Origin of the sequence: Aliivibrio sp. S3MY1, from assembly GCF_028765575.1 — a bacterium.
In the GTDB taxonomy this organism is placed as follows: domain Bacteria; phylum Pseudomonadota; class Gammaproteobacteria; order Enterobacterales; family Vibrionaceae; genus Aliivibrio.
The window spans coordinates 1-57,671 of the sequence record NZ_JARACO010000001.1 but is presented as its reverse complement, the minus strand read 5'-3'; the positions used below and the strand labels follow the sequence as shown (position 1 = coordinate 57,671).

37 protein-coding genes (1 of these 37 running past the window's edge) are annotated in these 57,671 nt (G+C 39.5%); 18 read left to right on the top strand and 19 right to left on the bottom strand.

Annotated features, from left to right (window positions below; genetic code table 11):
• The 6 genes from PVK62_RS00185 to PVK62_RS00160 form a co-directional block, all read left to right on the top strand.
• Positions 1-2, top strand: a 2-nt sliver of a protein-coding gene (locus PVK62_RS00185) for a DEAD/DEAH box helicase family protein (RefSeq protein WP_274442590.1). 3,358 nt of this gene lie to the left of the window's left edge; just 2 of its 3,360 coding nucleotides fall inside the window; the start codon falls outside the window, past its left edge; only part of the stop codon is in view: it crosses the left edge, with 2 bases visible at positions 1-2.
• A gap of 181 nt (positions 3-183) precedes the next feature.
• Positions 184-1,722 carry a type I restriction-modification system subunit M gene (locus PVK62_RS00180; protein WP_274442589.1) on the top strand — a complete coding sequence of 513 codons (1,539 nt, stop codon included), beginning with the start codon at positions 184-186 and terminating at the stop codon, positions 1,720-1,722.
• A complete protein-coding gene (locus tag PVK62_RS00175) occupies positions 1,719-2,918 on the top strand; it encodes a restriction endonuclease subunit S (protein ID WP_274442588.1) in 1,200 nt (399 codons plus the stop codon). Before PVK62_RS00180 ends, PVK62_RS00175 begins: the two co-directional genes overlap by 4 nt.
• Before the next feature lie 97 nt (positions 2,919-3,015).
• Positions 3,016-7,719 carry a DUF3320 domain-containing protein gene (locus tag PVK62_RS00170; protein WP_274442587.1) on the top strand — a complete coding sequence of 1,568 codons (4,704 nt, stop codon included), beginning with the start codon at positions 3,016-3,018 and terminating at the stop codon, positions 7,717-7,719.
• Positions 7,720-7,866: 147 nt separating this feature from the next.
• Positions 7,867-9,603, top strand: a complete 1,737-nt coding sequence (locus tag PVK62_RS00165) for an McrB family protein (RefSeq protein ID WP_274442586.1) — start codon at positions 7,867-7,869, stop codon at positions 9,601-9,603.
• 6 nt (positions 9,604-9,609) lie between these two features.
• The gene (locus PVK62_RS00160; protein WP_274442585.1) at positions 9,610-10,926 is read left to right on the top strand and encodes an McrC family protein; all 1,317 of its coding nucleotides are present in this window, start codon (positions 9,610-9,612) and stop codon (positions 10,924-10,926) included.
• Between the two features lie 83 nt (positions 10,927-11,009).
• Here PVK62_RS00160 and PVK62_RS00155 read toward each other — a convergent pair whose 3' ends face one another.
• From PVK62_RS00155 to PVK62_RS00140, 4 genes are read right to left on the bottom strand one after another with little or no spacing between them, the layout of a single operon-like run.
• The gene (locus tag PVK62_RS00155) at positions 11,010-11,291 is read right to left on the bottom strand and encodes a YadA C-terminal domain-containing protein (RefSeq protein ID WP_274442584.1); all 282 of its coding nucleotides are present in this window, start codon (positions 11,289-11,291) and stop codon (positions 11,010-11,012) included.
• Positions 11,292-11,297: 6 nt separating this feature from the next.
• Positions 11,298-11,690, bottom strand: coding sequence for a hypothetical protein (locus tag PVK62_RS00150; RefSeq protein WP_274442583.1), 393 nt, complete (start codon positions 11,688-11,690; stop codon positions 11,298-11,300).
• Between the two features lie 17 nt (positions 11,691-11,707).
• Positions 11,708-12,334 carry a ParB N-terminal domain-containing protein gene (locus PVK62_RS00145; protein WP_274442582.1) on the bottom strand — a complete coding sequence of 209 codons (627 nt, stop codon included), beginning with the start codon at positions 12,332-12,334 and terminating at the stop codon, positions 11,708-11,710.
• On the bottom strand, positions 12,331-13,551 hold the full coding sequence (locus PVK62_RS00140; RefSeq protein WP_274442581.1) for a DUF3440 domain-containing protein: 1,221 nt from the start codon (positions 13,549-13,551) through the stop codon (positions 12,331-12,333). The genes PVK62_RS00145 and PVK62_RS00140 overlap by 4 nt, the downstream gene beginning before the upstream one ends.
• Positions 13,552-14,349: 798 nt before the next feature.
• On the opposite strand from PVK62_RS00140, the gene PVK62_RS00135 reads away from it, so the two are divergent.
• Genes PVK62_RS00135 through csm6 form a run of 3 tightly spaced genes read left to right on the top strand, consistent with a single transcriptional unit; the run spans position 14,350 to position 19,417 of the window.
• On the top strand, positions 14,350-16,527 hold the full coding sequence (locus PVK62_RS00135; protein WP_274442580.1) for a hypothetical protein: 2,178 nt from the start codon (positions 14,350-14,352) through the stop codon (positions 16,525-16,527).
• 2 nt (positions 16,528-16,529) lie between these two features.
• Positions 16,530-18,236: a LeoA/HP0731 family dynamin-like GTPase gene (locus PVK62_RS00130; RefSeq protein WP_274442579.1), complete on the top strand. Its 1,707-nt coding sequence runs from the start codon at positions 16,530-16,532 to the stop codon at positions 18,234-18,236.
• A 53-nt stretch (positions 18,237-18,289) separates the two neighbouring features.
• Entirely contained in the window at positions 18,290-19,417 is a 1,128-nt protein-coding gene (gene csm6, locus PVK62_RS00125) for a CRISPR-associated ring nuclease Csm6 (RefSeq protein WP_274442578.1), read from the top strand.
• A gap of 39 nt (positions 19,418-19,456) precedes the next feature.
• Here the strand turns inward: csm6 and pbpC are convergent, their stop codons facing one another.
• From pbpC to PVK62_RS00085, 8 genes are all read right to left on the bottom strand, one after another.
• Positions 19,457-21,679, bottom strand: coding sequence for a penicillin-binding protein 1C (gene pbpC, locus PVK62_RS00120; protein WP_274442577.1), 2,223 nt, complete (start codon positions 21,677-21,679; stop codon positions 19,457-19,459).
• Positions 21,680-21,689: 10 nt separating this feature from the next.
• Complete coding sequence (locus PVK62_RS00115) at positions 21,690-26,474, bottom strand: alpha-2-macroglobulin family protein (protein ID WP_274442576.1); 4,785 nt, start codon at positions 26,472-26,474, stop codon at positions 21,690-21,692.
• 74 nt (positions 26,475-26,548) lie between these two features.
• Positions 26,549-26,833, bottom strand: a complete 285-nt coding sequence (locus PVK62_RS00110; protein ID WP_274442575.1) for a hypothetical protein — start codon at positions 26,831-26,833, stop codon at positions 26,549-26,551.
• The gene (locus PVK62_RS00105) at positions 26,834-28,495 is read right to left on the bottom strand and encodes a hypothetical protein (protein ID WP_274449322.1); all 1,662 of its coding nucleotides are present in this window, start codon (positions 28,493-28,495) and stop codon (positions 26,834-26,836) included.
• Positions 28,495-29,595: a VWA domain-containing protein gene (locus tag PVK62_RS00100; protein ID WP_274442573.1), complete on the bottom strand. Its 1,101-nt coding sequence runs from the start codon at positions 29,593-29,595 to the stop codon at positions 28,495-28,497. Before PVK62_RS00100 ends, PVK62_RS00105 begins: the two co-directional genes overlap by 1 nt.
• Positions 29,588-31,975, bottom strand: coding sequence for a DUF5682 family protein (locus tag PVK62_RS00095; protein ID WP_274442572.1), 2,388 nt, complete (start codon positions 31,973-31,975; stop codon positions 29,588-29,590). The genes PVK62_RS00100 and PVK62_RS00095 overlap by 8 nt, the downstream gene beginning before the upstream one ends.
• Positions 31,962-33,056 carry an ATP-binding protein gene (locus PVK62_RS00090; protein WP_274442571.1) on the bottom strand — a complete coding sequence of 365 codons (1,095 nt, stop codon included), beginning with the start codon at positions 33,054-33,056 and terminating at the stop codon, positions 31,962-31,964. The genes PVK62_RS00095 and PVK62_RS00090 overlap by 14 nt, the downstream gene beginning before the upstream one ends.
• A 72-nt stretch (positions 33,057-33,128) precedes the next feature.
• Positions 33,129-36,962, bottom strand: a complete 3,834-nt coding sequence (locus PVK62_RS00085; protein WP_274442570.1) for a DUF4132 domain-containing protein — start codon at positions 36,960-36,962, stop codon at positions 33,129-33,131.
• A 568-nt stretch (positions 36,963-37,530) separates the two neighbouring features.
• Between PVK62_RS00085 and PVK62_RS00080 the strand changes: the two genes are divergently transcribed.
• The 3 genes from PVK62_RS00080 (at position 37,531) to PVK62_RS00070 (ending at position 40,216) form a co-directional block, all read left to right on the top strand.
• Positions 37,531-37,833: a hypothetical protein gene (locus tag PVK62_RS00080; RefSeq protein WP_274442569.1), complete on the top strand. Its 303-nt coding sequence runs from the start codon at positions 37,531-37,533 to the stop codon at positions 37,831-37,833.
• Positions 37,834-37,868: 35 nt separating this feature from the next.
• Positions 37,869-39,119, top strand: coding sequence for a tetratricopeptide repeat protein (locus PVK62_RS00075; protein WP_274442568.1), 1,251 nt, complete (start codon positions 37,869-37,871; stop codon positions 39,117-39,119).
• Between the two features lie 119 nt (positions 39,120-39,238).
• On the top strand, positions 39,239-40,216 hold the full coding sequence (locus tag PVK62_RS00070; protein WP_274442567.1) for a tetratricopeptide repeat protein: 978 nt from the start codon (positions 39,239-39,241) through the stop codon (positions 40,214-40,216).
• A gap of 177 nt (positions 40,217-40,393) precedes the next feature.
• Here the strand turns inward: PVK62_RS00070 and PVK62_RS00065 are convergent, their stop codons facing one another.
• The 3 genes from PVK62_RS00065 to gcvH all read right to left on the bottom strand — a co-directional run bounded on the left by PVK62_RS00065 (position 40,394) and on the right by gcvH (position 46,110).
• A complete protein-coding gene (locus PVK62_RS00065; protein WP_274442721.1) occupies positions 40,394-42,415 on the bottom strand; it encodes an EAL domain-containing protein in 2,022 nt (673 codons plus the stop codon).
• Between the two features lie 423 nt (positions 42,416-42,838).
• Positions 42,839-45,706: an aminomethyl-transferring glycine dehydrogenase gene (gcvP, locus tag PVK62_RS00060; protein ID WP_274442566.1), complete on the bottom strand. Its 2,868-nt coding sequence runs from the start codon at positions 45,704-45,706 to the stop codon at positions 42,839-42,841.
• A gap of 23 nt (positions 45,707-45,729) precedes the next feature.
• Complete coding sequence (gene gcvH / locus PVK62_RS00055; RefSeq protein ID WP_130043741.1) at positions 45,730-46,110, bottom strand: glycine cleavage system protein GcvH; 381 nt, start codon at positions 46,108-46,110, stop codon at positions 45,730-45,732.
• 343 nt (positions 46,111-46,453) lie between these two features.
• On the opposite strand from gcvH, the gene PVK62_RS00050 reads away from it, so the two are divergent.
• From PVK62_RS00050 to PVK62_RS00040, 3 genes are all read left to right on the top strand, one after another.
• Positions 46,454-47,062 (top strand): helix-turn-helix domain-containing protein, encoded by a 609-nt coding sequence (locus PVK62_RS00050; RefSeq protein WP_274442720.1) that lies wholly within the window; start codon positions 46,454-46,456, stop codon positions 47,060-47,062.
• Between the two features lie 98 nt (positions 47,063-47,160).
• The gene (gene gcvT, locus PVK62_RS00045) at positions 47,161-48,279 is read left to right on the top strand and encodes a glycine cleavage system aminomethyltransferase GcvT (RefSeq protein WP_274442565.1); all 1,119 of its coding nucleotides are present in this window, start codon (positions 47,161-47,163) and stop codon (positions 48,277-48,279) included.
• A 324-nt stretch (positions 48,280-48,603) separates the two neighbouring features.
• Complete coding sequence (locus PVK62_RS00040) at positions 48,604-49,287, top strand: MaoC family dehydratase (RefSeq protein ID WP_274442564.1); 684 nt, start codon at positions 48,604-48,606, stop codon at positions 49,285-49,287.
• A 148-nt stretch (positions 49,288-49,435) separates the two neighbouring features.
• Here the strand turns inward: PVK62_RS00040 and PVK62_RS00035 are convergent, their stop codons facing one another.
• A complete protein-coding gene (locus tag PVK62_RS00035) occupies positions 49,436-50,335 on the bottom strand; it encodes a chemotaxis protein (RefSeq protein ID WP_274442563.1) in 900 nt (299 codons plus the stop codon).
• Between the two features lie 144 nt (positions 50,336-50,479).
• On the opposite strand from PVK62_RS00035, the gene PVK62_RS00030 reads away from it, so the two are divergent.
• Positions 50,480-50,758, top strand: coding sequence for a peptidylprolyl isomerase (locus PVK62_RS00030; RefSeq protein WP_045103769.1), 279 nt, complete (start codon positions 50,480-50,482; stop codon positions 50,756-50,758).
• An 83-nt stretch (positions 50,759-50,841) separates the two neighbouring features.
• On the opposite strand, the gene PVK62_RS00025 is transcribed toward PVK62_RS00030, so the two are convergent.
• Positions 50,842-52,146 carry an inosine/guanosine kinase gene (locus tag PVK62_RS00025; RefSeq protein ID WP_274442562.1) on the bottom strand — a complete coding sequence of 435 codons (1,305 nt, stop codon included), beginning with the start codon at positions 52,144-52,146 and terminating at the stop codon, positions 50,842-50,844.
• Positions 52,147-52,607: 461 nt separating this feature from the next.
• Here PVK62_RS00025 and PVK62_RS00020 point away from each other — a divergent pair, with 461 nt between their 5' ends.
• Complete coding sequence (locus PVK62_RS00020) at positions 52,608-53,651, top strand: GMP reductase (protein ID WP_274442561.1); 1,044 nt, start codon at positions 52,608-52,610, stop codon at positions 53,649-53,651.
• Positions 53,652-53,769: 118 nt separating this feature from the next.
• On the opposite strand, the gene PVK62_RS00015 is transcribed toward PVK62_RS00020, so the two are convergent.
• Positions 53,770-54,165, bottom strand: coding sequence for a phage integrase (locus PVK62_RS00015; RefSeq protein WP_274442560.1), 396 nt, complete (start codon positions 54,163-54,165; stop codon positions 53,770-53,772).
• Positions 54,166-54,484: 319 nt separating this feature from the next.
• Here PVK62_RS00015 and PVK62_RS00010 point away from each other — a divergent pair, with 319 nt between their 5' ends.
• On the top strand, positions 54,485-55,639 hold the full coding sequence (locus tag PVK62_RS00010; RefSeq protein ID WP_274442559.1) for a DNA cytosine methyltransferase: 1,155 nt from the start codon (positions 54,485-54,487) through the stop codon (positions 55,637-55,639).
• A gap of 34 nt (positions 55,640-55,673) precedes the next feature.
• Here PVK62_RS00010 and PVK62_RS00005 read toward each other — a convergent pair whose 3' ends face one another.
• Positions 55,674-57,536, bottom strand: coding sequence for an ATP-dependent nuclease (locus PVK62_RS00005; protein ID WP_274442558.1), 1,863 nt, complete (start codon positions 57,534-57,536; stop codon positions 55,674-55,676).
• Positions 57,537-57,671: the final 135 nt, after the last annotated feature.

Below are 57,671 nucleotides of genomic sequence, written 5' to 3'. Positions count from 1 at the left end.
AAAGGCAATACGATAAATAAACAGAAAGAGATGCAAAAAAGCGTTCAATTTGATTAAGAACGCAACAGAAAAGGGAGATAGTCAGGTTACGATCTCCCTTTTTCGCGTTAAAATACCATTATTAAAGATGACTCAAAAACACATCGTTCTTGAGATAAACAGCATGAATAAAAAGAGAAACTTATGTTAACTGGTCAACTACGTAATAACATCGACACCCTGTGGGAAAAATTTTGGACAGGGGGCGTAACGAACCCATTAGTGGTTATCGAGCAGATCAGTTATTTAATGTTCTCACGCATGCTTGATATGCAAGAAACAACGGCAGAGCGCAAAGCCAAACGTACAGGCCAAGCGTTTACTCGTCAGTTCCCTGAAACGCCAGAAGGTCAATTACTGCGTTGGCAGAACTTTAAAAACATGTCAGGCAAAGAGTTATTGCCTCACTTGCGTAATAAGGTATTTCCACACTTCTCACAGATTGAATTAAACGGCTCAGATATCGCTCAATTCATGGCCGATGCCGATGTGGAGATCCGCAGTGAATCCGTATTGCTTTCTGCCGTAGAAATGGTTGATCAACTGCCATTAGATCAAAGCGATGTAAAAGGTGATATTTACGAATATTTGCTGAGTAAATTAGCATCGGCAGGGATAAACGGACAATTCCGTACCCCTCGCCATATCATTGATATGATGGTAGAAATGCTAGATGTGCAGCCAACCGATGTTATTTGTGACCCAGCGTGTGGTACAGCAGGGTTCTTATCTCGCACGATGGAATATTTAACACGCACTCACACCAGCCCTGACAGCATTTACCAAGATGAAGACGGCAACGACGTGTATACGGGTGATTTGTTGCATGAGTACCAAGACCACATTAATAACAAGATGTTCTGGGGCTTTGATTTTGATAGCACCATGCTACGTGTATCAGCCATGAACATGTTATTGCATGGGGTAAGTAGCGCCAACATCACTTATCAAGACAGCTTAAACAAAAACTTTGCCGAGTTACCGCAAGAAGAGAATTTCTTCGATAAGATTTTAGCTAACCCGCCATTTAAAGGCAGTTTGGACGAGCAATCCGTCAACCCGAACGTGTTAGCAACCGTAAAAACCAAGAAAACCGAATTACTGTTTTTAGCCTTGATTTTACGCATGTTGAAATTAGGCGGATGCAGTGCCACCGTCGTGCCTGATGGCGTGTTATTCGGTAGCTCAAAAGCACACCAAGACTTGCGTAAAGAGCTGATCAATAACAACCAACTTGAAGCGATGATCTCGCTACCAAGTGGTGTTTTCAAACCGTATGCGGGCGTATCGACCGGTATTCTTATCTTTACCAAAGGCGGGAGCACCGACAACGTCTTGTTTTACGACATGACGGCAGACGGCTACTCGTTGGATGATAAGCGTAACCCAATTCAAGACAACGACATTCCAGACGCTTTAGCAAAATGGAAGCGTTACAACGAGTTATACCAAGCTAATAACCAAGAAGCGTTAGCGGCGGAGTTTGGCGACAAAACGCAAAAAGCCTTTATGGTGTCGGCAGATGATATCAAAGCGCAAAAGTTTGATCTTTCTATCAACCGTTACAAAGAAGTGGTGTACCAAGAAGAAACCTTTGAAGACCCAAAAGTGATTCTAGGCAAACTGAAAGCATTGGAAAACGAGATTCTGGCTGATCTGAATGAGCTGGAGGCGATGCTATGAGTTGGCCGAAAGTTAAATTTGGTAGTGTTTGCTCAGTAGTTACGAAAGGTACTACGCCGACATCTATCGGGTATGATTTTTCTGAGGAAGGTATCCCTTTTCTTCGAGTTCAAAATATTAAAAATAGCACTGTAAGTTTAGATGATGTTCTGTTTATAGATCAAAATACCCATGATGCCTTAGAACGATCAAAGATAAAGGCAGGGGATTTATTAGTTACAATTGCTGGCACTATTGGCCGTGTGGCAGTTGTGCCAGAAGCATTCCCTGAGGCAAACTGTAATCAAGCAGTTGCAATAATTCGCTTTGATAAAAGTAAGTTTGACATCAGGTTTCTACTGCATTGGCTTGGTTCTGATGAAGCTATACGGCAGATTAGTGGGAAGAAAGTAACTGGAACTATTTCTAATTTGAGCCTATCTCAAATTAAGGAGCTAGAAATCCCACTCCCACCATTAGAAGAACAAAAACGCCTCGCGGCGATTTTAGATAAAGCCGATGCGATTTGTCAAAAACGTAAACAAGCCATTGAACTTGCTGATGAGTTTTTGCGCAGCGTGTTTTTGGATATGTTTGGTGATATTCGACAAGTGGTTGAATCTACCGTTGAAGAGTTAGCCGAAAATAGAAAAGGCAGTATGCGCACAGGTCCTTTTGGTAGTCAGTTATTACATAGTGAATTTACTCAATCGGGAGTATCGGTTCTGGGTATAGATAACGCGGTAAAGAATAGCTTTGAATGGGGAAAAGAGCGTTTTATATCTCAAGAAAAATATTCAGAACTGAGTAGGTATACTGTGCTTCCAGGTGATGTACTTATTACAATAATGGGTACCTGTGGTAGGTGTGCTGTGGTTCCTCAAGATATTCCTTTGGCGATAAACACAAAGCATCTATGTTGTATTACTTTAGATAAAAGTAAGTGTTTACCTGAGTTTTTGCATTCATATTTTTTATACCATCCTATAGCGAGACGTTACCTAGAGAAAAACACAAAAGGTGCAATTATGTCAGGGTTAAATATGGGAATCATAAAAGCTATGCCAATTCCTGTATTCCCACTTTCGATGCAAAAAAAATATGTTGAAATTACTCAAATGACCGAAAATTTGAAACATATCCGAAAGGATATTGAAATGTTAGGCAATGAAAATTTTAACGCTCTCTCCCAAAAAGCTTTTTTAGGCCAGTTATAACAATACTTGCAACAACAAATAAAACGCGTCTTGTCATCATTCTTTACAGGGCGCTTATAAACAATAATACTTATATTCTTAAAACGTCGGTTAGGTTATGGACAGCAACTTAAAACAGATTTTCGATAAAAGCCGCCAAGAACTGCTTGATATGGGGCTTCGAGGCAACACCTTATTAAGCCTTGGCAAAGGTCCTCGTGTATTAGACATTGTTGATGAAAAATCAATACAAGTGTTTGATACATTGGTGAATTCACACAAGCCCATGACTTTTTTACCTGCACCCGGTGAATTGGAATCGGATGATGATAAAGCCTTTACACAGTTGGCATTAATCGAACATCTAGATAATAAAGTAGGTGCCAAGCGCTTTAACGATAACGCACTACAAACCTCGTTATTTAAGAAACCGTTAGAAACCCGTTTACTAAAACTCAGCACAGAAGCACTCACTTATGTGCAAGAGCAGGGTGTCGCTTTACTTTACCTCGCGGTTGGTTTTATCAAGTGGTATGAAGATGCAAATTCCGACAAAGCACGTTACGCACCATTGGTGTTAATTCCCGTAGAACTGGTGCGCAGTGATGCTGGTGATGCCTACAAAATTCAATATAGTGATGCAGAGCTTGGTGCCAACTTAACTCTTGCTGCTAAATTAAAAATGGAATTTGGTATTACCTTGCCGAATTTTGAAGAGCAAGAAGAAGGATATCTGTTAGCCGACTACTTGGATGCGATAGAAAAGGCAATCAGCAAAGAAACTCGTTGGTCAGTACAACGTGATAAGCAGGCGCTTAGTTTCTTCTCGTTTGGTAAGTTCCAGATGTACCAAGATTTAGCTGACGACGTATGGCCGGAAGGAAATAAACCGTCTCAACACTCACTTATTACCAAACTATTCGGCGGCGGATTTGAATCAGACGCTCATCTACTTGATGGCACACCGATGGACGTTAACAAAGTAGAGGCCATTAACTTAGTATTAGATTCTGATTCAAGCCAAACCGAGGCGGTACTGGCAGCAAAATCCGGCGCGAACTTAGTGATCCAAGGTCCACCAGGAACGGGTAAATCACAGACAATCACGAATATTATTTCTCAGGCACTGGCCGACGATAAAAAAGTGTTATTTGTTGCTGAAAAAATGGCGGCACTAGATGTAGTAAAGCGTCGTCTTGATAACTGTCATATTGGTGATGCGGTACTGGAGTTGCACTCGCACAAAGCCAACAAAAAAGCAGTACTAACATCACTTCATACTGGCTTGATGCAGCATGCGCCACGTTCACCAGAGCGCGGTGAAGATATCGAAAAGTTGGTAGAACTGCGTAAACAGCTTGATGATTATTGCTTTGAGGTTAATCAACCAATTGCCAACACAGGGGTAAGTTATCAAGTTGCATTAGGGTATGCATTAAAGTATGAGACTGAAATAGAGGCTCTTGAGATTGATGCCTCTTTGTTACCTGTATTTGAACTTGATTTGAATGTATGGAGCTCAACTCATTTCAACAAAATAACAGGTAAGTTGCAGGAAGTTGTCGATTACATCGCAGAGCATGGCGCACCTCGTTTTAATCTGTATGGGGCAACTCAACGCTTAGAAGTTTCCCCTGCGGAGAGTAAAACGCTCAATCAGCATTGCGGTGAATTGCAGCAAAATCAAATTGAATTGATAACGAAAGTGGCGACATTAGCTGAATCACAAGGCTTTGAACGCAAAGTTATCACTTACACAGATGCTGTCAGCGCATTACAGTCATTGCGTCTTATCGCTGAAAAACCTGTAATGACAGGAATTAAGGTTGATAGTGCCGCATGGGAAAGTAAAGAAGGGCAGATCCTCGATTTTGCAAATCAAGGCTTTACCTTGCAACAGCAAAAGAGCAACTTACTCGCTCACTTTATGGATCCCGCATTTAATAGTGATTGGATGCAGCTTAGAGGTGTACTAACCACAACAGGCACGAAGTGGTGGCGATTCCTATCCGGTGAATATCGTAAAGCAAAGGCAACATACGCGGGTATGTGTCGCAACGGTCTTTCAGGTAACAGTAATGAATGGGTTGCACAGATAGATGGTTTATTGGAGTACAAGGCGAATCAATCGGCATTTGCAGATACTGCGCAAACCCTGATTACGGTTGTTGGCGAGCATTACAAGAACGATCAAACCGATTGGGGTGAACTGCTTAAACCATTGCAATGGATTTACCAAGCACGCAAGGGGATGGAAGATGAATCATTAGATCCAAGCCTTGCCTGCCACCTGACCACTGAAAGCTCATCGTTAGATACAAATACAATCGAATCGCTTGATAGCTTGGTTAATAAGCGAAACGACAACGTACAACAAATCTGTACCATATTGGAATCTAACCGAGAATGTTTTGCTGAAGAAACGGCTGCGTTGACATTAGACAATGTTGAACGTATTGGTAAGGAAATTGTTCAAGTATATGAGCTTGCTCGTTTTAATCGTTTAGTGAAGCAATTGGACGAATATGGTTTAACAGAGTGGAGTAAATTGGCGTACGCATGGGCATATTCTGCCGATGCTTTATTGATTTGCTTTAAGCTTAAATTTTATAGTGAACTTGCGAATTACAGCTATGAAAATTCAACTGAGATTCGTTTATTTGATCGCACAGAACATGAGAAAGCGTTAGAACAGTTTAGTGAGATAGATGGTAATCTGTTCCATTTCTCACAAGAGCAACTTGTTGAACAGTTATACCAACGCTTGCCTAATCCTTCGGCACGAGGTGAAGTGGAAACACTGCGTCGTGAGTTTAATAAAAAACGCCGACAAATGCCGATCCGCCGCTTGATCAATAAATCTGGACGAGCGATTCAAAGCATTAAACCTGTCTTTATGATGAGTCCGATGTCTATTGCGACGTATTTAGAGCCGGGCGCGATTGAGTTTGATCTTGTGATATTTGATGAAGCATCTCAGGTTAAAGTGCCAGATGCTTTAGGGGCTATTTTACGTGGCAAACAGGTGATTGTGGTCGGTGATACTAAACAAATGCCGCCAACTAACTTCTTTGGCAAGATGCTAGTGTTAGATGATGAAGAAGCCGAAGAGAGTGTAACAGCCGACATGGAGAGCATTCTTGGGATGTTCCTTGCGTCAGGCACACCAGAAACCATGCTGAAATGGCACTATCGTAGCCGACATGAGTCTTTGATAGCTGTCTCTAACCAAGAGTTTTATGACAATAAATTGATGATCTTCCCATCATCAGGCATTAACCCAAATGCTAAAGGTCTTTCGCTTAATTATTTACCTGAAACAACTTATGATCGTGGTGGATCTCGTAGTAACAAAGGTGAAGCTACAGCGGTTGCAGAGGCCGTGATGTTACATGCTCGTACCGAGCCTGAACAGACATTGGGAGTGGTTGCATTTAGTACCGCACAACGTGATGCTATCATGCTTGAAGTTGAAAAACTGAGAAAACAGAATCCTGATCTTGAAAGCTTTTTTGGTGAACATGAAGAAGGCGAAGAATTTTTCGTTAAAAACTTAGAAAACGTGCAGGGTGATGAACGCGATACGATTTTCATCAGTATCGGTTATGGCAAGACCAATGAAGGTCGCTTGCCAATGAGTTTCGGTCCATTAAATAGTGAGGGGGGAGAGCGTCGATTAAACGTGCTTATCTCTCGTGCGCGTATGTGTATGGAAGTGTTCAGCAACTTTAAAGCAGAAGAAATGCCAACGACAGACGCATCTCCTTTTGGTGTCCGTGCTTTGAAGAACTTCTTGCATTACGCGGTAACGAAAGAGTTGGTTAAGCGAGAGGAAACAGGTAAAGAGCCCGATTCTCCGTTTGAAGAAGAGGTAATATCTGTGATCCGTGGTTTAGGTTATAAGGTTGAACCACAAGTAGGTTGCGCTGGTTTTTATATTGATATTGCCGTGCGCGATGTGAACAAGCCTGGACGTTATATGTTGGCAGTAGAGTGCGATGGAGCGACTTACCATAGCTCTAAGAGTGCACGTGACCGTGACCGTATTCGTCAAAGCGTGTTGGAAGGTTTAGGATGGCGTTTTCATCGTATTTGGAGTACGGATTGGTTTAGAAATCGCCACCGTGAAACGGAACGTATGAGTGATGCATTGAAAGAAGCAGAAGCATTTTATCGTAACTATGATGATTCTGAAGCATTGAAACCAAAGTCAAAACCTAAGAAAGACACCGCCCAGATAGAACGTATCGCTGTAGAAGAGGCTTCATCGAAAGCAGAATACGCCCAATGCGCGCTGAACCAGTTATCTCTTCGTTTAGGGGAAGCTATTCATGATGTTTCAACTCACCGTTTAACAACGGATATCATGACGGTACTTTATGCGGAATCGCCGATGCATACCAAATTGTTAACTACACGTTTGTTGTCCGCGGTAGGTGCCACTCGTGCAGGTGCAAGAATTACGCGAACAATTAATAATACGTTAAATCAGTTAGCAAATAGGGGCGAAATCAAGCTCGATGGTGACTTTGTCAAGATCCTGGGAGCTGAAGTGATAGTGCGTAACCGTCAAACTTTACCAAACAATGAACGTAAGTTTGAGTTTGTCCCAGATGATGAAATTGCCGTCGCTGCATTTGAGGTTGTTGGAGATACTTTCTCGATTGATCATGATGAGTTAATTAAATCTGTCACTGAAACTTTTGGTTTTTCTGTAACGAGTAAAACAATGAAAGAAAAGGTCGAGCTAGTGATAGATAAGCTCCTTCAAGATCAAAAAATAGTATCGAAGGGCGGTGTGTATTCTATAGCTACGAGTTAGTTTATTTTGCTGTGTGGTGGTTGATCACAATAATAAATACGAGTAGATGAAGATTTGAGTTTTTGGTGCTGTGAAAGCTCATTTACATGCTATGAAACATAATAAGCACGTCAAATGGCGTGCTTTTTTAGGTTGGAATAAAGAAAAATGGCAAGAGATAACACAAAATACAGAGTTGAAGAAAGTGTATATGGAAAAGGCCGATTAGTTCATGCTGTTGTTGCTACTTATATCGAACGCTATGACGCTACGTTAGCGCAACTAGAGCAGATATTTCCCGGCTCTCTACAAAATAAGAATGGTAACGTATTTATTACTCAGCAAGAGTACGATGAGAGGTTAAGTAAGAGCAGTGACGTTGAAAACCGATTTTACAATAAAGCAGAAGATCGTTTACTCACTCACGATGGCATAACCATTTATGTGAGTAATCAATGGGGCGTTGGAAACGTAGAGGGCTTTTATCAACAAGCGATTAAGCAGGGTTTTACAATCGAGAAAATTATTTCTTCATCACAAGCCACACTTGAGCCATTTTTCACCGCGAGTAATGAAAACACCATGTCACCTCTAAACCAAATCCTCTACGGCCCTCCGGGTACAGGTAAAACCTATCACACCATTGAAGCCGCAGTAAAAGCCGCAGAACCAACGTTTACATGGGCTACCCGTGATGAATTAAAAGCCGAATATGTCCGTTTGGTTGCTGATAAACGCATTCGCTTTGTTACCTTTCATCAAAGCTACGGCTATGAAGAATTTGTTGAAGGGTTAAGTGCTAAAACTGAAGGTAATCAAATAGCCTATTATGAAAAAGATGGCATTTTTAAAACGATCTCAGAAGACGCAGATAAATATCGAGTAACTAAAACCGTAGAAAGTGACCGTGATTTTGATTCACTATGGGCGAATTTTCTTACAGCGCTATCACAAGGTGAAAATGGCATTAAAGTTAATACCGTTCGTACTTTCTTTACTGTTACGGATGTCGATAATAATACGATTAGATTTGAGAAAGACAAAGGTGATTCAACTCATTCACTGAGTGTAAAAACGTTAAAAGCGGTATTTAATGGTGAACGTGAAATAAAAGGCGGTCTAAATCCATATTATTCTTCATTAATTAAGCATTTGTCTGCCTATTCAAATCAAACGAATACGGTTCATACAGAGCGTAAGAATTTCGTCCTCATCATCGACGAAATTAACCGAGGAAACATCTCTAAGATCTTTGGTGAGTTGATCACGCTTATTGAGCCATCAAAGCGTAAAGGAGCAGAAGAAGAAATAGAGCTTGTGTTACCGTACTCTGGCGATACGTTCTCAGTACCTGATAACTTGCATATCATCGGCACCATGAACACCGCCGATCGCTCTCTCGCTATGATGGATACCGCGCTGCGTCGTCGTTTTGATTTTATCGAAATGATGCCAAAGCCTGAATTATTTAATAACAAACAGATTAAAGGTATCGATCTTACTCGGTTACTTAACGCCCTAAATAAACGCATAGAAGCTTTATATGATCGTGAGCATACCTTGGGTCACGCTTTCTTATTCCCTGTCTACAATGAGCAAGACGAAGATAAAGCTTTCAAACTGCTAAAAGCGGCGTTTAAAAATAAAATCATCCCATTGCTAGAAGAGTATTTCTATGACGATTGGAATAAGATCCGCCTTGTATTAGGGGATAATCAAAAATCAGACGAGATCCGCTTTGTTAAAAAGCATAACGAATCTTATGATTCATTGTTTGGCTCTAACCACGGTTTAGAAACCTATGAAGAGAGCAAAACATGTTACACCTTAATGGCGTTTGATGGAAAAAACTCGGTTTGGGATAATCCACAGGCCTATGTTGCTGTTTATGCATCAATTAAGTAACGCGTAATGAAAGCGAAAAAAGAAATCACCTTGTTTGAGTTTGGTTTTGTCGCAAAAGACGACAGAGCCGAGGCGCATTCTCGTGTGCAAAAAGTATCAGCAAGCAGTTACGATTACTTAAAGCGTATGTGCTTAGGGGATGAGAGTGACCGAAAGTTACTAAAGCTGCGCAGTCTTGATGGCATGGAAGTGCTGCAAGTACAAAATTACGCAGGGGTTATTTTCACACCCGATAAAACCCAAATTGAAGTGTTGCCAAAAATAGGCAAAAGCACAAATGAGGAGGAGGGAGAAGACCAAGCGCGGGCTTCACTCTTAACCATGCTTAGGGCGTTAAAAGGGTTTTCCCACATTCAAACCGCCAGTGCCAACATCACTCATCAAAAAATGCCATTGCTTGAGGTGTTTATAGGGCAATTTTTACACTCGGTAAACACCTTGGTAAAACGAGGATTACGCAGTGATTATGTACGCCGTGAAGACAATCTCGCGTATTTAAAAGGTAAGCTGAATGTCGGCAAGCAACTTCGTCATAATTTCATCAATAAACACAAATTTTACTGTGAATATGATGAGTTCTTGCTTGATAGACCTGCAAACCGTTTGATTCACTCTGCGTTACTCAATGTGAAATCACTGGCTCGCAGTGCTGCCAACCAAAAGCTAGCGCAAGAGTTGGCATTTGTGTTTCATGAAGTGCCAAAAAGCCATGATCATAAATCGGATTTTTCGAAGGTGAAATCAGGCCGAGGCATGAATCATTATGATGTGCCGTTGCAATGGTGTCAGTTGATCTTAAATGGCTACTCACCACAAACCATGAAGGGGGAGCATCATGCGATTTCACTCTTGTTCCCAATGGAGAAGGTGTTTGAAGATTACGTCGCTAAGATCATCAAGGCAGAATTGGCACAATCGCATCCAACACTTCAATTAGAAACTCAAGCCACAGGGGAGCATTTGGCAAGGTATCAACAGAAAGGGAAGTTCAGCCTTCGCCCTGATCTATTAATCAAACACGATAAGAGAAACGTGGCAGTGTTAGACACCAAATGGAAGCTGCTTGATAGTAAAATAAGCAACGCCAATTTGTCTCAATCTGACGTTTATCAAATGTTTGCCTATGCGAAGAAATACCTTAAAAGAAACGCAGACGAGCAACATGGCAACGATGTGGTGCTCATTTATCCAATGCAAGCCAACTTTACTCAGGCGTTGCCGATTTTTTTTGATTTAGATGACGGCCATAAATTATGGATCACGCCATTTGAGATCAACAGCGATAAAAGTAAATGGCATAAACCAGAAACGCTCGCTTTTTAGTATTATGAGGCGGATACATTTTTCACTCACAAAAAAGCACGCAATCCAACGTGCTTTTTTAGTTTGGAATAAAATGAGTATTATTATCTAAAGCGGTAGCTTGCACCGACACCAAATGTCGTATCTTTTGAGCCTGCAGTTGCTAATGATGTTTTTACAGCAATCCCTGATTCAAAAGACTTTGAAATACCCAAAGCATACGCATCTTGACCATCAAAATAGCCATAACCCATGCCAATTGAAAATGAGCCATCGGTTAATGTCGGGATATTTGTCATTGCAGCAACTCCGGCAATACCTCGTGATGATAATTTTCTATTTTTATCAATTTGAGATTGAAGATTGTTGATAGAATCTTTAAACATATTATTCTAGTCATTAGTATATGAGCTATCCATCAAACCTGAACTATTCGCTAATGCATCGTGGTTTGCTTGAATCGCTTCTCCAACTTTGTTTAAATCACTTTTTACGGCATTAATATCATGATCTAAACTTGCAGAGGCAGCAGCATTACTCGCATGAGCTGCGACTATTGCCTCATGGTTTGTTTGGATAGCATTACCTGCGGCAGCTAAATTATCGCTTACCACGGTAAAATTTTCATTAACACGATCTACTACACCGTTAAGAGAACCTCTAGTTGCCAGTAAACCAGATTCACTACTTTTATACGGTTTGTTTATTGTTGGTATATCAGCGGCTATAGCGTGTTTTGGTAATATCGCTATTAAAATGCTAGATATTAATAATTTCTTAATCATATGAATCTCCATATTTTTTACCTCCATGCGAAAGAAAAATCTTCATCTTTATATGCATGAGCTAATCCTGTGATTTGTTGCATTCTTAATACTTCATCAGGTTCCATCCCTAATTCCTGACATATTTTCTCATTAGTCCATGATGACTGTTTTAATTTAATTATTAAGTTTGAAGTTAACTCAACTTGATGTACCCCTCTTGCAATATTATGTCTAACTGATGACGCCATACTATCGGTATGATTTTTTGTTAAAATAACAGTTGGAATATGGCTGTGAAATGAATTTTTAATATCAAGGTTATTCTTTATGATTTTAACCCTGTGCGAACCATCAATTATTTCATATAGTTCATTATCATGTTTAGATATAACTATTGGCATGGTTAAACCATCTTTTTTAATTGATTGTTTTAATAACTTATACTCAGGCGGCGCCATAATATTAGGGTTGTAATCATTATTTTTAATTGAACTTGAACTTATTAATTTAACATTTAAAATTGGATGTGCAATATCAATAATTCTGTAGGCTATATCGGATAACTGATTAAATAAATCAACCCGATTTTTAATATTTAAATGTGATAGTTTCATATTTTCAATTTGATTTAAAATAACCAATAGATCTTCAAGTTCATTCATACATAACCTCTACCAGTAATATAATCTTCATAAGTATCAATATATAAGTTAGTTAATCTTTTATTTTGACCAAACGATAACCCATAACACCAGTAATCATTTTTTATTAAAACCTTACATATTCTTCGCCAACTCGGGATTTTTTTAGCAGACTCTAATTTCTTATCACCAAAATCAGGAATTGAATAAATACCTGTTTTGTTTTTATTTTTTCTCCACCAATATAAAAATTGAAATATTCTTACTCTATAATGTTTTTCTAAATGTGGAGGCATGGTTTTTAACAGGTATTTACTATACGTTTTGTAAGTATACCCATCTGGTAAATCAAATTTATAATAGCCTAAAATTCTACCTTGGCTTTTACTATACCTAGCGCCAAAATTGCATCCTTCTACACGTTCTACAAGCTTTTGCCATGTATCAAACTCTAGTATTTGATATAACCACAAGCCTTTCCTTTGGTCATCACCAAAAGGTTGACATAAGCGTTGCTGTGCTAATGAAACACCGGCCTTGTGCATCAAATCATATATTTTATTATACGAATATTGATATTTTCCATTAGCTATCCAAATATCGGTCACTTTCCAATCGTATATTGGATAAGCATGATAAACATTTTCACCAACCTTGGTTGTCCATTTAAAATTAAGGTATTTACTCTTATGCTTATTTTTAATTGTTCTATATCTATTTAATGATTCATCAGCACGTATGGCAATAAAACAGGCACATTGTGAGTTTTTCATTGATGAATACCATTTAGAAAATTCAAATACGAATTCTTCAAATTCCATACCAAATGTATAAAAAGGAAAATAAGTCATATCTTTTATTACTGAATTACTTTTTGGAAAATCTCGTAACCATTTATTTTGAAACGAGGGGTTCCAGCATATCCATTTAGGCTGAAACTGTGAAACTGAGTTTCTTAAACTAAGAGGAAGACAAATCCAAAACGCATTTATTTCTTTTTTTGAGACCATTTCCTCTATATATTCAATGGTATTTTTATACTGAGCTTCTAAATCTATGATCAATACATCGACAGGTAATCGATTTCTCTTTCTGGATTCATCAATAATCAAATTTAAAAGTACACCAGAATCTTTCCCTCCAGAAAATGAAACATAAAAATGTTTGAAGCCATCAAAAATAGTATTTATACGTTGTCTTGCTGCTACATCCACATCAAAAGATAAGTTAATTTTCATAAATACACTTTATTTATAGTTTGTATGTCTCGTTCAATAAAAAGAGTTTATTTCAATCTCTTTATTCCTGAAATTAATATCAACTAAAAAACAAGTGCAGTAAAACAAAAAAAACAGCTGTTAATCATAAGTATTTTAAATGTTTATGATAGGTGTTCTTATTTTAGATTTAAAACTCTAAACGCAGCCTAGTTATTAATGGCTTATTTGTTTTAGAGTAAAAATAAATACAAAAGGCACTTAAAAACACCCAAAATTAAGATAATTTACTCAAGTACATAATAGAAGACTCTAATGTCAAAACTTGGTTAATTAAATTAATTATTGACTATAATTAACATTACTTTAATGGTCAAATTTCAAGTGTTCTACAATGATTTAAGGTATGAAATTCAAATGATTATGTTTTTTTTGATTTTGAAATAAGATTTTTTGTTAAAAACAAATCAGTACTTAGTTTGATTTATATCAATAAGCATCAATCTCACCTGAATGGCATTAACCGGATCTCTAGTCTTTCAGTTTATTTGGTATTTTCTCCGTCTCTTAAACAAGATGCCTACTCACCAAAAGTGGGCTTTTTGTAAGCTTATAAAAGTAAAAATGCCAGAGATTATTTTATTATTAACTAACCGAATAGATGATTGTTTACTCGGTCAGCTTTATAAAGCGTGACCAGTGTCTTAGTTGAGGTTAATAACATAATTATCACTAATCTATCGTGTTGTATAGTGGCTCGCTTTGTGAAATGGCTAGGCTAAAGACAAGATTTAATCTAATAAAATGAGAAAATAAAGAATGATGGGTAATAGCTATAAACCTGAAAAGGTGTATCAACAGATACAGAATATCATTGATGAGTTGATACTAAGACTAAATAGCACAACAAAAGATACTTCAATCAGAGATGCTAATGAAGCGGGTCGAGAGATTCTAGATAAACTGCATACTCAAGTAACTGAGCAGCTTTATTGTTTAGAGGAAAATGCAGAGTGGGATACTTTTACTATTGCATTTTATGGAGAAACAAATGCAGGTAAATCGACCATTATTGAAACGTTGCGTATTTTATTAAAAGAAGAACTGAAAAAAGAGCAGCAAGCCAAATTTTTAAAATGGCAATTAAAGTCAGGAATTACTAAAGAATGTATTGAAAAAACGCGCCTTGAAATTCTTGAAGGAGAAAACCGTATTGATGAGTTTGATATGGCTTGGCGTGAAAAAGAACGTGCTTTACTTCAAGCTATAAATCATAGAAAGCTTGAAACTCAACAAGCACAGGATAGAGTTCAATTAGCAAAAGAGTCTGCGACGTTATTTGAAAGGTTGATTTGGTTATTTAAGAAAATACCAGAATTTAAAGAATATCAAACTTCATATAAATTAACAAAAGAAGCGGAGAATGATCTAAATACTCAATCTAAAAGCTATATAGATGAAAAGTCGACATTAAGTAATGCATTGCAACGTCTTGAATTAAGAAACAAAGAAATTGAAGAAAAAACAAAAGCAGCAGAATCTTTTGCTGATGGGGCAATCATTGGTAATGGTCGTTCAGATTTTACGTTAGAAACACAAAACTATTATTTTGACGTTGGTGGTGCGAGATTTAATTTACTTGATGTTCCTGGTATAGAAGGAAAAGAGAGTAAAGTGAGCGATGCTATTTGGCAGGCAGTACATAAGGCTCATGCTGTTTTTTATGTTACAGGTAAAGCATCTGCGCCTCAAAAAGGGGATGGAAAAAATCCAGGAACGTTAGAAAAAATAAAACAACATTTAGGTGCTCAATCAGAAGTTTGGACTATATATAATAAGCGTATTCAAAATCCGATTCAATTAGGTATGGGACCGATCATTTCTCAAGGTGAGCAAGAGAGTCTGGACGATCTTGATTCTAAAATGATTGATTATTTGGGTGATAGTTATCAAAAACATATAGGGTTAAGTGCTTATCCTGCATTTTTAGCTGCTTCTTCTTGCCTTCTTCCCGGCTCTAGAGATGCAAGCGCACAAGATAAGTTCTTATCTAAATATGATAAACAAGATATTTTATATAAATCAAATGTAACCGCATTAACAAAAATGTTTAATGAATCCGTAGTTAATGATTTCAAAAATAAGATTGTTCGTTCAAATCAAAATAAAGCCAAACAAGTTGTTGATATGGCGCTTATGGATGTGACTTGTTTACAGAAAGAAAAATTTGGCCCTTTATTGGGTTTATTGCGCTCAGAGTTATCCGATACAAGTGCTGAGCTTAATTCACATGTAGAGCTATTGCGTTCAAGGTTACGAAACAAAACTAAAGAACTTATTTATGATTTTAGTTCTAAGGTACGTGAAAAAACGTATAAAGATATAAATCGAGATATTAGTAACGATGAGTTTCAAGACTATTTAAAGCAAAATATCGAGACATATCAAAATGAATTAATTGAAGAAATACCAAATAAAATAAAACTAGAGCTCACTAAGTTTGAAGAACAAATTAAAGATGTTGTTGCACGTTTTGAGGCTCAGACAAGTGAGGTGATGACGACATTTAACAATATGGACCAAGATGATTTATCACTAAATTTTAAGTTTAATAATGGTGTAAATGTTTGGGGTGTATTAGGAGCCGTGGGTGGTGGAGCATTGTTGTTTTTTACTCCGGTGGGTTGGGGTGTTATTGCTGTATCAGCTGCTACATTAGTATTTCAGTTTTATAAAGCAGTACGTTCCTTTTTTAGTAGTTCTTATAAACAATCACAACAACGACAGTCTACGGATGAGAATATCGAAAATGTTGCTTATGATATAGAAATGAATGTGGAGTCAAATTTAAGTCAAATGATGAAGGATGTAGAAGCAAATATTGAGTCGATTAACTCGACAATGGAGACTTCTATAGCACATGTTGAAAGTGTAAATAAAAAGTTAAAGCTAGCTCAAGAAGAATTACATTCTATTTGTAAGCAGTTGGAGTCATAATTATGAATAATACAATTCAAGAATTTGAAGCAAATAAGATAAAGGCTCAAATAATTTTAAATAAGTTAACTAATTTTTTGGATTTAGGCAAAGATGCAGGTGCCGGAATTGATGAAAACTTGCATGAAAAATTAAACCATGCACTAAATACGATTAATTCTGGAAAGTTGAAGATAGCTTTGGTTGGAGGCTTTTCTGAAGGTAAAACATCAATTGCCGCTGCCTGGATGGAAAAACTTGATACTGAAACAATGAATATTAGTCATCAAGAATCTTCTGATGCCGTAAAAATTTATAATGTTGATGAAAATTGTGAATTAATTGACACTCCAGGTTTATTTGGCTTTAAAGAGAAGTTGAATACAAGTTCTGCACAAATAGAGCAATATAAAGATATTACAAAGCAATATGTGAGTGAGGCTCATTTAATTTTATATGTCATGAATTCAACTAATCCGATTAAAGCGAGTCATTCAGATGACTTAAATTGGTTATTTCGTGATTTAAATCTGTTATCAAGAACAGTATTTGTGTTGAGTCGGTTTGATGAAGTCGCAGATGTAGAGGATGAATGGGACTATCGCCAGAATTTTAATATCAAACATCAAAATGTAGCAGAAAGATTAAATGATATTTTGCATCTAAATAAAGAAGAGCAAAATAATTTATCAATTGTTGCAGTGGCTGCAAATCCTTTTGATATGGGAACTGAATATTGGCTAGATAACAGCCAGAAATTTAAGGCGCTTTCTCATATTGAAAAATTACAAACAGCGACATTAGAAAAAATCAAATCTAATGGTGGGCAAATGGCTATTGCACTTGAAGCTCAGAATAGTGTGATTCGAGATGTGCTTATCCGCCAGTTACCAATAGCAATTCAGAATGATGAAAAGATAGGCGAGGAATTAGAAAGACTTCGTACTATTAACATCAGATTAGAGAAACAAATGCACCTTATCGACACTCGAATTGTTGAAGTTCGCTGTGGTTTAAGAGAATTTGTTTCGAAAATTTTTTCTAATCTAATTTTGCAAGTTAAAGGATGTGACATTAATACCTTTGCTAGTTTCTTTGAGCGTGAAATCGGTAATGAGGGAGTGGTATTGAATACTCGAATTCAAAATGAGTTTGATGCCCAAATAAGTACGCTTTCTGGTGAGATACAGCAATTACAAACTAATATATCTAACGAAGTGAAGAGTTATAATGAAACCGTCACCTTGATGGGTAAGCAGGGGGTGAATTTTGTACTAAAAGGTAACTTTATTAATAATAAAAATATCTTATTAGCTCGTGATGGTTTAGTTAGTGCTGGTAAATTGGTGGGAGTAGACCTTGCTAAAATGCTTAAATTTAAACCTTGGGGAGCTGTTAATTTAGCTAAAGGTATTAATGGAGCATTACTTTTTGTTGGTGTTGCGCTTGAAATGTGGAGTTCATGGAGTGAGCACAAAAAACAACAAGAGTTTATAAAATCAATAGATAACATGGTTGGTGATTTTGAAAATCAACGTAAAGAATTGTTAAGTATTATCGATAGTGATAATTTCATGGTTACATTTTTTCCTAAAAAATCAGAATTAATGCAATCAATGTGTGAATTGAAAGATTGTATTGAAATGCAAGAAGTTCGTAGAGATAAATTTAATCTTTGGCGACAAGAAGGCGAAATCATTGAAGCCCAATTTAAAGAAATGAATAAGTAACTGACCAATAAAGGGTAATAATAATTGTTACCCTTTTTACATTTAAAGGCCCCATGAAAAATATCCTTATCGCCGTTACTGGCGCCAGTCCCCAAGTATTAACTGAGACCATTTACGCCCTGCATACGCAAGGTAAACCCATTCCTGAAGCGGTGTATGTTATTACCACCGAAGATTCAAAACAGACGCTAGAAGAAGGGCTGTTTGTGCAAGGGCATTGGGGTAAGTTAATGGCTGATTATCACTTGCCACCTATTGCTTTTAATTGTGACCATATCTGGGTGATTTCTGATGAGAATGGCAATGCGCTTGTGGATGCGAAAGGCGTTGATGACCAATCCATTATGGCGGATTTTATTACACGTAAAGTGGCATTGTTAACTCAAGATAATGAGGTGGCTATTCACGCCTCTATTGCGGGCGGCCGTAAAACCATGGCATTTTACATGGGTTATGCGATGTCATTGTATGGCCGAGAGCAAGATGTGTTAAGCCATGTTTTTGTGGGTGATGAGTTTGAGTTTGTCCGTGATTTTTATTACCCAACGCCTGTTGATTGTTTTATTCAAGGTAAGCAAGGTAAAACCATTAATGCCAAAGAGGCGACGGTAACATTAGCTGAAATTCCATTTGTGCGCATGCGTCGCCAGGTGGATGAGTGCATTATTAATCAAATGGAAACGCATTCATTTTCTAAAACCGTGTCGGCGTTAAATAGTGCCAATAACACGCAAGTTAAAGTGAGTATTTCAACGAAAGAAAAGACGGTAGAAGTCGCGGGTATTAAAATTCCACTGACGGGTAAGAATCTGGCTATTTATCTGTTCTTTTTACTTAAGGATAATCGAAAAGCGACACTGGATCGTTATTTTGAGGACGATAAAACACAAACAATAGATTATTTAAATGTGTTAGATAAGATGAAAGCCGATGTGCGTTTGTATAAAACCATGGGCTTAGAAGATGAGGGGCAATGGCGACAAAAAGATCATTCAGAATTAGCCACATTAACCAAAGATTTTGTGCGTCAATCTCTTAATGGGTTACATAAATCATTAAAAGATAAGCTAGTGCCTGATTTATTTGAGAAAATAAAAGTACATTCGGATGGGGTGAAATCAGGGGCGACGTATAATATCGCCCTTGATGTGGTTTTTTGCTGTGATGCCGTTGAGTGGTAATCAACCATCAAATGTCATTGTTTTTCAATGGTCGCGGCTTTATCTTGATACATGAATGATCACGCTGTCACATTGTTGGCTACAGGTTGTTAGTCTGTATTGACCTGTTTTTAGATCATCAAACGACAGGCTTGTGGTTGTTAATGGTGTGTCATCAATGAACCAGCGAGCCGTATCATAAGTCGACGTTAAGGTGATGCGTTGTCCGATATACGGGAAAAAATGGGTGTTATTCTCTGGAGCTAATATCTTTATTGGACGCGCTTCGGGTGTTTTTTTCGTCGTTAATGGTCGGTTCTGTGATAATGACCATTGCTGTAACGGCGCTGGCCATTGATGTAAGTTGGTGTAGCTTTCTCGCATTCTTAATGTCGGCGGTGCTTGCTCATCAATCACAAATGCTGGTTGTGGTAAGAGACAATCTTGCTCTTTTACTTGGGCGTTGAGCAAACCACTTGGCCAACATGTGGTGTGTTGTTTCACTGTATCAGGTTGCATGACATCGATGGACTCTGGTGGCAGCTGATCAAAAATATCAAACATAATCGGGGCGGCTTGTTTTGCGCCTGTTTTACCTACATTTGGTGCGCCATCAGGACGCCCAACCCATACTCCTACCGTATATTGAGCACTAACACCAATGGACCAAGCGTCTCTAAATCCATAGCTTGTCCCTGTTTTCCAAGCAATTTGTCGGTGATGTGCGGCACTAAATCGGTTGGGTGGTGGGATCTTTGATAAGGTGTCAAAGAGTATCCAACTGGCGGCGGGTGAGAGTAAGTTTGTTTCTTGTATTGCTGTCGATTCGGTATACCTTGGATTAATGGTTTTACCATGTCGAGCAAGTGAAGAGTATAAGCTTACAAGGCTGGTTAAATTGGTACCAATACCACCAAGAGCAATGGTTAGGTTGGCGTCTTGTATATCAAAAGTAAGGTTGGTTTTTTCTAATAAATCAATAAAACGGTCTGCGCCAACGTGGTTAAGCACTTGCACAACAGGGGCGTTTTTTGATAGCTGCAACGCGGTATCGAGGCGTATAGGCCCACTAAAATAACGATTGAAGTTTTGTGGTTGATAATCCCCATAAGTGTGGGGAATGTCCATTAATAGACTGCCACTGTGCACCATGTTTTGCTCAAGCGCTAAGCCGTAGATGAAAGGCTTTAAGGTGGAACCTGGTGAGCGAATGGCGAGTGCCATATTCACGTGTCCATAGCGTTCAAAATTTGAAAAATCGGCCGAGCCTTTATACGCAATGACATGACCGGTTGCGTTATCCATTACAATAATAGCGCTGGATAAACGGTTAGGCCAATGCAACGCGGTTTGGCGAATAAGTTTATCAATACTGTATTGAAGAGTGTGATCAATAAAGGTATGAAAAGTGCGTTGTTGTGGTGTTGCTGATGCTAAGTGACGTGCCAATAATGGGGTTATGGTGTCTTGATAATACCGCTTGGCTTCTAATGGTGCGCCGAGTAGATCTTGCAGTGCTTGATCTGAGATCTTGAGCGCGTGTTGGGTGCGTATGAGCACTTTATTGCGTGCGGCGAGGGCACGATCAGGGTATCGGTCTGGACGAGTGGCGCTTGGTCGTTGTGGCAGTACAACCAAAAGAATGGCTTCGGTTGTATTGAGATCATTGGCGGATTTTCCAAAATATCGTCGAGAGGCAGATTCAACACCTTCAATATTGCCGCCCATTGGGGTGTGAGTAAGGTAGAGATCTAAAATCTCCTCTTTACTGAAATGCCATTCAATTTGCAGTGCACGAAATATTTGTTCAATTTTACCACGGTATGATCGTTTATAAGGGTAAAACATACGCGCAACTTGCATGGTAAGGGTGGAGCCTCCAGAGATCACTTCACCATAAACGGCATGCTGAGCCATGGCTCTTATTAAAGAGAATGGGTTGACGCCGGGGTGATAGTAAAAGTATTTGTCCTCATACTCTAATAAGGCAGTAAGGTAATCTGAAGAGACTGGACGAGTAATTCGGCCTTCTTGTTCAGTGTGAGTAATAGGTAATCGATAAGTCCCTTTTGAGTTAGCAAACTGTCGCAATACTTCGCCGTTTTTGCTGTATATGGTTGTGGCACTGTCTAAGCGCTGTTTAAGATCTAAAGGCGAGAGATAGTGCGCAATAAAAAATGCAGAGATCAGTAAAAGAGCGATCGTGATGATCGCTCGACGAATCCAATGGAAAAAAGAATGCTGCTGAAACACAGCAGACATTCTTGAATAAATAGATGACATATCGGCGTCTTTATTGAATGATTTCAAACTGTTTAAAACCAGAGTAAGGTTTGTAAATCATATTTTGAGGTTGATACATTTCTTCAATAAAGATCGCTGGAATGTTCGATATCCCCGGTGTTTCAGCTCGTAATACATAATTAATTACGTATTGGTGGTCTTTGCGCAGAGACGCTGATGCAATTAGACGATCATTACGATACTCAAGCATGGACCAATCGCTAGTTTTGTCTAATTTAGCGGCATTAATTATCTGATTACTGTTGGTGTATTCAGGATGTTCTAGAACAAAACCAGTCGGTAAATATTCCACAATTAATGCCAATGGAACGTGTTGCTCCAATTTATAGTGAACAGAGACAATCAGTTTATCGCCTATTTTTAATGGTTCACCACGGTAAGGTTTTCCATTTTCAAAGCGATAGGTACGGCTGGCTTTTTCATAGGCTAACGTGGATGCGACAGCGTTTTCTTTGATGAGGCCAGAGGTGGCGACTTGTAAGAAAACGGGTAGATCACTCATATTGGTTATTATCGCACCTGCGTTTAGTTGTTTTTGATTCATGCCTTGTTCGCGGATCTGTGTCACTTGATCGTGATCGTTAATGCTTAATTCGACAAGGTCTAGAGCATGTTGGCGTAGTGCAATCCCTGCTCGTATCAGTGCAATTCGCTCTTGTGTGCTTAGGTAACTTTTTTTATTGGCCAGTTCCATAGCGGTAATCGCAAGGCGGTTTCTTAACATCACCATCTCGTTACTCAATTTGATGACACGCTCCACATCATTCAATACAGTAATAGTGAGGGCGATGTCTCTGAGTTGGCTGCCATATTCATACTCGTCATGATTTCGACGTGATATTGGCGATGGTGTTAATACTTTATTTAAATAATGCTCACCTGAGACTCTTCTACCATTTAATAAGTATGCCCCCCCAATATGCGCATAAGAAAGGGGTGATACATAATGGCTTGTGTTCGCATTAATGATTTTATCAGCACTGTATAAGTGGCTGTTATTCACGATCCCTTGTTTTGTCCCTAGCCATAATGCATAGAAATGGCTTGATGATATTGTATTTTGTTTTCCGATTGTATTACGTAAATTATCCTTGATTAGCGTGAGCATTTGTGAAGGAACAGACTCAGGGAAGGCTTGATTTGCCATTAGTAAGTATTCAGTAACATACATACTTAACCATGTATCACTGCGGCCAAATTTATTCCATAGCGAGAAGCTACCATTGGCTTTTTGCATGGTGGATAAATGAGCGATAGATTCTTCTACGATTTCTCTGTCAGTGAGCAGATCTCGGGCATTATTTTTAAATGGGGTTAGGGTGTTATCATTCAATAACCATGGCATACCTCTACTGGTTGTTTGCTCGGCACATCCATAAGGGTAGCTGAATAAGCCTTCGGCATAATCGCTAATATTCAGTTGTGGTGTCAGTGAATAACTCACTAAAGCCATTGGATTGTTACTTGGCAGGTAGCTTCGCCACAGAGCATTCATTAACTGATATTCGTGAGCCTTAGCATCATCTGTTTTTGTACTTAATGTGATTAACTCTCTTTGGCTAATTACAGGCTGTGAACTTCTAACAGGGATCGTCCATTCTCGGGTTTGTTCGAATGTCTTGCCCTTTTCATCTTTTGACGAAATATGTAAGGCGATCGTTGTTGAAGCTGTGCTACCGAGAATAGGGTTGATATCAAAAACAACCGATTGTCCATGGCGTTCGCCGTCTTTTAAATCAATGTTAAATGAATGTTCGCCTGTTAAGGTTAATTGGTCGTCGACGGTGACTTTGGCTGAAATTTTTTGTTTCAACCCTGAAGTATTAAACACTTCAACATAGGTTTGACTAGTGTCTTTCGGCGATAAAAAGCGAGGAACTGACAGTTCAGCTACGATAGGAGTCGCAATGGTGACGTTGCTTTCTGCTTGACCAAATTGGTCACCATTAAATGCCATTGCCACCACTTGCGCTTGGCCATTGTAGTCAGGAAGGTCGAACGATATCGTCGCTTCTCCATTCGGACTAAATTGCACAAGCTTAGACATCATTGTGATGGTTTTGCTTTCTACTAATTCGTCATTATTAATGTTCAGACTCATTTCCTGATCACCACCATAACGATGAGCTGTCATGAAGGAGTCTGGTCGTGTTTGATAAAAATGAGAATAGAGGTCGATAACATCCCCTTGGTAGCGTCTATGGTCAAAGAACCAAGGTGCGATTTGTGGAATGTGATAATTGGATAGGTTGATGATCCCTCGATCGACTAAGGATACGGTTACCCATGTTGCTTCTGTTGTTGGTTTATTGAGTTTTACAGTGATGTTTGCTGTTTGTAATGGCAGTAACTTGTCACTATGCTCAATGCTGATAGGCAGAATGCGATCACTGCGGTCTAGCAATACGGGTGCAATGGCAAAGAATCGCTGAGGCAGCGGCGCATTGGCTGGATTTTGGCTCGCATCGGGTGTACTTACCAAAGTGGCTGTGAGGTAAAGATCGTGACGATTCGCTTCCTCATCCAACGTCATGGTAAATGTGTTTTCGCCCGCGATCACTTGATGGTTTTGGCTTTGTAATGTTTTATTTGCATCGAGGTTAAGTTGCAGTGTGCCAGCTTGTTTACTAAAAATCGTAACGGCAACAGTATCACCAATACGATAGTGTTTTTTATCTAAAGTGATTGATAATTGGTCAGGTTTAACGGGGTGGATAGTTGCATCGTCACTCCAACCTGCTCTAAATGGTAGACGCGTTCTTACGCCATCTTTTGTGAGTAGGGTGATACGGTATCGTCCCCATTCAACGTTAAGAGAGAGTGGGGTTGTTTTTCCTGCTCGGGTGGTGATTTTTTCAGAGCTCACAGGGCGCCATTCGTCATCACCTCGAATTGACCATCCTGAATTTTCATTATAAATCCAGTAATAGCCACCCATATTACGCTCAAGGGTGTAATCCATCTCACCTGCGATCAGAGCATCACCAGAGGCATTTAATAAGGCGAACTCAAACAGTACGTCTGAATAAGAGTCAATTTTATCACTTGGTGCTTTAATGCCGGCAATGGCTTTATCTGACCAAAGTTGACGCTGTTGACTGCGTGAAACGGTTGCGCCGCCAGTCTCTTGTAACTCAAAGGTAAAGCGTGCATTCACCGGTGATTTCATTAATGATGGGCTAAGTAAAGGGAGTGACAATACGTGTTCACCTTTTTCATCCAGCGTGATGTCGTTGACGCTAGGTACATCATTCCAAGCCGAAATCGAGAAAGATTCACCTACGTAGAAATCGCGATAATCGGTATCAAAGTAATGGGTTGGCTGATAATGGCTACGCACTTTTACTGTATTTTTAGACGCGGGAGCACCAAAAAGGTATTTTCCGTGTAAGTTGACAGAGGTATGTTGTGCATTTGGGGTGATTTTTTTTGCTAAATCCACCGTCAGATCCATTCGCTCAGGAACAAATTCATTCACATTAAAGCTAAATTGACCAATGGGTTTGTTTGCATCTTTATGTAATTTAACTTGCGCGATCCATTTTCCCATCGGTGCATTAGCGGGTATTTGATAAGTATCTTGGTAATAACCTTTTGCGTCTTGTTGTTGTAACCATCGGCTACGAGCAACGGTTTGGTCTGGCTTGATGTATTCAATGAAAAGACGGTTTACATCTTGAACTAATTGACCATCACTGTTGCGTAACAATAAGTTTAAAGGGAGTGTTTCACCCGGTTTGAATAAATCGCGATTGGAGTAGGTGAATACGTCGACATCTTGGTATTCACGTCCAGAGACGGCGTAATCTGAGAGATCCAAAGGAAGTTCACGCAAAGGAAGGTAGCTAATTTGCTCTCCTTTTTTCACCGATAAGATATCGCCTTGCTTAACGTTGTAATTAAAAGTGCCGATATGCTGTTCAATCTGACCTAATTGCGTTTGTTTGCCATTTTTATGATAAATGCTGACAGACGCTTGCTGTATTGGATCTGAACTGGATAGCGACGCTAATTGAACGGTGAGGGAATGAGGAAATACTTTCGCTTGAATGCCGATGTCGGTGAGTGCGACGTGCAGCACTTTTTCACTGTTATAATCAAAGTTACCTGTTGGTTTTATTGCCAGTAAATACCAACCGCTTTCTAGCGATTTTGGTAGTAGAAGCTCGGTGTATTGCGATGTGTTTTTTTCTGTTTTAACGATATCGAAATTTAAATGCGTTACTGGTGTGGTCGCTTTTGTTAATTCTCTTAGCTTCCAGCGGCTTGGAGACTCTGAGTAATGCGTGCTATTGAGTAGCAGTGCAGGATCCGTCACTTTGAGTATTTCAACCGATATTTGCTCAACGTTAATGGTTGAAATTGGCAGTGTACGTTTGCCAAAAATAGGGACAATAGGACCTCGACCCACAATATCAACAGACGGTTCTTTTTCGTAAACAATCACGTCATGTTGGGTATTTTTTTTGTAGCTAAGTGGCTTATTTAAGGTGATGGTATAGGATTTACCCACCTCAATATCGGTATAGATCAACGCCGTTTTACTCTTATTGAGTATCCAGTTATTTGGTAAGGCTTTCTTGGTTTTTGTTTCACTAATAGTGACAGAATTAGGGTTGGGTGCTAATTCTGAAAATTGGATAATAAAAGCCGGCGCGCGGTTATGGGTGTAACTACCAAGGTACGTAATGCTCTCGTCGCTTTCCGATGCGACGGATACGTTAACGTTTACCAAAGCCAAAAGAAAAAGTAAGTGTATTATTATTATTTTCATTATTTATTAATTCTCTATTAAAGAGGTGGTATGGGGTAATGCTATACATGGAGATTAAATCATTATACTCATGTTTAATTATTAGGCATATATAAACCTATTGCAGTGCGATTTATTCCTTCCATGTAATGCAGTAGATGGCGGAAGGCGTTTGCAGGTGTTATCTCAGCCTGTGTTGGATTCAGTAATCCATGGCAATAATCGTTGAGTTGATGAAAACCAAGTAATGCAGCTTGTTGTTGCCATTCATCAAGATGTTGTTTGGTTTTGGGGCGTAAGTTATGGCACCCTTGCTGTAGAATAGCGTGAGATAAGCGTTGCCATTTTAGTAAAAAATCAGAGATCTGCTCGTGTTCCATTTAGTTTACCTCCTTTGCTTTAATTTGAGTTAAACCGTATTTCTCATCAGAGATTGGGGTTTTGGTAAATATCGCTAATACGTCAAAATAGCTCTGTTTCGCATTGCAGTTCCAGCGACCAAAGAGCAGTTGTTGATCATCATTAATGATGGATGTATCTATATTTTTGGGGATCCGAACATTCACGTTAGTATTGCACGTTGTGACTATCTCGGCTTCTTGATAGTGACAATATGCCGTGTGTTGCGTCTGGTATGCTTGTTCGCAGCAGAGCCAACCTAATTGATCCGTATTGGATGTAAAACGGGTTGATAAACGACGGGTTTGCATGCGCTGCCATTGCGCATGAACCTGAAGTTCAGGATGATTAAACAAGGCTTCCCATTCGATATTGGTAGGGGATGATGTGATCTTGGTGTCTTTTATTGATAACTCATTGTGATGCGTTATTTTTGATTGCGCCGAAAACGACATCAGTGCCAGCGAAGGCAGAGCTTTGAGATCACAGCGAGTATGCGCATACGCCAATTGATTATTCCAACCATGATTTCGCTGTGCTTTTCGACCGTCGGTGATGGTCGCCCATTGATGTAGGGAATGATCATAAAGATAAAAACGATACCCTTGAGCGCCTTGGTCTGTGTGCCAATACTCTACGCTTATTCCCATTAGGTTGTGATAACTCACCGGATGATAACGACGTTTGTGTTCACCCGCTAAGAGATGCAGCGGGCAAGGCAGTGGCGTTTGCTGCAAAGCGTGAAGTTGCAAGCTTAACGCGGTGATCTGTTGTATAGCGGTTTCGTAGTCGACATCGATATAGTTGGCAACCAAATACTCAAGGATATTCAATACGCTGTTAAGCTGTTTTGAAAGGGAAGGTAAATCTACTTGAGTTAATTCAATGACTAGCGTATGTGCTTGAGCTAATTGCGCTGGTACGATATTTTGCACGCCTGTTGAGAGTGTCTCTTCTAACCATTGCTCTAATTGTGTTAATTGAATGCGTTGCTTATCGCTGAGTTGCTCGATTAAGAGCGCCTCATCCATGGCTAGGGTATTGCCTTGTATGGAAAGCGCAATCAGTGCCGCCGCTTGGTGTGAGCAAGGATGTTGTTTGCATGAACAGGTGGCAAGATCCCATTGCGAAGCTCGCGGGAAATAGAGACGAAACGATTTGCTGCTTGCGAAATGGCATTGAACGATGGCGTGTTCATCATGGGTTTCCACATCAAGGGTCATCCCTTTTCGCCAGTGCTGAATGGCCTTGGTAACGGTGCTTTTTCCCACAATAGGGGCGAGGTCATCACTATGTTGTATAAACCACTCGTTAAGGGAAAAAGGCGCCAAAGAGGAGGTGACCTCAGTGGTGGTAGCTTCAGGTGTAACTTGACTTTCATATTGACGCAATGCAATAAAAAACGCCACTTTATGAAAACAAGTATTGATGGCACCACACGAGCAAGTTAAGGCATCCACGCTCTTTTCACTGAGGGTTAATTGGTGTTGATCAATGACGCCATTTAGGTGAGAGGAGGTGATGTCCCACTCACTGATATCCACATCTTGGCTTTGTTTGGTGGCGCGACGTAATAAACCGCGATTTGTCCAGTTAACTAAGAAATCATCGCTTAATTGTTGCGACCAGTGTAGCAATGTCATTATTTGATTACCTCAGCAACCCATTGACTTAAATGTTCGGGTGTCATTGATGCGATCTCCATCCCTTTATGTAACAGTTGGTTGGTGATGTGATTGTCATATTGTGGAACGCCCGCCGTATCTAAAGCGGTTAATCCAAGCAGCGTCACGCCATCGCGATGCATTTTTTCAGTATAGCGATACAGCGAAGCGGGTGAGCCACCTTCATAGAAATCACTGATCAACACCACCATGCTACGAGCCGGATCGGTGATGCGTTCATGCGTGTATTGCATGGCTAAACCGATACTGGTTCCTCCACCTAATTGAGAATTTAATAAGATGGCCAGTGGATCTCCAGCATGATCGGTGACATCGACAACCCGTGTATCAAATAAATAAAGTTTGACATTGAGCATCGGCAATCGACAGAAAATGGTTGCTATCACTGCAGCATGGATCAAAGAATTTAACATCGAACCACTTTGGTCAACCACCAAATGAATGTCCCACGGCACTTTATTTTGCTGGGTTTGATAAAAGAATGGCCGTTCCAAAATAAACGTCTCTGTCTCTATTTGGTAATGTTTTAAATTTCGTTTAATGGTGTGATGCCAATGAGTATAGGATAATGGCATCGGTTGTGCGTGGCTCATCGGTATTCTGTGATGTGAAAACACACTGCGAATTTGTTGTGTGAGCACCTCTTCTAACTCTTTGCATACGGTTTGAATAATGCGTTCTAGCTCTGAATGAAGAGAGGCTGGAATTTGTTCGCGAAACGATAACAGCAGTTGCAGTAAATCTAAATCGGGCGTCTGTTGCTTGAGTGTATCTTCATCGAGTAATAGCGATGTTAAGCCATACCGAGTTAAACCGTGTTGCTGTAAAATCTCCACAGTGGATTTAGGAAAGGCTTTTTTTACGCTTGAGAGCCATGTTATTGGGCTAGGCAAACCGCTGCTTATGCCACCTTTATACGATACGGTAAATCGGTCTTTATATTCTTGTGAATACAGTTGATCCAGACACTGATCTTTTAATGTGTCTTCTTGATTAAGTGTGTGTGGATAGGGTTGGCCTAAGATTAAGCGCCAACGTCGACTCTGCTCATTAGTCATGAGAAATCCCCCATAATGATAGCCATTCTTCAGCTAGATGTTGAAGTTGATTCGCTTGAAGCAATGCATCATGGCTTGGTATCGTCGAATGCAGCCATAAAGCGCCGCTCTCTTTGTTACATAAGTGTCCAAACTCTTCGATTTGATTAGGAGTCATGAGCATAAAGGCACGACGCAAAGCAGGAAGCGTGTTCAGGAAATCATGTTCATCAAACTCAGAAATGATCTGATCTAACGCTGGTTGGAGCTCATCATAAGATTGGTATATTTGTGGGTCGACTAAGCCCAATCCATAACAGAAATCCCCCAGAGAATCCGGAGTGAGATGGCATTGGCTGGCGGCACTTCTCATCATCAATATTACGTTTTGTTGTTCCTCTTCTTCGTTTGAGGAGGGATCAATCGATAAGGCCAATCCTGCAAATACCCCTTGTATCTCAAAAGGGACGGCAATGTCAGACAGCGAATGAATCGCATCCAATAAAAAATAGGCCGGACATAATTGCGGCATTCGATTAATCAGCTTTCCAAGATCAGAAAGCAACGTTGCCTCTGCCGTGCTGGAATGCCCATTAATGGCACGAGGCAGGCGAGCACAAAGGCGAACATAACAACGGTGAATCAAGCGTTCTATCTCTTTTTCGGTGTCTTGCGCAAACAGCGAACTGTTCCATTGAGAGCGAAATAACAGCGTCAGTGTTTGATTAAGAATATGCAGATCACTTTCTTGATCCAGTTGATAAGAGAGGCGATTTAAGATCGGGGTAAGCCATTTTTCCAGCCCCATCTGCAAAGAACGCAACAGCAACGCCACAAGATTTTCGCTGTTTAGGTATTCATCAGCGAGGTGTTGCTGTATTTGATAATTGATCGCTTCTACAATGGTGCTGCCTTGGTAGCCAAGCTCAATTAATGTGGTTTCTGTGGTGAGTTCATATTGAATCTGCCACTTTTCTCGTACGCGATAGAGATCCGTTTGAGTGACAAAATTCGGCCCTGCGATCTGAGTGGCGTAAGGAATCGATAAAAAAGCCAAACGATGTAAACACAGAGAAAGTGCAAGGTGTTTTGGACTTCGATAAATCGCCAGCTCTTTAGTAATGGTGAGATCACGGAGTGTTTTTGGTAATGCAAAAGCATCACATTGACGGTGAAAATCAATGATGATCGGCGAAGAAGGCTGTGTATTCGGCACTTTTCCGTATTGTGAATCAACAAAAAAAGCATCAAGCCATAATGAAAAGCGCGATATGTGATCGCTTAAGCTTGGATCTTTTTCTAAGGTTAAGATCGCGGCCTCACAAAACTCACTGCGTCCGACTGGCACTTGGCGCAGTTGGGCTAAATGCTCGGCGGCCACCACCAAATCCACCAATTGCGGCATGGCAACAGGGTGATCTTTTTGCTGTAAGAATGACATTAACTCCGTCGCCAGTTCCGTGTGCAGGCGTGTGGCTAGTATTGCACGTTCTTTTTTCGTGCTTGATTTTAGTTTTTTCCACCAATGCGCATAATAGCCACTTTGTGATAAATGCGCGCCGTACTGGGGATGACTTAATCGTGATAAAGGATAAGGGAGCAGGTGTTGATAAGACGTTTCCACTTTTATTTGAGGTAAAAAATCGGATGTACCTTGTTGTAAATAGCGCGAGATCCCCATGCAGTGAAAAGCACCACAGACCACCAATACGCGTTTTTCTTCTTGGATATGAGGCGCAATTTGGCTTGCCATGTACTGTTCACGGTATTGAGTATGACGATCCGTCTCGACATGCCCCTCCCGCATTTGCAGTCCAAAGAGGTGCATGCGTGTAAAAAACTCAGAAGGTGACAAGGTGACATCTGCTTCAAAATGGCGATCCCACCACTGATCAAAATGTTCGCATCCAGAGCGTTGAAGTAACGCGTCAAGATAACGGTGTTGAAAATGCTTTTTTTCACTGGAAGCGTAAATTAACGGGTTATTTCCTTCTTCGTCTTCCTCGTTACTGTCATTCCAATAACCGTAAGGCAAATCAATAAATTGGCAAGGAATGTTCTTTTTCTTTGCGGCTTTTAGAGCGTTCCATTCAGGCGACATCTCTGCAAATGGGATAAACCCACGCTGGGCATAAGTGTCACTCTGGGTCTCATTCGCTAAGCGTGCTTGTTTGTGCAGATAAATCGCTACCGGCGCTTGGCATTCATCGGCTTGCATGTAGGGCAGCAAGGATTGTGCATCATGTGGTGTTTCAATGAGAATCACATCAGGTTTGGCTTGCTTGATCAATTGCAACAAGTACCAACTGCATGTTGGACTGTGATGACGAATGGGAGCCCAAACGAGGTTGTTATCGTGATGGAATTGAGCCGCAAGAGAAAGAAGATCAGATCCCTGCATGTTTGCATCCATCTAAGAATAGGGCCCATTGTGGGTCATTCGCACGCTGACGGGTGATCACCCGGATGTAATCGCTTAATGACTCATGATCTTTTTGATTGTCTTTAATGACGGTGCCCATTAAAAATTGAGCCAAATGCGCAGGAGTAACGTGATTATCCCCAAAATAGTGGCACTGCATGGCGGCATGAAAGGCGAGGTTGATGCTTTCAGGTATGGAGAGTAGCGTCGAAGGCGTTGGGATGCTGACCCCTGCCACTTGGCCTGATTTTAATTCATCAAATACCGTGACTAACACGTCAATAGTGTCATTATCTAGACGTAAATCGACCTTTTCATGTTTGAGTCGATCATTCACTTGTGTCATGACTAATTCAATGCGTTGTTGGCGTTGAGCTAAGGGTTTCAATACTTCAAAATTAAAACGACGCTTGAGTGCTGAAGACATTTGATTAACGCCTCGGTCGTTTAAATTTGCAGACGCAATGATGGTGAATCCGGGTTGAGATAACAGGTAATTGGTTTTAGATTGAATCTCTGGAATGTGTAAAATACGATCCGATAAGATAGGGATCAGGTTATCTTGCACTTCTGTTGGGCAGCGCGTTAACTCTTCAAAGCGCATGATGGCCCCTTGTTTCATGGCATTAAAGAGTGGGCCGGGTACCATGGCATCCATGGTTGGACCTGATTTTAGCAGGGTAGCGTAGTTCCAACTGTAGCGAATGTTTTCTTCAAATAACCCAGCACTGCCTTGAACGGTATAGGTGCTGTTACCACAAATAGCGGCGCTCAGCAGTTCAGACAGTAGCGATTTTGCGGTGCCAGGCTCGCCAACAAGCATTAAGCCTTGTTGACCAAGCAGCGTGACGATGGCGCGTTCAACCACCGCATCGTTACCGTAAATCTTTCGTGTGATAATTTGCCCTGAAATTGGTGTATCGCTACCAAGAATGAAGGTGCGTACCGCTTTAGGACTGAGCTGCCAATGAGCGGGCTTTGATGATGTATCGGCATCTTGTAGTGCTGTTAATTGTTCTTTGTACAGTTGCTCTGCGGGTAATCGTTGTACTGCAAACATGGTTCATCCATTTCATGTGAGTCATGCCACCAATAGGGAATTGATGGCATGTATTAACGTTTTTAATGTAGGTTATTTTATTGATTCAATATCATTAATTACTTCGCTGTAGACAATTGGGGAGACGTTACCCAGCTCCAGTAAGTGATTGTTGCGATCCGAATAATAATGATAATCACCCGTGAAAAACTTAACGTGTGGGATGGTTTGATTCTCGTCATAATCGTACGATCCCATACAAAAGCCTTCTTCCATATAAATCAGGGCGCTGATGTTGGCTTGAACAAAGTATTTTTCGAACCATTGTACAGAGCCGGCATCCAAAGGCTCACCGGTTCGCCATCCACGTTTTTCGAGCGAGCTGCGCATACGTGATGTGCCGAATTTTTCTTTTTTATAGCGAGTGATTGTTTTATACGGGTGATCGTCTTCGGCTAACGTAAAGATTGGGCGCGACAATTGAACAAAAGGCGGCACAATCTCATAATCATCCAATAGATTATTCCACTCGATGCACGTTGCTTCTTCCAACGTTAATGGGTGGACGACAGAGAATAGGCTCTCGTTGTCTATCGTAATGATCTCATCATCAATATCCACAAACTGGTTACTTTCATCTAGACGAGCAAGCGTGATCTTATCTTGGTGCTGAATTGACCAAACCACACGACGTGCAATGTAACTGAGTAGTGGGTTGTGACCCCATGTTTGATTAAATAAGCTTGGTGAAAAAAGACGACCAGTGATCATCGCTTGCTCTAAACGCTCAACCGCATTACGGTACACTTGTTTGATGTGTTTACGGAATTGAGTCAGCTCTGCGCGGCGCACTTTTAACAGCTCAGCATCATCGTCTTTACGTGTCGCTGGTGCCGATTTTAGCACTTTGTCATCTAAGCTGGTGATCAGTGAACCTTCATCGCTGAGTGTTAACGTTAGCGTGCGATCCCCAAATGGGAAAGCCACGTTTCCTTGTTGGTCAAAGCCGAGATCCGCAGACACAAGATCTGAAATCTCATCGCGAGAAATACCTCTTTCTTTTGCCAGTTGATTAAGGGCTTTAATGCAGCGCTCTTTCAATCCTTGGCTACGAGCTTTGCGTGACCAGTGATCCAGCCAAGTGAGTGCCACGGTAGAGCTTTGGTAAGCTAAGACTTCAACTTTATAGAAGGCACTGGCAGACGCCCCGTTACGTGATTCATCATCGAGATCTTTGCCGTAGGCTTGCATCAAGATGTCATCACCCAGTAAAGCCGCAGAGAACAATACCCACCCTAAGCGACGCGATTTATCATCCGCTTGTTGGTAAAGGGCGTTCCATAACGGTTTGAAGCCTGCGTTATCACAGTGTGCGATCACCTTAACTAATAAGCTTGAGTGCTGTTTTGCGCTCTCTTCTGATAATTTAGAGACCACCCATTGCATGATTTTTGGTGGTAATGGGTTACCTGTTGTCCAATGAAGTGATGGTAAATTCTCAAGCTCGATGCCTTTTGGTAGTGCGCCAGCAAATTCACTCAGTAGTGCTTCAAGCTGGGTAAGGGCATCCGTTGAAAGTGGCGCATCGGCATCTAATTGCGCTTCAAGATCGCTCTGAGCTAGCGTGATCGTAAAGGCGATGTTGTTCATCAATAGGCTTAATGCATGGTTTTTCTCTTTTACTCGGGCTTTATTTAATGCCGGAAGCGCCTCTGGACTAGGGGCTTGAGATAAGGCTTCAGCCGCTTGCTTTCGAGTCGCGAGTTTTTTATGCGCCAATAGGTCAATAATGATAGGGTACGTCTCATTTGGCGACCATTGAAGCGCTAATGCCATTGAGCGCGTTGACGCATTGGGACTGAACGCTTTAAATACGGTTAACGTATTGGTGGATTGCAGTGGCAAATAGAGTGACCATAGCAGATCCATCGCCAGAGAATCCATTGTGGATAAGATAATCTCCGCGGCCTGAATGGCATTCTCTTGGTAATACTCTAGGAAAAACTGAAATGCGTGTTTATTGGTTTCCGTATAACCGCCATCAGCCTCGATATCTTGAGCCCAATAAGTCAGGCAAAGCAGTGCATTTTGCTCATTATTGTCATGGTGTTCCATGAGTTTTTTAAGTAATGCAAGCTGATAATAGTGTGGACAAAAGTGATGAATTATCGCACTCAGTGTCACCACTAAAGCACGCTCACCATGCTGGCTCAGCAAGTTATTGGCGATTTGTTCGACATAAGAATCGAAGTTTTTCACCCAATTTTCAGAGGTGTCACAGCCACACTCAGGATCACGACAGTTTGGATTGGCTTTGATGGCCTTAATGGCTTGCTTAACGGTTTTATGATCATCATTAGAAACGGCTTGTAATAATTGTTTCACCGTATTAGTTGGGTTTGCATCAACACTCACTTCATTTTCTTGCCCGGATAGAGTGGCAAGCAATGATTTTATGTCAGCGACTTTTTCTTTTTTGAATAATGGCGTCGTTGTGCTCACGATGATGTCGGTCAGGCTTGGATCTGACGCCAATGAAAGCAATGCTTCACACGCGTGAAAGCGCACATTTTTTTTACGAGAAGATAAGGCATTCAATAATGCATCACTTGCTGCGGAACCTTGTTTAAGCAATCCTTTTGTTGCCGCTTGTCGTACGATCTCAATGGTATCATCAAGATAGTCAATTAAGGTAGGGATGGCAGCCGGATCCGTCGAGACACTTAAGGCTTCGACAAGGAAAAAGCGCTGCGGGATTTTTTTGGTTTGGAGTGCAGAAATCAACACATGTGGAAAACGTTCACCAATAACAGCCAGTCCTTTTTTGCCTTTTGTATCAATGCGAAGCTCTGAGCGTCCCCAATCGACAATGCGTTGAACCATGTGAGTGGCAACATTGTCATTGCAGAAACAGCAGAGAAGTTCTTCATAATGAAGACTCTTAAGTAAGAACTTTTCTATGTGTTGATCAGGTAGTGCCGACAACACTGCACTGTTTTTCCTTACGTGGTAGGGATCTAAATTTTCAACAAGATAATCTGCACGAGCGTCATCAATTTGCTGATTTTGTTTTTTTAAATGTAACGCGAGCCAAGGAAATAACGACATTGCTCGTGAATGGCCATCATAATTTTGTGGCACAGGGTAAGCTAAGGCCATTTGACAAATTGCGTCACTGTGCAGGTCGAAGTAGGGAGCAATGTCATCATAGTCGACGCGATGATTCTTAGCAATCATGCACAGTTGTTCTGGTGTGATGCTGTGACTCGTGAATGCTAAGAAATCCAGAGAATATATATATCTTGTTTGCGTTGCTGCGATGTTTATGGCGTCACACACGTCTTGGTGTGGCCAACATGCAAACATCTCCTCTAGTGTGCTTTGCTCTCTATCATCAACGACGTCCTCGGCAATTTTTGTTAGTAAGCAAGCAGGGGTTTGATCGACATTGATCTGTTTATTTTTTAAAAATTCAAAGTAGAGAGATAAAGAAATTGATTCTAAGAATGAAGGCAGCGCATCAATTAATGGTTGAACATCACCTTGAGCCTTCTTCATTAAAGACACCGCGTTATCGGTCATTTTTCCTGAATAATTCCAATGATTGATATTTTCAGGCTCTTTACTGGCTTGAGTAAATAAATCAATACAGTCGGCAATCGTATAGCCATTAGAAGCCCCACTGAGTGTGTACCATGAGCGGTAATTGGTCGCGAGATTGAGGATCTGTTTTTTGTGCAGTTCCCACAGTATAGTTTTATATTGATCGCCAGCTTCAAAATGTTCACGCAATTCATCTTTTATTTCATAAAAAGAGGTGTTGTCTTCAACAATTTTTTTAGCAATATTTAGTTCAGATTCCGTTATCATACCATGTTCACTATTGAGTAATTTATTATTAATTGAAAAGGTAAGTCTACTTTGCATTTAAAATAACTTTCCTTAGTTACAATGTGCCAACAAGCAAAGTATAATTTGTGATTAAATATAATGTAAACCAGAAACATTATATTTTTATAAAATAAGAGCCATTAAATGGATTGTCGTCTCATATCATAAGATTGAGCAGACGTAGACGTTAATTACCCTTAATGTTGTTAGTTTTATGTTGTTTTTATTTGTTTGCCCTTGTTTCTATTTGTATCATATAATGTCAAATTATTGGTTTTTTTATCTTGTTTTATCTTGTTTTTTGTGTGAGATTTGTTTTCTGCGTTGCCTTTATGTTCTTTTTGGTTGTGTGTTTAGGTGCCATTTGTTTATGTTATTCGTGGTTATTTACATGTCGTTATTGTTTGATTTGGACGTAAACGCTGAGTTTTAATGCTTGATATTAACTTAAGATATGGCCTGATTATAAGAATATGATACAGTTAAAAATTATTTGAAATAGTGTGGTCTCAATTCAATAGGGGCATTAGATATTCATTATGCGTGTTATTACTATTGTTCATTTTAATATTTATACATGCTTTATTTTATAGGTTGGCTATTAATGAGTTCGATAAAAAAACGTAGTGGCTTTTCAATGTGGTGGGTGTTACTGAGTTTTGTGACCTTTATTCTTGTTGAGTTATGTTTAGGTGGGTTTATCGGTCAGATGTTGATTGGTAAATACATAGCAATCAGTTTGAAATTGACGATCCAATCACTATTACATCTATCATCATTTTTCATTGGTGGCGTGATCATCGTGATCTTCTCTCCAGGAGTAAGAACATGGGAACCCGCCATCGCGACTTTTTTATCTATGATAGGAGCACGGTTAGGTGAGCGTGTGTTTGGTAATCGAGTATGAATATATCATTGAATATTAATAGAGAGAGTATGATAGTGAGTAAATCTAGTATAAAAAAGACATTTGTGATGTGCTGTGTTTTTGTTCTTTTTGGTTGTTCATCTTATCAAACCGATAATTATGAATTAGCAAAGCAGCATGTTAACAACAAAGCCTATTTAGAAGCTGAAGCGTTGCTTATTCCTCTTTCTCAAACTAATTTCATACCAGCAATCAACTTATTAGGGGATATGTATGAGAATCATCAGTGGAATTCGATAGAGAAAAATCGACATAAAGCGATTACAGAGTTATGGAAGCGTTCCGCTCAACTTGGTGATGTGACGGGGCAATATAATTATGCGTTTGCTCTAATGTTGAGTGATAAATTGGATGAGTCGATCATCTGGTTTAAAAAAGCACAACTTCAAGGTTCCATCAAAGCGGAGTATTATCTTGCTACCTTACTTCTTAAAAAGTCTGAATGTGAGCAACAAGGGTATGAGCATTTAGTCAACGCTGCGCGTAATGGGGATAATTATGCTAACCATGCGCTTGCCATGATCTATTTGGGTGAAAAAAAATACCCATCTTTAAATGTGAAAGAAAATAAAAACAAAGGATTGAGTATATTAATTCAGCTAGCATCAAATGGAGAAGTCTCATCTCAATATGATCTTGCCAAATATTATGAAAAGAATCGGATGTACAATCAAGCCATATATTGGTATGAAAAGGTTAATATAAAAAGTAGTGTGGCAGTAAGGGATAAGTTAGCTTATTTGAAAGCCAGTGATTACAATAATATATTTCTTATACAAGACGAGAAATTATTGTTATTGTCAGATAGAAAACCATTAACGTATATTAATAGATCGAGTTTTTCTGTTGTCTATTATCAAGAGAAAGAATTTGCACCTGCGATGCAAATTTCATTAACGGATGATATTAATATTTTCAATATGATAAAAGTGGGAGAGCCAGTTACAAATACAGTGGTTTACTCTCCTGGAAGCGGTATTGCGAGTGGTAGTGGTGGATATAAAACAGCCTATATTTCCAATTATGGTCACCACTACCTGTACTATGATGAGACGGAGAATTCTAGAGCAAAATTAGTGAGAAATTTAAATGATGGCATGCTAGAGCTTGAGTTTAATGTCAATGCATTTTATTTAGATGGTGGTGAATACCCTATTAATCGGTTACCTCTTGATCAGCTATATTTGTCCGTCTTTCATGATGAGAATAAAAACCAAATAATAGATGAGGGTGAACTGAAGAAATTAACCATTAACTTTTTATAAGTATGACGGTGTATAAATAGGATATTTAAGAAAGAGTATTGTCGTTAAAAATCAAGGGTATTTGCAGGCCATTTATGACGTTTTTTATTTTAGTTGTTTCTTTATTGCTAGTTGGATGTATGAGTTCAGAAAATAATATAAATATGACTATTGATAATTACCGAACGTTTGCGGAAGAAGGGGATGCAGAAGCCCAATATAAATTAGCAACCATGTATGACCTTGGTATTGGTACATTAAAAAACAGTGAAGAAGCGATTCGTTGGTATCGCCAGTCAGCAGAACAAGGCAATGTTGAGGCTCAGCATGCACTTGGGATAATTTATGATTATGGACTTGGTGTGCCAGCGAATACACAAGAAGCGTTAAACTGGTATCACCAAGCGGCTGATCAAGATCATGTCGATGCTCTTTATGCGATTGGGCTGATCTTTCATTCCACAAAGGAGCACTACCCTGAAGCCATTTATTGGATAGAAAAAGCCGCAAATAAAGGCCTTGATGAAGCGCAATATGATATGGCTAGAATGCTTTATTTTGGAATGGGCACAGATAAAAATAAACAACAGGCTTTAATGTGGTATAGGAAAGCCGCCGAGCAAGGTCATGTCGATTCTTTATTTTACATCGGTTCCGCGTATGACTTTGGAGGGGGCGTTGTTATGGATAAGAAAGAAGCGTTCTCTTGGTATGAAAAAGCGGCGAATAAAGGACATGCAAAAGCGCAATTTTACTTAGGGTTAATGCTAGAACGAGGAGATGGCACCACAATAGACAAAATAAAAGCGGTTAAATGGTATTTAAAGGCAGCAGAACAAGGCCTACCTGATGCCCAGTATAGCCTTGGGTTAATGTTTGAGCTGGGTGATGGTGTGAGTCAAAACATGTCTGAAGCGATAATATGGTACACCGCTGCTGCGAATCAAGGTGATGTGGAATCACAGTATGCATTGGCTACGATATATGAATTGGATAATAGTCATCCGCACAATGCATATATATCTACTATGTGGTATCAAAAAGCGGCGGCGCAAGGCCATGAAAAAGCATTAAAGGTGCTGATGTCAAATAATCATGAATCTCAAATACAGCATTAAACTATTAAGAAATCCAATTTAAAAGAGCTAAATATTATCAGGGGCAGAAAGACATGTTAGCGCTAATATTGATAGCCATCGCTGCAGTGCTCGTTATGTGCCAATGAGCTGTGGTTTATTCGGTTATTTTATTTGTATAAAAAAGGACTATGTAAAATAGTCCTTTTAAGTATCAAATCAACGTTGATTCACTTCTCTTAGTTGCTTTAGTGCTTCAGAAAGAGGTTGTGGACGCGAAATCAAAAAGCCTTGGATCCTATCAACACAACAAGTAGTCACGAAGTTAAATTCCTCTTCGGTTTCTACGCCTTCTGCCACAACTTCACAGTTAGCGATCTCGCCCATTTGAGCAATTAATTGATAGAGTTGTTTTCCTTTGACTGTGGTTGCATCTAATAGTAGAGAGCGATCCAACTTAATTTTATCAAATGGATATTTTGACAAATGTGGAAACGAGGCGTAACCCGTTCCAAAGTCATCCATAGCGATTTTTATTCCGTGTGATTTTAAGAGTTCTAAGGTTCTCAGTAAGTGATGATGATTACTTAAAATCGCTTCTTCTGTTATTTCAATTTCTAGCCAATGGGCAGGAATGGAAAAGAATTTTAATCGATTAATAAAGTGTTGAGCAAAATCATGCTCTTCAATCGAAGCAACAGAAATATTAATGGCTATTCTTTGTTCTTTCTGAAGGTCCATTTTCTGCATATCTATTAAGACTTTATCAATAACTAATTTATCCAGAGTCGGCATCATATTAAGTAATTGAAAATCACTAACAAACGTCGGAGGGCATAATTTACCTTCACGATCTTGATAGCGTAATAATGCTTCAAAAGATATCGCTCTTTTATCAGTAACAGATTTAAGTAATTGGTAATGCATTACAAAACCATCATCATGGAGCATTTTTAATAAGCGTTTTTTCGCGGAAGAACGCTCTAAACTTGTTGCCGCAGAGATACCAACATTATCTAGTAAGCTTCTAAAAATCGATTGCTCCATGCTTCTATCGGTGAGCGATGCTCGTTTTTTTAAGGCGTATTTCCCTGAAAAAGCAAGATAAAATGGACGATACACAAAAATACCAATCACAATAATTATCAGCTGTAATATTGAACCTTCTATGTTTTCTCCCATTGCAACATAGCCACTAAATAGTGGTGGTGTCATCCAGTTAACGATATTAATTACAGGTGAAATAGCACCAGAATAGATTGCTAAATAGGTAATTAAAAAACTGATTAATGGTAATGTTATAAATGGAACAATCAATAATGGATTAAAAATGATCGGTAAACCAAGTAGTAATACTTCATTAATATTAAACATAACTAACGGCAAGGCGGCTAACGCAAGCATTATATGATTTTTTTCTTTGGAGAATAAAAGAATACAAAGCAATAAACTGATGGAATTTCCTGAGCCTCCCATTGACATAAAGGCATCATAAAAACCTTGGTTTATAATGTTTAATGTCGCTTCTCCTGCTGCCCAATCAGCCATATTCTGTTGAGTTTCTGAGTAGATGGTTTGTTTAATAGCAAACAGCAAATTGTGTCCATTAATACCAATAGAACCTAATAATCCAAGAATGGTTTGATAGAGTAATCCGCCGCTAAATGTTAGAGGGTCAACATTCATATTGCCAATAAGAGTCGTCACATTATTAATGACTTTTACCATCAGTTTAGATAATAAAAAGGCAGCACTAATAAAGGTGAAAAAATGAAATAAATGCTTGAATAAACGTGAAGAAAAATCCAATGCCTGTGGCTTTAATTGTTGCAAATTAAAGCGTGTGCAATACATGAATGTGATTAAAGCACTTAAGAGAGCAAGTAATGGATTATTTGGGAAATAGAAAGGTGCGGCTAAGCTGCCGTTTTCTAGTGAAAGCAGATAAAACAAGACTAAAGAATAAATAATAAACGTCGCGCTATTAAAGCCCGTTTTATGGGATAAGTAATACCCTGCAATAACACAAAAAGAAAGCGGGTAGATATTTATTAAGAAATTAGATAAATGAAATAGAAAGCTTGAGGTTTCTTTAAACTCAAAGAAGTTAAAGGTATGCCCCAATAGAACAGCCGTTGCATTCGATAGCGTTAGAGGCAAAAGAAGTAATGCTATTGCTGATAAATCATAAATGTAAGAATGTGATGAAGAAGGCGAGTTCTTACGCTTAAACAGAGACATTACCCCTGAGTAAATTTGATGAATAAAATTATTAAGATTTAAAACAATTTTCAAATGAAAGATTCCAATAATTGATGACATTTAATAGATGGTATTTAATAGATGCTGAGGTACCTATGAAATACAATGGCTTCAACAATGATGAATTATGTTACCAATAGATAAGCAGTCTATTGCTGTCTAATAAGCAAGCGTAATGGCGAGGGATTCTGACACACAGATTAGTATCTTACTAGTTTTAATTTGTGCTCTTTTTCAATTGCGCGAAAGCATAGAAATAGGTCTGTGAAATAGTAATCGATTGTATAACAAATGCTGATGTTTTTACTATTTTACATTTCAATGAGTTATTAAAATACAAGATATAAAATAGACAAACATGCGCTTGTCTATTTTATACAGGAGGATTATTAGTGGTGAGGATTATTCTTCGTAATTCTCGATACTAGGACAAGAGCAAATCAAGTTTCGATCACCAAATACGTTATCCACACGGTTAACCGTTGGCCAGTATTTAGAGGCTTTTGCTTGAGTTGATGGAAAACATGCCACTTCACGAGTATATGGGTGATCCCACTCATCAGAGATTAAATCCACTTGAGTATGCGGTGCATTAACTAGTGGGTTATTGTCTAGTGGCCATTCGCCTTGTTGAACCTTGTTCATCTCTTCACGAATCGTAATCATTGCATCACAGAAACGATCCAATTCAGCTAAGTCTTCAGATTCTGTTGGTTCAATCATTAACGTGCCCGCCACTGGGAATGACATGGTTGGCGCATGGAAACCAAAGTCCATCAAACGTTTTGCAATGTCTTCTTCACTGATCCCTGTTGCTTCTTTAAGCGGGCGGATATCAATAATACATTCGTGCGCGATGCGACCATTTGTACCACGGTACAGAACAGGGTAGTGAGGGCGCAAACGCTCCATTACGTAGTTGGCATTTAAGATCGCCACTTTAGTCGCTTCAGTTAGGCCCATTTCACCCATCATAGCAATGTATGCCCATGAGATAGGAAGAATAGAGGCACTGCCTAGATCCGCTGCAGAAACCGCGTAATCTGACCCTTGAACCCCGTTTTCGGTATGACCCGGTAGGAAAGGCGCTAGGTGAGATTTAACACCGATAGGCCCCATTCCCGGACCACCGCCACCGTGTGGTATACAGAAGGTTTTGTGTAAGTTTAGATGAGAGACATCAGAGCCAATGAAGCCAGGGCTTGTTAAACCAACCTGTGCATTCATGTTGGCACCATCAAGATACACTTGACCGCCAGCAGCATGAACCATGTCGCACACTTCACGCACTTGCTCTTCATATACACCGTGTGTAGAAGGGTAAGTTATCATGATGCTTGATAAGTTTTCTTGATGTGTTGCGATTTTTTCAGCTAAATCGATCATGTCGATGTTGCCGTTTTCATCACATTTCACCACCACTACTTTCATAGATACCATTGAAGCCGTTGCAGGGTTTGTGCCGTGTGCAGAGCTTGGAATTAGGCACACATTACGTTGACGTTCACCACGGCTTTCATGATAACGTTGAATTGCAATTAACCCCGCGTATTCACCAGAGGCACCTGAGTTCGGTTGTAGAGAAAACTCGTCATAGCCTGTAATTTCACACAGCATCGATTTTAGTGATGTTGCTAACGTTGTGTAGCCAGCAGCTTGGTTTAATGGGGCGAATGGGTGAATACCACCGAATTCAGGCCATGTTACCGGAAGCATTTCAGCCACCGCGTTTAATTTCATGGTACATGAGCCAAGCGGGATCATACCGTGAGTTAATGAAAAGTCTTTGTTTTCCAGTTTTTTCAAGTAACGCAACATTTGTGTTTCGCTGTGGTGCGTGTTGAATACTGGGTGGGTTAAGAATGAAGAAGTACGACGGCACGCTTCTGGGATAGCGGCAAACTCATCGGCACCGACGTCATTAGAAAGCGTATCACACTCTGCATTATCAACACCAAATACTGTCAGTAGTGCAACTAAATCAGAAACCGTGGTGGTTTCATCAACGCTGATACCCAGCTTAGTATCAAATTTACGTAGGTTGATGCTTGCTGCTAATGCTTTGGTGTAAAGAATGTCTGTTTGTTGCTCTGTCTTAACTGTTAAGGTATCAAAGAAGCTGTGATGTGCTAACTCAAACCCTGCAGATTGTAATGCTTTTGCAACGATAGCGGTGAAGTGATGCACACGACGAGCAATGGTTTTTAAGCCATCTGGTCCGTGATATACCGCGTAGAAAGAGGCCATGTTTGCAAGCAATGCTTGTGCAGTACAAATGTTTGATGTCGCTTTCTCACGACGAATGTGCTGTTCACGTGTTTGCATTGCCATACGCAGCGCTTGATTGCCTTTTGAATCAACCGATACCCCAATAATTCTGCCTGGCATTGAACGTTTTAGCTTTTCACGCGTTGCCATGAATGCCGCGTGTGGACCGCCGTATCCCATTGGGACACCAAAGCGCTGTGCACTACCAATCGCAATATCTGCACCCATTTCACCAACAGGTTTAAGAAGCACAGAGGCAAGAAGGTCAGTGGCTACAACAACTAAGGTTTTTTTCGCTTGAGCTTGTTCAATCAGTGTTGATAAATCTTTTACTTCACCCGTTGTGCCAGGGTATTGAAGTAGAGCACCAAACACATCATGTGAATCTAAGTTTGAATCAGTATCAACAACAACGTCAAAACCGATGAATTTCGCACGAGTTTTAATTACCGCTAGTGTTTGTGGGTGAACATCATCTGCCACAAAGAAAGTGGTGCTTTTATTTTTTCCACCACGCTTACACAGTGTCATGGCTTCTGCTGCTGCCGTTGCTTCATCAAGCAAAGAGGCGTTAGCAATATCAAGACCGGTTAAGTCCATTACCATCTGTTGGTAGTTTAGTAGCGCTTCTAAACGACCTTGAGAGATCTCTGGTTGGTAAGGCGTATACGCGGTATACCAGCCCGGGTTTTCTAATACATTACGTAAAATTACATTAGGCGTATGTGTATTGTAATAACCTTGACCGATATAACTGGTGTTTAGCGTGTTTTGTTGAGCGATCTGTTTTAACTCAGCAAGCATCGCATTTTCAGAAAGGCCGTGAGGTAACTGCATTGGCTGAGGTAAACGAATTGAACTTGGTACGGTTTCTTCGATTAATTTTTCTAGTGTTTCAGCGCCAACCGTATTGAGCATATGTTGATGCTGTGAAGAAGCGGGACCATTGTGGCGGCGAATAAACTCGTTATCCGTGCCTAATTGTTGAAGAAGCTGACTCATGATCTTAATCCTTTAAATTATTTTTATTCTTCTTCGATGCTTTCAAGGTATTGATCGCCCGGGATTAGACTTTCAAGTTGACCTTCATCAGACAGTTTAATTTTAGCAATCCAACCCCCTTCATACGGTTCTTCATTAACAAGTTCTGGGCTGTCTTCTAGCTCTTCATTAATTTCAACAATCACACCAGAAACAGGTGCATAGATGTCTGAAGCCGCTTTTACAGATTCAACCAAAGAGAAGTTTTCTTCTGCCGTTACTTCGTCATCTACATCAGGTAGGTCAACAAATACAACATCACCAAGTAGGCCTTGAGCGTGGTTTGAGATACCAACGGTTACTGTACCATCACCATTATCACGTACCCATTCGTGGCTTGCTGTAAATTTAAGATCTTTTTCCATGATACTTCTCCAGTGTGAATTGTCTTGAGCAAATGGTATTTAGCCAAATGCAGGTAGAAAAATTAGTATTAAGCGAATTATATTAAGTGGAACTCAACAAGGTGTTATCTGTATTAATAACGACCATTAGATTACATCTGGTAAACATACAAGTGTGAAATGCAACATTCAACCGTCAAGTTTCCAATAAGAAACTTTGTTTCCCATTTTGCTACCTAGCGCACTTTTTCAGCATTCTTGTTGCTTTTTATCTCGCAATTTTCTCCTGATAAGATGAGTATTACAAAGGTAGATTGAATACTTAATGAGCAAGGAGCGCCGTTTGAGTCATCCTCAAAGTGTTATGGAAGAAGCAAAAGTGGTTAAAATTGAGAAGAATAACGAAGAGCAATCGATTGCTCCGCTTGATCTTGGTAAGCGTCTAAAAGACATTCGAATTCAGCTTGGATTAACGTTAGAAGAGGCGAGTAAGCGAACTGGACTTGCTCGCTCTACGTTATCAAAAATTGAAAACGAACAGATTTCACCCACATTTCAGGCCCTGCAAAAATTGGCGAGCGGCTTGGATATCGATATTCCTCAAATATTTGAGCCGCCGAAACAAAAAGGGGCGGTAGGGCGTCGAGATATCACGCTTTCGCAGCAAGGTAAGCCTCATCCAACGGCGACCTATGAACATGAGTTGTTAGCAACGCAATTGTCCAATAAAAGGATGATGCCATTTAAGAGTCGTATTCGTGCGAGAGACTTTGATGCTTATGCCGAATGGGTGCGCCATGACGGAGAAGAATTTTTATTGGTTCTAGACGGTGAGGTTTGTTTTTACAGCGAATTTTACGAGCCAGTCAATTTAGCAATAGGGGACAGTGTTTATTACGATGCCAGTATGGGGCACGTACTTATATCGATCAGTGAGGAAGACGCTCATATCCTCTGGGTTACCGCTAAGTAACCTGCAATTGATGGATCACAATCCACTATTTATTAGAAACCTAGATCCCAAGAATAACCGACACACTTAGCTAATATCAGGCAAATGGAGAAAGAAGAATGTCAGAACAACTAAATAAAACGGCACTTTTTGATATGCACGTCGCTGCTGGCGCAAAAATGGTCCCTTTTGCAGGATATGAAATGCCTGTTCAATACCCATTAGGCGTAAAAAAAGAACACCTTCATACTCGTGATGCTGCTGGCTTGTTTGATGTATCACACATGGGGCAACTTCGCTTAAAAGGTGAAGGCGCAGCTGCAGCGTTAGAAGCGTTAGTGCCTGTTGATATTATGGATCTTCCTTCCCAGAAACAACGCTACGCATTTTTTACTAATGATGTGGGCGGTATTATGGATGATTTGATGGTGGCTAATTTTGGCGATCACTTGTTTGTTGTTGTGAATGCCGCGTGCAAAGAACAAGACATTGCACATCTACAAGCGAATCTTCCTGAAGGTGTTGAGCTTGAAGTGATTGAAGATCGTGCTTTATTGGCATTACAAGGCCCTCAAGCGGCTGATGTGTTATCACGACTTCAACCGTCAGTGGCTTCTATGTTGTTTATGGATACGGCTGTTATTGATATTAATGGCATTGAGTGCTACATCAGTCGCTCTGGTTACACGGGGGAAGATGGCTACGAAATCTCCGTGCCAAATGATAAAGCGGCAGAGCTTGCAGACGCATTAACCTCTTTTGAAGAAGTCGAGTGGATTGGACTTGGTGCGCGAGATTCGTTGCGTCTTGAATGTGGTTTATGTTTATACGGTCATGATTTAGATACGACGACAACACCTGTAGAAGCAAGTCTATTATGGGGTATCAGCAAAAATCGTCGTGCAGATGGTGAGCGGGCTGGTGGGTTCCCAGGAGCGGATATTATTTTACAGCAAATTGAAACCAAAGACGTGAGCCGTAAACGTGTTGGGTTAGTTGGAAAAAGTAAAGCGCCAGTGCGTGAAGGCTGCAAGTTATTTGATGCGGCTGATAATGAGATTGGTATTGTGACCTCAGGTACGGCAGGTCCGACAGCTGGTAAGCCGGTATCTATGGGCTATGTAAGAGCGGATCTTGCCGTTATTGGAACAGAAGTGTTCGCTGAAGTTCGTGGTAAAAAACTCGCAATGACAGTAGAAAAAATGCCATTCGTACCGCAACGTTATTATAGAGGTTAATTTGTTAGAGCTAGAAGCTTATAATAACGATCATAGAAATGAATGAATCAGGCAAAAAGAGCATATAACTATGCTCTTTTTTTGGATTGTAAAAAAAGTGAGGGCGAGAATTTATCTTTATAAAGTATAAGCTAGATCAGATTTTTGAAATTAATTGTACACTGTGCATATTAGGTTATCTTTTTGAATTTAAATGATTTGCACGCTCTGAGCGAACACTTGCATGCTCGGAAAGTATTTGCAAAAAAACGTGACCTGTAACACAATTATAAACATGGCACTTAAGCATTGTTTTTACGATTAGATATCAAATAAGGTCTCTCTATGAAGGTTGTCGATTTTCTAAAGCATAAGCGTGAATTTCTGGCGAATCATCCGTTTGAATTAAAAGATTGGATGTCACCAACCATTAAAGATTACTGGATTGAATTTTTAAATAAAGCCAACAACATTCACATTATTTCGTGGGTTAAAGAGCATAAGCGCGCTGTTAATGAGCAGCAAAACGCGGCTGTTCAACCTGAGCCAATTGAAATGAACTTAGATACTCAAGCTGTATTTGAAGAATTAACCGCTCGTTTGGGCGAAGAAATCCACATTGGCGATTGGTCAATGATGGATCAAGAACGCATTAATAGTTTTGGTGCAGTTACTGAAGATATGCAATGGATCCATACCGATCCAGAAAGAGCTTCAGCAGAATCTCCGTTTAAAACGCCGATTGCCCATGGATTCTTAACGTTGTCTATGCTGTCAAAACTGACGGATAACGTAGGCAGTGATAATTTACTGTTTCCTACGGCAAAAATGACCGTAAACTACGGTTTAAACAAGGTACGTTTTCCATATCCTGTAAAAGCAGGTAAGCGCATTCGTGCAAGAAGTACGCTAATGTCGGTAACACCGATCAAGCGCGGCTTAGAAATTGAAACTGAAGTGAAAGTTGAAATCGAAAAATGTCGACGTCCAGGTTGTGTTGCGGTTTCTGTAATACGTTTATACTTTTAGGCCTTTTTGATTACACCAATCTTATTGAAGCAGATAGCTAATATGAGTTTCTGAACGACAGTAAGATATAAAAAAAACGCGTTAACCTAGCTAAGGTAACGCGTTTTTTTGTATCTGTAATTCTTGTTCATTACTGGTATTGGTGTCATTAAGCAACTTGTCGATTGTTATGATTAGCACCACGTAGCATCGCTTGTACTAGCTCTGTTGCTTCGAACTTAGTTAACGCTTCATGAGCACCAACTTGATGTGCTTGCTCAACACAGATCTCACTTGAGAGCGAGGTATGAAGGATCACATACGCATCTTTTAGCCTTGAATCATTTTGGATTTCAAACGCCAATTCATAGCCATCTAACCCGGGCATTTCAATATCACTGACCACGATATTATATGGGCGATCATCAGCAGAGGCTTGTTTTAGCATTTCATAGGCATCTAATCCGTTTATTGCTACTTGATAGGGGATATTAATACTATCTAATGCCGTTGAAAGTTGTTTACGCGCGACAAACGAATCATCAACTAATAGAATGTTAAGAGGTTTTAATTTCTCTCTTTCTATATCAGACAATATAGGGTACAAGTTAGAGGTCTTTTCTGGATAGATTTTTGATAGTAGAAGTTCTACATCAAGAAGTTGAACAATATTATCTTCAAAGCGGGTGATCCCAGTAACAAAGACATTTGCCCCTGCTGTTTCTGGTGATGGCTCAATGGCTTTCCAATCACACTCAATGATTTTATCTATGGTTCTTACCGCAAATCCGACAACGGTGCGCATGCAATCGGTAATGATGATATAGCAATCTTTGAATTCATCTTTATGCAGTGGTCTAAAGCCAACAGCGGCCGACATATCAATAATTGGAATTGCCATATTACGAATGGTTGCTGTCCCTAATACGTGGTGGTGAGAGTAGGGAATGGAAGTCAATGCTTGAAAAGGTACGATCTCACGAACCTTCAGCGTGCCGATGGCAAAACGCTGGGTCAGTGTGAGTTTAAATAGTAGCATACCTTGCGATTGGTTCGCTTTGCTTTTCATAAGTAATGGCCTTCTGAAAATAATTATTTTTATAAACTTAATTGTAGTTTTTTTGAGACGGTTTTTAAAGGTGAGACTATCAATTGATGATGAATAAACGATATAATTAAGCTTAATTTATCTAGAATCATTTTTGAGGTATTCATGGCTAGTACTGCAGCTGCGCTACACATTCTTGTTAAGCATAAAGAACAAGCAGAAGACATTATTCAACAGCTTAAAAAAGGCGCTAAATTTCACGTATTAGCGAAAAAATACTCTAGCTGTCCTTCTGGTAAAAAAGGTGGCGACTTAGGTGAATTCAAGAAAGGCCAAATGGTACCGCAGTTTGATAAAGTATGCTTTAGTGGTGAAACGCTTGTTCCGCACCTAGTCAAAACTAAGTTTGGCTGGCATGTGGTTAAGGTTCTTTATCGCACATAAGCAATATAGCCTTTAAGAGATATAAAAAATCCGACCTATAATGTCGGATTTTTTATTATCAGTTCAACGTAAGCTGGAGTAAATTAACGTTCCCAGTACGCTTCTTCTAAACAGTCTTCACGCTCAGGCATTGATTTAGATAAACGTGGAGAGTGCTGAGTTAATACCTCGTAACTTGCACGGTTTGAGTACTTACAAATTTGAGAGAAAGAAGAGTAAGTTAAATACTCGGCATCGTGTTTGCTTGAGTTTGGCACATTCTCTTTATGGTAGTAGTTAGCAGCCATATCATGAAGCAATGCAGACAAAGCCGCATCACCGGCACCGTTGGTATTTTTAATCTCAATTGGACCACCCATGTAAGGGGCAATGTGAGAAGATACTTTAATAGGCTTGGTACATAACGCTTTCACCATTGGACGACTGTATTCAAAGCGGTTGAATTCAGGGATGTTACCAGGGAGAAGTGGCTTATCAGTTTCGCGCTTAATGCTTTCTTCTGTGAAACCAGCCATGTATAAACCAACAGGACCAGCAGTACAAAGCACTAAATCTACCCATTCTAGCGCTTTATCTGCTGCTAGTAGAGGGTCTTTCTCACCAGTAAGGGCTTCTGCTTCTTCTTCATTCATTGCAACAACAGTCACATTCTCTTTTAAGAATGCTTGCCACCATTCTGCTTTGCCTTCAATAACGTACTTAGTACCTAAAGTAAGGACAACAGGAACATTATGAGATTTTGCACAATCAATCGCTTTTTGAACGGCATCCATCATTGGATCACCTTCCTTACCACGAACAAGGTAAGAAGAGATCACTAATGCAGAGGCTTTTTCAAAAATATGCTCAGGAACGTGAGCAGGACAAAGTTGGTTCATGTCACCTTCATTGATCGCAAACGTACGTTCGCCATCTTCAGAGATCAAGGTGTAACAACGACCAATAGGGCCTTGAACTGGTTGCAGGTGATCTAAATCCATACGGCTTGTTGTGTTACATAGGTAACGATAAGCGTAAGAACCGATTTTGATATTTTCACTCATTACACCAAGCAGAATAGACTTGCTGTCTGCTAGAACTGAGTAGTTATGAAGGGTGTTACCAATGGTATCGCCAGGATACTCATGACTGATCAAGTTTCTTTCAAACAGTTCTTTATATAAAGCTTCTGCTTTTGATTCTTCAAGAACCAGAGAATGACCTTTACTTAACTGGTGACGCGCTAAGAAATCATCGTCAACTTTTGCTTCAATATCGACGATGGTTTGGCCTACACCGATAAGGTGAGTACGCTCAAGTTTAGGGGTTTGTTTGATTTGATTCACTAATGGATCGCGAGTGTGAACAGGAAAATAGTGTTTAGACTTACGTTGGCCAGGAAACTTCATGAATTAAAGATCAGTTAATAAGTGAATTTTCCGAGATTATATCACAAATTTTTTCATTAACATTCATCAATCGATTAAATAATTGCGAGCTAGGTCACTTTATTTTTTGAGCGCAAATAGCAAACGTTTACCTGATAAAGAGAGGTTAGTGCATTTACCAGAATTGCAGTCCGTATAAAGTGTGGGTATGGGTTGTATTTGCAGTGAATTATTCTGTTTTTTTCTTTATATAGTTTATTTGTTCTGATGTTTGAGTTTTGTTTGCAGAATTATCGATAATATCACAAAAAAAAGTGAATTATCAGACTTGCAGAATCAGTTTCCGACTCTATAATACTGAAAACCGGAGCGCCTGCCAGCGCCCCGGTTTTTTTGTGCCTGCTATCTTGGTTTGTTAACTGCCTTCTGCCAAAGGCAACAAGAGATAGTAGAGCCATTATCGATAATACGAGGAATTTATCATGCGTATCGAACAAGAATTAAAGTTAGGCTTCAAAGATGTACTGTTTCGTCCTAAGCGTTCAACACTGAAAAGTCGCTCTCAAGTCGAATTAACCCGCGAGTTTACATTTAAGCACAGCGGTCGTCAATGGTCTGGTACACCTGTAATTGCAGCTAATATGGATTCTGTTGGTAGCTTTGCTATGGCAAAAGCACTTTCTGAGCACGGTGTAATGACGGCGATTCATAAGCATTACACAGTTGAAGATTGGGCTGGCTTTATTAAAGAAAACGATGCATCTGTTCTGAAGAATGCGATGGTTTCTACTGGTACTTCTGAAGCGGATTTCCAAAAGACAAAAGATATCATGGCATTAACAGATGACTTGATCTTTATTTGTATCGATATCGCAAACGGTTACTCTGAGCATTTAGTTCAATATGTAGAAAAAGTACGTGCTGAATTTCCAGACAAAGTGATCTCTGCTGGTAACGTAGTTACAGGCGATATGGTTGAAGAACTTATCCTAGCTGGTGCCGATATTGTTAAAGTAGGTATCGGTCCGGGTTCAGTATGTACTACTCGTGTTAAAACAGGCGTTGGTTACCCACAACTTTCTGCAATCATTGAATGTGCTGACGCAGCGCACGGCCTTGGAGGTCGTATCATTGGTGACGGCGGTTGTTCTTGTGCTGGTGATGTTTCTAAAGCGTTCGGTGGCGGTGCTGATTTCGTCATGCTTGGCGGTATGCTAGCAGGTCACGAAGAGTCAGGCGGTGAAGTTATCGAGCAAGACGGTAAACAGTTTATGAAATTCTATGGAATGTCTTCACAAAGCGCGATGGACAAGCACTCAGGTGGTGTTGCTAAGTACCGTGCAGCTGAAGGAAAAACCGTACTATTACCGTTCCGTGGTTCAGTTCATACAACGATTTCTGACATCCTTGGTGGTGTACGTTCAACGTGTACATACGTAGGCGCGGCGCAGCTTAAAGAGCTAACTAAGCGTACTACTTTCATCCGAGTACAAGAGCAAGAGAACAACGTTTACGGTAAAGAGTGATAACTCGACACCTCGGAAAAACCGAATAATGAAAGGTCGCATTTAGCGGCCTTTTTTTTGGTCTAACATTGGTAAGTGGCGACAAAGTGGCGACAGTTATTTTGTTTGTATTTTCTGGTTAAAAGCGCATTGGTCTTTCATGATCACGAAATGGCTTAATACTTTCTAATGGGTTTGGACCTTTCCATTCGCCCAGTTCTTTAAGTTTTTCAAATACTGCTTTAAAACGTGCTAATTCAGAATTTAATGTCGCAATACTTGGTGCGCCTTTGTGCCTTTTACTATCTACAAAGGTAATTTCACCAGCCGTACGTTTACGACGGAACTCAGCATACATGTTTGCAGTGAAAGTAGAGGCAACAGGGTTACCCATAGATTTTACCATGTGTTCAAATTTTTGATAGATAACTTGGCCATTAGATAGGTTTACGCCATACATAGAGAACCAAATATCAATAAGCACAGATAAACGGCGGTTTTCAAGTTTTTCACCTTTCCACGGCTTTATTTCCACTTGTTTTAAGGTGTAGTGTTCAAAGGTAGTAGCTTTACCTTTAGAGGAAAAACGTTTACGAATGCGTGTTCTTTCGCGGCCATTAGTATAGAGTTCGGCAAGTTAAGGTTTTTTAGTTTTTTAAGATACTGATATTAATGATAAAATATACACACGCTGTGTTTATATGAAGCGTAACTCATGCTCAGTGCTTAATAATGTTTTATATCGAATAAATAGTACATAGAACGATTATATAATCAGCGTTTAATTGAGTAAGCATGGTAATTATGAAATAACTCGGTAGAATGTGCCAGTTAGTAATTTGTAGGTATTTTTAATGACAGTAAAAGCAATAGATTTGTTTGCCGGCGCAGGTGGCTTTACTCTTTCAGCTCATAATGCTGGAGTTGAGGTTGTTGCCGCAATAGAATTTGATAAGGCAGCTGCAAATACTTATAAAGAAAACTTCATCTTAAAAGATAAGAAGCCAATTAAGCTTCTTAATGAAGATATTAATCTAGTTGACCCAACAGTTTTGAGAGAGTCTTTAAACTTAAAGGCTGGGGAACTAGATTTAATTCTTGGTGGCCCACCATGCCAAGGGTTCTCAACACATAGAATTAATAATGCTGGTGTGAATGATCCTAGAAATGCACTTTTGTTACGTTATTTTGAATTTGTGCATGAGTTTCAGCCAAAAGCTTTTTTAGTTGAGAATGTTTCTGGTTTATTATGGAAGCGACATGAAGATTTTTTAAATAAATTTTTACAGCTTGCAGCTAAAGAAGGCTATGAAATAACATTTTGCGGTATTTTAAACGCCAAAGATTTTGGTGTGCCTCAGAATAGAAAAAGAGTTTTTATACATGGTGTTAGAAAAGATATAAATAGCACAGTTAATTTTCCACCTAAAGCTACTCACTTTTCACCAACATCAGGGCTTACGCCTTGTTGGAAAACTGCATCAACGGTTTTTGAAGCCGTACCTGAACAATATTTAAATCGTTTCGTTAAAGAGTATTTTTTAACGAAAACGAAATTAACTAAAGAACAAGCTTTAAATTCGTTGCGAAAATTAGAGTTTGGTCTTGACATTGATAAAAACGATCCATGTAATGTATTTATGAAACCAAGCGAAATGATGGTGAAACGCTTTGTTGATACCCCATTAAATGGTAGCCGTGAAGATGCTGGAGAACAGCACCGACTAAAATGCCATTCTAACGGGTATAAAGGTCATAAAGATGTATATGGTCGAATCTTTATACATCAACCAAGTAATACGATTACTACAGGTTGTAATAACCCATCGAAAGGGCGCTTTGTTCATCCGTGGAAGAATCATGGTATAACTCTTAGACATGCAGCAAGGTTTCAAACTTTTCCCGATGACTTTGTTTTTTATGGTTCATCGACAGAGCAAGCTAAGCAGATTGGTAATGCGGTTCCACCTTTGCTTGGAGTAAAGTTAATTGAAGCTATTATTAATTAAAACCAGCCTACATTATTAATGTAGGCTGCTTTCGTTAAATGAGTTGTAAATCTCTTTTTAAGTTATTTAACAATTCAGTCCATAAAACGCTTTCTTTATTTCTATTTCGTAAATATATTTTTTGCAATTGTAATATAGTATCTGAATTTGTTTCGTCTTTTCCGTGCAAATCAATCGCTGAAAGTTCGAATCGTTCTTTATAATCCAGATCATTGTATTTATTTTTATAAATATTAGGAATAGTGCCAGTAGCAATTTCCCACACTAACTCTTCAGGAGTTTCTGTATTCATAAAGTGAAATTTTTCATGATATTTATCAAGGATTTTTAGCTTTAACGATATTTCTTCTGCTTCATTAGGAGCATCACCTCCATTTAATGGCAAAATAAATGTTGAACCGTTAATTCCTGTTTGTTCACTTAATATGCCATTTATCTTTCGGTATTCTGAAGTGGCAATATCACTACTAGTCCGCTTTATAATTAATTTTTTATTTTCAATTTTATCTTTATACAATCTTGAGTATCTAGAGAACACAGAGCATTGCTTATCTCCATCGAGTAAGACAATATCATTACTTGTATCCTCAATAGCTGCAAAATGTACTGGAAGTTGTTTAATTATTGTATCTGCCCCACCCGGATATGGAATTACATCAAATTGCGAACGAGCTGAACTATCTATATCATCTAAAGCGGCCTCTACCACAATTTTAGCTAATTCATCTTCAACAAATATTTTTTTATTTATATCTAATGTACCACCTAACCTACAGAAGGCTTGCTCGGGCGTGCATTCATTTAATATATTATATCGTCCAGTATTTGGGTCTTGCTGAAAAAGTTTAATTGATTTACTAGATAAACCTTTTAAAAAATGTTCTGAATGCGTTGAAATAACAACTTGGACATTATTATCAGTAATAGCACTAAAAAGTAAATTCCTTAATTCAGTTTGAGCCCCTGGGTGTAAAGAAACTTCAGGTTCATCAAGTAAAATTAACGAGTTTCTTGGTGCAGATAAAACCTTGCAGACACAATTGATAATAGCAACTTCACCGCTACCAGCCACGGCTTCTGAATATTGATTCGAACCGTCATTGAAAAGGATTGAGAACCCTTTATTATCAAACATGGTATGAGAAATTCTTTTAGCAGATATGTACCTCTTTCCAAGAATTTTATTAGCCCAGAACAGCTCATTCTCATTAAGATTTTCTATTTTACCTACTGTTTGCGAAAACCAATTACTTGGAAGTTTACTTGGTGTAGATAATTTTTGTTTTAAGCTGCGTGAACGATCTCTTAAGAAATCTTGAACATGAGTATAGTGCCTGTTTTTTTTCATATCGTTGAAATAAAAAGATATATCAAAGGCGCATAATTCGCTTCTAAAATCGATATATACGACAGCTTTATTAATAGCTTTCCAACGAGATTCATTACGGTGCTCTTGATGAGCATTTGTAATTTCATCAGGCATTTTTTGCATGTCATCAGTTAATCTTGGTCTTGCCGTTTCCCAATAATCTGGATTTTTACGAGCGCCTGTACGAGCTGAGCGAACTCGCATTTTTATAACTTCGACTGATTCTTCCATTCCTTCAGGAATGAACTTATGTATTACTCTTGGAGTATCCCCGTCATCACTAATCGGGTCTAATTCTGTAGAAAACCAAAAATCACCAATAGATTTACCACGAACAGAACCATATAAAGACGTTAATACTGAAGACTTACCGGAACCATTGGGACCAACAAGAGCAGTGAAAGGAGACTCAAATGTCACTATAGAGTTGTGCTGAAGTTTTTTATAAAATGGATATCTAACCTGATGTAAATAGTTAGTTTTATTTTTTGTTTTTATTTTGTTTATTTTTTGTAATAAATCAGACATTGTATATAAGCCAAATAACAGTATAGGGCGATTGTAGCCGATATTGGACAATATATGAATTAGATACTTTAGGTTTGGTAGTTGTTTTATAGATTTTTCTGTGATGAAGGTTTATTTATGTGTAGGTATTTTGAA

Excerpts from the sequence above, each read along its gene's own strand:
- PVK62_RS00180 (WP_274442589.1), top strand. The coding sequence starts at position 184 with ATGTTAACTGGTCAACTACGTAATAACATCGACACCCTGTGGGAAAAA.
- PVK62_RS00175 (WP_274442588.1), top strand. The coding sequence starts at position 1,719 with ATGAGTTGGCCGAAAGTTAAATTTGGTAGTGTTTGCTCAGTAGTTACG.
- PVK62_RS00170 (WP_274442587.1), top strand. The coding sequence starts at position 3,016 with ATGGACAGCAACTTAAAACAGATTTTCGATAAAAGCCGCCAAGAACTG.
- PVK62_RS00165 (WP_274442586.1), top strand. The coding sequence starts at position 7,867 with ATGGCAAGAGATAACACAAAATACAGAGTTGAAGAAAGTGTATATGGA.
- PVK62_RS00160 (WP_274442585.1), top strand. The coding sequence starts at position 9,610 with ATGAAAGCGAAAAAAGAAATCACCTTGTTTGAGTTTGGTTTTGTCGCA.
- PVK62_RS00155 (WP_274442584.1), bottom strand. The coding sequence starts at position 11,291 with ATGTTTAAAGATTCTATCAACAATCTTCAATCTCAAATTGATAAAAAT.
- PVK62_RS00150 (WP_274442583.1), bottom strand. The coding sequence starts at position 11,690 with ATGATTAAGAAATTATTAATATCTAGCATTTTAATAGCGATATTACCA.
- PVK62_RS00145 (WP_274442582.1), bottom strand. The coding sequence starts at position 12,334 with ATGAATGAACTTGAAGATCTATTGGTTATTTTAAATCAAATTGAAAAT.
- PVK62_RS00140 (WP_274442581.1), bottom strand. The coding sequence starts at position 13,551 with ATGAAAATTAACTTATCTTTTGATGTGGATGTAGCAGCAAGACAACGT.
- PVK62_RS00135 (WP_274442580.1), top strand. The coding sequence starts at position 14,350 with ATGATGGGTAATAGCTATAAACCTGAAAAGGTGTATCAACAGATACAG.
- PVK62_RS00130 (WP_274442579.1), top strand. The coding sequence starts at position 16,530 with ATGAATAATACAATTCAAGAATTTGAAGCAAATAAGATAAAGGCTCAA.
- csm6 (WP_274442578.1), top strand. The coding sequence starts at position 18,290 with ATGAAAAATATCCTTATCGCCGTTACTGGCGCCAGTCCCCAAGTATTA.
- pbpC (WP_274442577.1), bottom strand. The coding sequence starts at position 21,679 with ATGTCATCTATTTATTCAAGAATGTCTGCTGTGTTTCAGCAGCATTCT.
- PVK62_RS00115 (WP_274442576.1), bottom strand. The coding sequence starts at position 26,474 with ATGAAAATAATAATAATACACTTACTTTTTCTTTTGGCTTTGGTAAAC.
- PVK62_RS00110 (WP_274442575.1), bottom strand. The coding sequence starts at position 26,833 with ATGGAACACGAGCAGATCTCTGATTTTTTACTAAAATGGCAACGCTTA.
- PVK62_RS00105 (WP_274449322.1), bottom strand. The coding sequence starts at position 28,495 with ATGACATTGCTACACTGGTCGCAACAATTAAGCGATGATTTCTTAGTT.
- PVK62_RS00100 (WP_274442573.1), bottom strand. The coding sequence starts at position 29,595 with ATGACTAATGAGCAGAGTCGACGTTGGCGCTTAATCTTAGGCCAACCC.
- PVK62_RS00095 (WP_274442572.1), bottom strand. The coding sequence starts at position 31,975 with ATGCAGGGATCTGATCTTCTTTCTCTTGCGGCTCAATTCCATCACGAT.
- PVK62_RS00090 (WP_274442571.1), bottom strand. The coding sequence starts at position 33,056 with ATGTTTGCAGTACAACGATTACCCGCAGAGCAACTGTACAAAGAACAA.
- PVK62_RS00085 (WP_274442570.1), bottom strand. The coding sequence starts at position 36,962 with ATGCAAAGTAGACTTACCTTTTCAATTAATAATAAATTACTCAATAGT.
- PVK62_RS00080 (WP_274442569.1), top strand. The coding sequence starts at position 37,531 with ATGAGTTCGATAAAAAAACGTAGTGGCTTTTCAATGTGGTGGGTGTTA.
- PVK62_RS00070 (WP_274442567.1), top strand. The coding sequence starts at position 39,239 with ATGAGTTCAGAAAATAATATAAATATGACTATTGATAATTACCGAACG.
- PVK62_RS00065 (WP_274442721.1), bottom strand. The coding sequence starts at position 42,415 with ATGTCTCTGTTTAAGCGTAAGAACTCGCCTTCTTCATCACATTCTTAC.
- gcvP (WP_274442566.1), bottom strand. The coding sequence starts at position 45,706 with ATGAGTCAGCTTCTTCAACAATTAGGCACGGATAACGAGTTTATTCGC.
- gcvH (WP_130043741.1), bottom strand. The coding sequence starts at position 46,110 with ATGGAAAAAGATCTTAAATTTACAGCAAGCCACGAATGGGTACGTGAT.
- PVK62_RS00050 (WP_274442720.1), top strand. The coding sequence starts at position 46,454 with ATGGAAGAAGCAAAAGTGGTTAAAATTGAGAAGAATAACGAAGAGCAA.
- gcvT (WP_274442565.1), top strand. The coding sequence starts at position 47,161 with ATGTCAGAACAACTAAATAAAACGGCACTTTTTGATATGCACGTCGCT.
- PVK62_RS00040 (WP_274442564.1), top strand. The coding sequence starts at position 48,604 with ATGAAGGTTGTCGATTTTCTAAAGCATAAGCGTGAATTTCTGGCGAAT.
- PVK62_RS00035 (WP_274442563.1), bottom strand. The coding sequence starts at position 50,335 with ATGAAAAGCAAAGCGAACCAATCGCAAGGTATGCTACTATTTAAACTC.
- PVK62_RS00030 (WP_045103769.1), top strand. The coding sequence starts at position 50,480 with ATGGCTAGTACTGCAGCTGCGCTACACATTCTTGTTAAGCATAAAGAA.
- PVK62_RS00025 (WP_274442562.1), bottom strand. The coding sequence starts at position 52,146 with ATGAAGTTTCCTGGCCAACGTAAGTCTAAACACTATTTTCCTGTTCAC.
- PVK62_RS00020 (WP_274442561.1), top strand. The coding sequence starts at position 52,608 with ATGCGTATCGAACAAGAATTAAAGTTAGGCTTCAAAGATGTACTGTTT.
- PVK62_RS00010 (WP_274442559.1), top strand. The coding sequence starts at position 54,485 with ATGACAGTAAAAGCAATAGATTTGTTTGCCGGCGCAGGTGGCTTTACT.
- PVK62_RS00005 (WP_274442558.1), bottom strand. The coding sequence starts at position 57,536 with ATGTCTGATTTATTACAAAAAATAAACAAAATAAAAACAAAAAATAAA.